Below are 55,502 nucleotides of genomic sequence, written 5' to 3' on the forward strand. Positions count from 1 at the left end.
CACCGCGCGCTGGTGCCGAGCCTCCCCGTCCCCGCGGGTGCCGACATCGCTCCGCGCCCGGCCGTCCGGCTCGCCACTCCGCGCGCGGGCACCGAGCCCTCCACAGCCGTGGGGACCCGCGTCGTCCCCAGGCCCGCGCCGCCGTGCCGCCGGGCGGTCGCGGCCGGCCGCCTAGCGTCGGCCGCGTGCCCCTGACCGACCCGCTCCCCGAGCCCGTCCGCCGCCGGCTGCGCGTCGTCGCCTGGCGCGCGCGCCGGCCGCTCGCCGCGCTGTGCGCGGGCCTCGCCGCCGTGATCGCCGTCGGCCTCCTCCGGCCGGCCGACCCGCCCACCGCGCGCGTCCCCGTGGCGGCGCGCGCCCTCGCGGTCGGCGCGGTGCTCGCGGTCGCGGACGTGTCGCTCGCCGACGTGCCGGTGGCGCTGCTGCCGACGACGCTGCTAGTGGCCACCCCGACGGCGGGAGACCTCGACGCCGCGGAGGACGACTTCGTCGGGCGCCGGCTCGCCGTCCCGGTGCCGGCCGGGCTGCCGCTGGTCGCCGAGCTGCTCGTCGACGAGAGCGGCACCGGCCCGCCCGGGTCGGTCGTGGTGCCGGTCCGGTTCGCCGACGCCGGCGTGGCCGACGTGCTCCGCCCGGGGATGCGGGTCGACGTGGTCGCCGCGGCGCTGCACGACGGCGACGAGGCCCTCCGGCTCGCCGAGGCGGCGGTCGTGCTGGCGCAGCCCGGCGACGCGGACGACGGCGGCACGTCGGGGTCGGGGAGCGGGCTGCTGGGCGGCGGCACGACCACGGGCGAGAGCTCCCCGGTGCTGCTCGCGGTCGACCCGGACGAGTCGGTGGCGCTCAGCGGCGCGGCCGCGTCCCGGGTGCTCAGCGCGGTCATCGTGGGATGATGCGGGCACATCGCCGCAGCACACCGGGGGAACTCACGGCATGAGCGACGCACTGAGCAAGGGCCTGCGCAGCGCGACCGAGGGCGCCAGGGGCGCCGGCAAGGTCCTGCAGGGGTTCAAGGACTTCATCTCCCGCGGGAACGCGATCGAGCTGGCCGTCGGCGTCGTCATCGGCGCGGCGTTCGGGGGCGTCATCACGGCGCTCCAGGAGGGCCTGATCTCGCCGCTGATCGCGATGATCTTCGGCAAGCCGGACATCTCGCAGATCTGGGTCATCGGCCCGATCAACGACGCGACGATCAACATGGGGCTGATCCTCAACGCGCTGCTGCAGTTCCTCATCACCGCCGCGGCGATCTACTTCGTCATCGTGCTGCCGCTCAACAAGCTCGCGGAGCGCCGGAAGCGCGGCGTCGAGGCCGAGCCCGCGCGCCCGTCCGAGGACATCCTCCTGCTCCAGGAGATCCGCGACCTGCTCGCCGCGCAGTCCAGCCCCGCGCTGCAGCAGGACGCCGGCGCCCCGGGTGCGCCGACAACGGCCCCCGGCGCCGAAGGGCCGGGCGTCACCGGCCACGCCGGCGGCACGGGTCGGCCCGGCCACCCGCCGCTCGCCTGACCGCCCGGGCACCGCACGCCGGAGCGGCGGGCAGGCTCTTCTGCGCAGGGGGCGACCGCGAGCCGCGCAGCGCCCTCGACGCCCGCGCGGAACGGTTGCCGTGGCGGAGGTCGCGCCGCGCCGACGGTGGGATGATCGACGGGTGACCACTCCCCCGACCGAGCCGCGCCCCGAGCCCGCGGACCGGCCCCGCCGGCCGGTCGACGACAGCCCGCTGATCCCGAGCCGCAGCGCCGACGACTCCGACACCGGCTGGGGCGACGACCGCGGCGACTCGAACGACGACCGCCTCCGCCGCGACGTCCCCCCGCACTGGTGACCTACGCGGCCTGACCGCCGCCTCCGCGGGTGACGAACCCGGCCTGACCGCCGCCTCCGCGGGCGACGAACCCGGCCTGACCGGCCGCCTGCGCGGGTGACCAGCGCGGCTCGACCGGCCGCCGCGCACCCCGCGGCGCGCACCCCGCGCCCCGCGGCGCACCCCGTCGTGCGCCGAGATAGGACCTCTGCGCCGAGGTAGGGCCGTAGACGGTCCTACCTCGGCGGGATAGCCCTACCTCGGTGGCACGGGGCTGCACCGCGCCCGGCCGCCCGGCGCGCGGGCTCCACCGCCGCGCCACCGCCGCGCGGGCGCCGCGCGGCGCCGCGGGCGGCCGCCCCCGCGCCGGGGTCAGCGGGTGGCGCGGGCCACGGCCGCCGCGACCACCGAGTCGACCCGCGCGCCGCGGCGCGTGATGCCGAGCTCCGCGCGCAGGGCGGCGGCGAGCTCCTCGGGCGTCCGCTCGCTGCCGTCCGAGACGAGCCAGGCGACGAGGTCGTCCAGCTGGTCGTCGGAGTAGGCGCTGATCGGCAGGCCCGGCCGCACGTCCGGTCGCGGGCCGCCCGGCACCGCGAGCGTGGGCTGCACGGCCCGCACGGCGCCCGTCATCGGCGCGGACGCCTCCATGACGCCGGGGATCTGCGCCGCCACGGCCGGGATCGGCGACGACGGCGGAGCCACGGCGTCCGGCGCACCCGCGCCGGCCGGGGTCGAGCCACCGGCACCGGCCGCACCGCCCGGCGCCGCCGGCGGCGACCACGGACCCGCGGCCTCGGCGACGGGCGCCGGCGCCTCGTCCTCGCGGTCGGCCGACTCGTCCGGCACGACCGTGATCGCCCCGGTCGCGTCGAGCACGCGCCGCTCGCCCGGCCGCGCGCCGCCGCCGGTGGGCAGGTCGGCGCCCGGCACGACGGCGAACCCGGTGAGGGTCGGCGCGGGGCCGGAGCCGTCGTCGTCGAGCAGCGGCGCCGGGACGATCAGCCGGGCGCGCGCCCGGTCCGCCTCGGCCTCGGCGATGCGCCGGTCGGCGACCGCGTGCAGGGCGCGGCGGATGCGGTCGACCTCGGCCTCGGGGTCGAGGAACGCGGCGGCCGACCAGACGCGCAGCACGCTCCAGCCGAGCCGCTCCAGCCGCTCGGCGACCTGGCGGTCCCGGACCCGGACGCTCGGCTCGTGCAGGTAGGCGTCGTCGTCGGTCAGCACGGCGACGAGCAGCTCGCCCGGCAGGTCCGGGTGGCCGACCGCGAGGGGCAGGTGCAGCCCGCCGGGCAGGCCGTGGTCGAGCTCGACGACGAGCCCGTGCCGCCAGAGCCGCTCGGCCAGGTCGACGACGAGCCGGTCCGGCGCGTGCGCCTCGGCGGGCGCCTTGACCTCCTCCGCGACGACGGGAGCCGCGACCTCCTCGGCGGCGGGCACGTCGGCGGCCGCGTCGCCGGGCGCCCCGTCGGCGACCGGCTCCTCCGCGACCGGGGCCGCGACCGCCAGGTCGGTCTCGCCCGCCGACCGCAGCTCGGCGAACCGCAGCAGGTCGGCCAGCAGCCGCGGCCCGGGGCCGCGCAGCCGCTCCGGGTCGACCTCGGCGATCGCGAAGCAGGACACGACGTCGAGCCGGTGCCGGGTGACGCCGAGCGCCGCGAGCAGCAGCGCGTCCCCGCCGGGCCCGCTGATCGGCCCGAACCGGTGCAGCACCCGCCCGTGCGGGGTCCGGCCGAAGCCGAGCGACAGGATCAGCGCGTCCCGGCGCAGGCCGGCGACGTTGGTGAGGTCGGTGACGACGAACGGCTCGGGCCGCGACCCGTCGAGGCACGCGGCCAGCGACGGCGAGTCCCGGACCTGCGCCAGCACCGACTCGCGGATCTGCGCGGTGTGCAGCGGCGAGGCCGTGACGACGGCCAGCGACTCCGCCGGGCGGGTCAGGGCGTGCTCGATGACGAGCTCGACGACGCGGTCGACGTCCGCGCGGGTGCTCTGCACCGCGCCGGAGCCGTCGGGCATGCCGGTGCCGTCGACGAGGTGGTGCCCGACGGTCGCCCCGCTGGTGGGCAGCGGGGTCGGGGACAGCACGTCGGCGTAGCCGTGCGCGGCGAGGAACGCCGTGAGGTACGGGTCGCGACGGGACGCGTCGGCGCGCAGCGGCACCGTCGGCAGCACGTCGGCGAGCTCCCGCACCGCGGTGCCGGAGGCGCAGCGCCGGTCGCCGACCACGACGACCTGGCGGCCGCGGGCGATCGCGGGCAGCGCGACCTCGACCGGCAGGTGCGCGGCGGCGTCGAGCACGACGAGGTCGACCGTGCGCGCGGCGGGCAGGATCTGCGGGACCAGCATCGGCGCGGCGGCGAGCACCGGCCGGAGCCGGCGCGCGACGTCCGGGTACCGCTCGAAGGTCTCGCGGAGGCCGGTCAGCCGCTCCTCGACCAGCTCGGCGAACAGCGCCTCGGTCTGCTCGGTGTGCGCGGCCATGGTGTTCCGCACGTGCGCCGCGGCGCGGGCGCGGACCGGGCCGGCGAGCGCGGCGGTGTGCGCGACGTCGAGCTCGCGGTACTCCGCGGCCAGCCGGCCGAGCGTCCGGCCGTCGTACCCGGCCAGCGCGGGGTCGGCGGCGAGCACCTGCTCGAACACGGTGCTCCACCAGGCGAGCTCGAGCTCGGCGCCGACCAGCGACGCGGCGACCCGGCGGTCGGCCAGGTCGTCGAGCAGGTCGTCCAGCCCGGCGGCGCGCAGCGAGCGCAGCAGGCGGGTCCGCTCGGGCAGCCGCTCGAGCGTCGCGCCGGCGTCGACCAGGCGGCGGACGCGCTCCAGGACCTCCGGGATCGGGCGGCCGAGCAGGTCGGCGCCCTCCGGCGTCCCGGCGAGCACGGCGGCCAGCGCCTCGACGTCCGCGCGCACCTCGCGGTGCTCGGCCTCGATCTCGCCGAGCCCCTCGGGCAGCCGCGGCCAGCCGCCGGCGGGGCAGTGCTCCGCCCAGATGGCGCGCTGCCGCTGCACGTCGAGCAGCGCGGCGTGCAGGTCCGCGACCGGGCGGCCGGGGCGCAGCAGGTCCTTGGCCTGCTTCTTCAGCCGGCGGCGCAGCCAGAAGCCCATCGGCGTGCCGTGCTCCGCGCGCCAGGCCTTCGACGCGGTCGCGGCGACCATGTCGGCCGGGCTGCGCTCGAAGACGATCGGCTGGAACACGTCGAGCGCGCCGCGGACGCCGCCCAGCACCTCGAGCTGCTCGGCCCAGGTGGCGAGCGTCGTCGCGGGGGTGAACCCGGTGACCTCCGCGACCTCGGCGATCCGGGCCTGCACGGCGGGGAGACCCGTCTCGCCGGCCAGGCGCTCGGCCCGGCGCAGCGCGTCGGCGGCCTCGGCGTCGCCCAGCAGCGCCGCGCCGTACCAGGGGGTGTCGACCGGGCGGAGCGTGAACGCGCCCGCCTCCGCCGCCTCGGTCAGCTCGGCCGCCACGGCCGCGCGCCGCTCGGCGTCGAGCGCGCGGGCGACCTCCGCCGGCAGCCGGACGGTCGTGCGCGGCGCCGGGCGGGCGGCGGTGAGCCGGGCCAGCGCCTGGAAGCCGTCGTACGCGGACGCGCCCCACGGCTCGCGCACCAGGTGCAGGCCGTCGACGTAGCCGCGCAGCCGCTCGCGGCGCTCGACCAGCGCGCGGCGCAGCTCCGCGGTCGCGGCCGGGTCGCCGGGGTCGACGTCGAGCGTCATCGCGCCCATCAGCCGGCGCGCGGACGCGGCCCGCCACGCGGCGTCGGGAGCCACGTCGAGCAGCACCTCGCCGACGCCGAGCCGCTCCAGGCGCTCCCGCAGCGCGACGGCGGCGCGGCGGTGCCCGGGCACGTAGAGGACGGTCCGGCCCTCGGCGGCCGCGTCGGCGACCAGCGCGGCGAGCGTGCCGGTCACGTCGCTGTCGGCGGGCGCGTCCACGAACACGTGCGCGCCCCCGGCCACCACGTCGAGGACGTGCTGCTGCGCCGGGTCCAGGTCGCCCACCCCGCGCTCGAGGGCGGGGTCGCGGTCCCCGCGCACCGGCTCGGGCAGGGTGACCTGCAGGCCGTCGGCCGCCTCGGCGACGCCGGCCAGCGCCGCGACCACCTCGTGCCGCTCCAGCGCGGGCGCGAGCCGGTCGAGGTCGTCGACCAGCACCTGCCCCGGGTGCACGAACGTGCCGACGACGATCCGGTCGACCAGCTGGAAGTCGTCCAGCACCGCGGTGCCGAGCGAGGTGAGTCGCGTGATGGCGTCCCGCGGGTCGAACCCCGAGCCGGTGAACGCGCTCCGGGCGACCGCGCCGGGGTCGAGCAGCGCGCCCCGGGACCGCAGGGCGCGGGCGAGGACCGGGTTGACCTCCAGCGACGGCTCGAGCGTGAGCTCGTAGTCGCTCTCGGCGGTGCCGCGGGCGGTCAGGGACACCGGCCGGAGCAGCACGGGCGCGCGGACCGAGCGCGTCGCGGGCGCGGGCGCGTCGCCGTCCGCCGGGTCGCCGTCGCCGTCCTCGCCGCGGCCGGCGGACTCCCGGGTCGCCGTGGCGATCGCCGCCACGTCGTCCGTCGCGACGTCGGGCGTGCTGTGCTCGGTCCACGACGCCACGCCGATGGCCAGGTAGGTCGGCGCGATGCCGTACTGCTGCGCGTACGTCCCGGCCCGGGCGGCGACGGCGCGGGCGCGGCGGCGGGCGGTGCCGAGCGCGGCGCCCTCCCGGACCAGGTTCGACAGCCGGGTCTCCCGGCCGGCGAACAGCTGTGCGATACCGGACGGGTGCGCGGCGGACAGGTCGAGCGCGGCGTCCCCGAGCAGCTCGACGTCGGCGAGCGTGGAGCCGCCCGCGGCCTCGACGAGCGCGGCGCGCCAGGTGCCGGTGGCGCCGGCGACGAGCTCGGCGGCCGACGGCGGCTCGACCAGGACGGGTCCGGCTGCGGCGTCGGGCACGGAGACCTCCCCGTCGTGGGCGGCGTCGCGGCGCGGCGCGGGGCCGTCGGTCCCGGTGCCGGGGGTCGACGGCTCGGCGGACCGGCCGGCCGCGGGACCCTCGGGCCCGGCGGTCGCCGAGGGGGTCGACGGCGGTGCCGGCGTGGCCTCGGCGGAGGCGGACGTCGGCCCGGTCGCGGAGCGGCGCGCGGGGACCTTCACCCGCAGAACGCTAACCGCGACCGGCCGCCGGCGGCGTGGTGCCACGCCGCGGACCCGGGTGATGACGCGGAACTCGCCGACCGGGAGGGGGTGGGACGCCGGTCCGGAGCGGGGGCTCGACGGGTGGGGCGACCAGGGAGTTCGTGAACGGTGCGCACCGCGCAGGGGGCAGGCGATGCGCACCGTCGGGAATGAACTATGGCCCTGAGAAGTGCAGCGGTCAACAACCTGGCGTTCCCTCGGGTGAACGCTCACACAGGTCGCGCACAGACCGGGGGCATCGCCGCAGGTCGCCTCTCGCGGCGGTGACGGAGATCACCCGCCCCGGGACGGGTCGTCCGGTCCCGGTGGCGGGGACGGCCCGGCGCGGGGCGGGCCGTCGTCGCCCGAGGTGCCCGGCGCCCGGCGGGGGCGGTGCCGGGCGCCGGAGACCTCGGCGTCGGAGGGCCTGTCAGCCGCTGCAGGCCCTCCGACGTCGTCCATTCAAGGCGTGCGCAGCGACCCCTCAGCCGCCTGAGGGGACGCACGGTGGCGCGTTGAGTGCCGTCGTCGGGCGGACTGAGGGGTCGTCGGGTCGTCGGTGAGCGGCAGGCACCGGTCGGTTGAGTGCCACGGGCGCCGCGCCCGCCCGACCGCCCGGGGCTACGCTGCCGAGAACCGCCCGCCGAAGGGAGGACGCCCGTGCCCGAGGACTTCGCCGTGACGGCCGGCGCCGGCACCCTGGCCCCCGCCGACGGCGACGCGGTCGCCCTCCCCCACCGCTGGACGCCGGCGGGCGTGCGCGCGACGTTCGCGTTCACCGGGGCGCACCTGCTGCACCTCGCGGTCGCCGGCTGCGTGCTCAACGACCTGTACCGGGAGGCGCACGCGCGCGGGCTGGAGCTCGACGGCGTCGCCGTGACCGCACGGGGCGGGTTCGCGCCGGGGACGTGGGCGTCGACCGGCGTCGTCTACGAGGTGCGGGTCGACACCCGGGCGCCGGACGGGGACGTGGCGCTGCTGCTGGAGGTCGTCGACGAGGTGGCCGAGATCCCGCGGGCGCTCCGCCAGGGGGCGCCGGTCACGAGGGCGCGGCCTGCGGACGACGCCGGCTGACCGGGCGCCGCGCCAGGGCTCGGCCCGAACCGCCGCCGCGCCTGGCTCGACCGGACCCGGCGCCGCCCGTCCCCCGCCGCTCAGCCGCCCCAGTCCGCGAGCTCGCTGCGCCCCACCAGCCCGAGCTTCCGCAGCGCCCGGCTCATGTGGTTCTCCACCGTGCGCACGCTCAGGTACAGCTGGTCCGCGATCTGCCGGTTGCTCAGGCCCTCGCGCGCGAGCACGGCGACCTCCTGCTCCCGCGCCGACAGCGGCTCCGCCCGGACCCCGCCGAGCCGGGACACCGGCGCGCGGGTCGGCCGCGGCGTCCCCTCGCGGACGCCGAGCACGGCCTCCGCGGCGCGGGCCAGCGCCGGCGCCGCGTCCGCGCTGGTCCCCGGCACGGCCGCGGCGATCTCCTCGTGGTCGTCGGCCACCAGCCCGACCACCAGGCGGGCGTACGGCTCGAGCAGCGGCACCCGGGTGCGCTCCTCGAGGTCGACGACGGCGTCCGCGCGCTCGGCGTCGAGCTCGCCGCCGCCGAGGGTCCAGCACAGCAGCGCCGGGTGCAGCAGCCCCTCGTCGGCGTACCGCCGGGCCGCCGTGCGCGCGATCCAGGCGGCCTCGGACGGCTCGCCGGTCGCGCCGGCCAGCGCCGCGTGCGCGAGCGGGCGCAGCGAGCGCAGCAGCGGCCGGTGCGCGGTCGGCGTCCGGTCGAGCTCTCGCACCAGCACCTGAGCGAGCGTGAGGTTGCCCGCGTGCGCCTGGATGACCGCGCCGACGGTCAGCCCTCGCCGGTAGAACGTCGTGCCGATCGGGCCGGGCGCGCCGAGCCGCAGCGCCGTGCTCACGGCCCGCCAGGCCGCCGCCGTCTGCGAGGACATGTAGAGCACCTCGGCGAGCATGCTGGCGTGCACCCGGATGGCCAGGTCGTCGACAGCGTCGTACGCCGCGTCGAGCATCCGGCGCTGCCACTGCTCCGCCTCCACCAGCCGACCGGCGAGCAGCAGCGCCTGCCCGCGGAGCGCCGCGAGGTAGTGCCGCGTCTCCGGGCCCGCGTCCCCCGCCTCCGCGCGGTCGAGCGCGTCGAGCGCGGCCTCGGGCCAGCCGCCCTCCAGCAGCGCGGCGGCGCGCAGCACCGCGGGCCAGCCGCGGGCGAACGGCGCGCCGGGCTCCGGGTCCGCCTCCGCGGCGACCTCGCCCGCCGGGCGCCCGGCGGCCAGCTCGCGCAGGAGGCGCGGCTTCAGGTCGCCGAGCGCGGCCACGGGGGCCAGGTCGGGGTGCGCGGGCGGGTCCGCCGCCTCACCCCCGCGCCCCGCACCGTCGTCGGCGTCGCCCGTGCCCCCGGTCGCGCACGCGGCCGAGCCCGCCGCCACGCCCGACCAGGCGGACCACCGCCAGCGGTAGAACGCGAACGCCGCCCGCTCCCCCGGGTCGTCGCACGCCGTGGGCGTCACGCGCGCGAACACCTCCGCGAGCGGGTCGGGCGCCGGGCGCCGCATGAGCGCCGCGAGGTACGCGTTCGCGGTCGCGAGGGTGGGCCCGGCGAGCCACTCCGCGCGGCGCGCGCCCTCCTCCGCGGTCGCCCGCTCGTGCACCAGGCCGGCCACCTGCGCGACCCACGCGGGGGCGCCGCCCTCGCCGGACGGCGCGGCCAGGAGCACCGTCGTGACGTCGTCGACCGCGGAGGACGCGGCCACGGCCCCGCCCTCGGCCGCCACCCGCTCCGCGAGCTGCCGGCGGCGGAACGGGGACACCCGCTCGCGCAGCGCCCGGGCCAGCAGGGGCGGGGACACCGCGAGCACCTCGCCCGAGCCCACGAGCTCGTGGCCGACCACCCGCCCGTGGTCCGCGAGCGTCGCCAGCGCCACCGGGTCGACGAGCCGCGCCGCGACGTCGGCGGGCACCGGCCCGGCGCACGCCAGCGTCTCCAGCGTGTCCACGCACCCGGGCCCCAGCCCCGTGAGGAACACGTAGGCCACGGCGTCGGCCGCGACCTCGCCGAGCGCGCCGTCCTCGACCCACAGCCCGTCGACCCGGCGCAGCGCGCCGCCGGCCCGCGCGGCGTCCGCGAGCGCCACGACCGCGCGCGGGTTGCCGCCGGTCTCGGCCATCACGGACGCGGTCAGCCCCGTGTCCGCGGGCGCGCCCAGCACCGACTCCAGCAGCGCCGACACCGCGCGGAACCCGAACGGCTGCACCCGCACCTCGGCGGGGGCGCGGCCCAGCAGCAGGTCACGGATCCCGGGGCCCGCGGCGCGCAGCGGGTCCGCGGTGCAGGACGCCACCAGCAGCGAGCCCGTGCGCCCGAGCACCCGGCGCACCACCGCCAGGCTGGGGTCGTCCATCCGGTCGGCGTCGTCGACCAGCAGCACGCTGCGCCGGGCGCGCAGCTCCTCCGTCAGCCAGTCCGCGAGCGCCGCCTCGTCCGGCACCCGCACCGACGACGAGGCGTGGTCGAGCAGCGCCGACAGCGCCCGCGACCCGCCCGCGCGCACCAGGATGCCGGTGACGCCGCGACGGGACGCGTCCGCCAGCAGGCCCTCCAGCACGGTCGACTTGCCCGCCCCGCGGTCGCCCCGCACCAGGACATCGCGTCCGAGCGGCAACCACCGCTGCGCCGCCGCCACCGTCAGCCCGAACCCCTCAGCCTCCACCGCCAGCCCTCCGTGTGCGTCGCGCTCCCGGCTACGCACTCTGGCGCGGCAGCCACCACTCAACGGACGAGCCGGGACCACCTACGCACGTCTCGGGAGCGCGAGCGCGCCCGGCCCCGGGGCGCGCCCGGCGCCCGCACGGGATCCCCCTACCCAGGTCGGACCGGGGCGGGCGCCGTCGCCGCGCATCGGGGGAGGACCGGTGCCACGCTGGGAGGGCCGTGCGGGTGCCGGCCGGGCCCCGCCGCCCACGGACCGGAGGACGCGATGTCGTACACCATCGGCTACTTCGTCGGCAGCCTGTCGAGCGCGTCGATCAACCGCACGCTCGCCGACGCGATGATCTCCCTGGCGCCGGACCAGCTCGAGTTCCGCGAGATCCCGATCGGCGGCCTCCCGCTCTACAGCCCCGACCACGACGCCGACTACCCGGCGGAGGCGCGGGTGCTCAAGCGGGCGATCGAGGAGTCGGACGGCATCCTGTTCGTGTCGCCCGAGTACAACCGGTCGATCCCCGGCGCGCTGAAGAACGCGATCGACTGGGGCTCCCGGCCGTGGGGCACCAACTCGTTCGCCCGCAAGCCCACCGGGATCGCCGGCGCCTCGATCGGGGCGATCGGCACCGCGGTCATGCAGTCGTCCATGCGCGGCGTGCTGAGCTTCCTCGACGCGCCGCAGCTCAACGCCCCCGAGGTGTACGTGCGGGTCGAGCCGGGCACGTTCGCCGAGGACGGCACGCTGCTCGACGACTCGCTCGCCCAGTTCCTCCGGCACTACATGGAGGAGTACTGCGCGTTCGTGCAGCGGGTGCTCGCCGCGAACGCGCCCGGGCACATCGGCGACCCGGAGGCGATGCCGGTCGCCTGAGCCGGCCGCTCCGGGCCGGGTGCGGGCGGGCAGGCCGAGCCCGGCCGGCCGGGTCGCCCCCGGCCCTACGCGCGCGGCCGCAGCCGCAGCTCCGGCATCGGCGGTGCCGGAAGCGGCGCCGCCGGGTGCCCCTCGACGCGACCGAAGCCCGGAGCCGGCGCGTCCGGGTCGCCGATCTCGGCCTGCCACCGGGCGCGCGCCGCGACGACCTCGTCGTGGTCCCGCCCGATGAAGTTCCACCACATGACGATCTGCTCGCCCAGCGGCAGCCCGCCGATCAGCAGCACCCGCGCCTCGACGTCGCCGGTCACCGTCAGGGTGAGCGACGTCGCGCCCGGCTCCCGGTACAGCAGGTGCGACACCGGGGCGTCCACCCCGTCGACCGTCAGCGCCCCGGAGTCGACCAGCACCGCGTGCTCGAACGCCGGGTCCACGGGGAACGCGTGCGACGCGCCGGGCCGCAGCCGGACCTCGGCGCCGACCAGCGGGCTGAACGTCCGCACCGGCGACGTCGACCCGGCGAGCGTGCCCAGGAACACCCGCGCCTCGCCGCCGTCGAGCGGGACCACCGGCGGGACGTGGTGCTCGAACGCCGGCGCCGCACCGCGGTCGGCCTCGGGCAGCACCGTCCACAGCTGCACGCCGTGCAGGACGGTCGTCGCGGCGGTCGAGTCCTCGGAGTGGCTGATGCCGCGGCCCGCCGTCATGAGGTTCATCTCGCCCGGCCGGACCAGGCAGTGCGTGCCGAGGCTGTCGCGGTGCTCGATCTCGCCGGAGAACAGCCAGGACACGGTCTGCAGCCCGGTGTGCGGGTGCGGCGGGACGCGCATGCCGCCGGTCACCGCGACGTCGTCGGGCCCGTAGTGGTCGAGGAAGCACCAGGCGCCGACGAACGACCGGGCGCGCTGGGGCAGCGTGCGGCGGACCGACATCGCGCGGATGCCGCCGAGCGGCACGTCCCGCGGCTCGAGCAGCTCGAACCCGGTGGGGAGGCCGGCCGCGGACTCGCCGCCCGGGGTGCACACACGCTCGGTGGCGACGGCCTCCAGGTTGGTCATGCACGGCAGCCTAGTTTCAGCGCTCGCCCGGGCCGGGGCGCGCCGCCCGATCCCGCCGTGAGCCCGCACGCAGTTCGGCTGCGGGCCGCGGGGCTTGGCGAGCACGTCGACGTCCCGAGCTCAGCGCCGACCCGACGGACGAGACCGGTCCCTCGGGCCCGCGTCGGCGAAATCGGTCGTCACCGCGACGCACCGCTACGACTGGTGCGCCGCCCGCTCCGGCCAGGCCCCTGTGTCCTTGAACCGCCTGTACGCCCGAGCGGCCACACGCGCAGCAAGCCCTCGGGACGCACCAGCCCCGTCCACGCGCCACCGCTCGGTCGGGTTGTCCTTGTCGATCACGAGGACCCCGTTCACGTGTCCGTCCGGGGTCATCCTGACTTCGTAACGGACCTCGTTCGCGTCCTCGGCGATCTTCAGGCCATACGCCGCAACACCCATCAGTCCTCCATCCTCGCGCGAACCGCGCTCCACCAGTCCGCCACGCGCGGGCTGCGGGCACGCCCGCGGACAGGGTGGCGTCCGAGCAAGGGACCGGCCCGTCGATCGTGTTCGGCGATCAATACCCGTGCGCCATCCACGGCCACCATCGCCAGTGCGGCGTGGTGGCCGTGGGGCTCAGCTGGGTGCTACCGGAGCACCCGGCGCAGCACGGCCACGGCGGCGAGGCCGCCGGCGATCCACGGGCCCGCCACGATCAGCGGGTCCAGCACCTGGTGCCGCACGTCGACCCGGCCCCTGCGCGAGGCGATCGGGTGCCGCCGCGGCTCGGACAGGATCCCGGTCTCGGTGATCGGGTTGTCCGGCCGGGTCGTCGCGAACGACTTGAGGTGCTCGGTCGTCGACTCCACGCGGTCGGCGGCGATCAGCAGGAGCCAGTGCGCCGCGCGACCCTCACTGAACCGGTCGTAGGCGTACCTCCGGATCGCCCCGGCGGCGCCCTGCAGCGGCTGCGCGGTGCCGAACACCGGCGGCAGCTGCGTGTGCTCGATGGACCGCTCGCGCGGGTACGGCTCCGGCTGGCGCTCCGGAAAGTCCCAGTGGGCACCGGTCGGGAGGTCGGTCCGCTCGCGCGGGTAGGACGGGCGGTCGGCGGGGTCGAGGTCGGCACCCCAGCCCGGGATGCGGGCGCGCAGCTGCTCCGGCGTCTCCGCGAGCGGCGGCTTCTCGGCGCGGTACGGCATGGTCGTGCTCCCCTCAGTCCTCGTCCGGGATGATGACCGGCTTGATCATGCCGTCGAGCTTCGACGACATCATGTGGTAGCCCTCGGCGATGTGCTCGAGCGGGATGCGGTGCGTGACGATGTCCGACGGCTTCAGGTAGCCGTTCCGGATGTGCTCGAGCAGACGCGGCCACTGCCGGGCCACCGGCGCCTGGTTCATCCGCAGCGTCAGGCCCTTGTTCATCGCGTCGCCGAACTTCACGGCGGAGAAGATCGGGCCGTAGGCGCCCATCACCGACACCGTGCCGCCTTTGCGGACCCCGTCGATCGCCCAGTTCAGCGCGACCGGCGACCCGCCCTGCAGCTTGAGCTTGGCCGCCGTCACGTGCTGGATCAGGTTGCCGTCCGCCTCCGCGCCGACCGCCTCGATCACCCGGTCGAAGCCCAGGCCGTCCGTGGCGTACTTCATCTCGACCACGATGTCGTCGTACTCGGCGTAGTTCCGGGTCTCGGCGTAGGCGAACTCCTTCGCCTTCTCCAGCCGGTAGTCGAGCTGGTCGATGACGACGACCCGGCCCGCGCCCATGAGCCAGGCCGACCGCGCCGCGAACAGCCCGACCGGGCCCGCGCCCAGCACCGCGACCGTGTCGCCCTCGCGGATGTCCGCGAGCTGCGCGCCGAAGTAGCCGGTGGACAGCGCGTCGGTCATCAGCAGCGCGTCCTCGTCGTCCAGCCAGTCCGGGATCTTCTGCGGGCCGACATCGGCGAACGGCACCCGCACGTACTGCGCCTGACCGCCGTCGTACCCGCCCGTCGTGTGCGAGTACCCGTAGATCCCGCCGACGGCGGTCGCGTTCGGGTTCACGTTGTGGCAGTTCGAGTACAGGCCTCGGGCGCAGAAGAAGCAGGTGCCGCAGTAGATGTTGAAGGGGACCATCACCCGGTCACCGACCTGCAGGTTCTGCACCGAGGAGCCGACCTGCTCGACGACCCCGATGAACTCGTGCCCGAACGTGTGCCCGATCCGGGTGTCCGGCATCATCCCGTGGTACAGGTGCAGGTCGGAGCCGCAGATGGCGGCCCGCACCACCTTCACGATCGCGTCGTTGGGATGCTCGATCCTCGGGACGTCCTTCTCCTCCACGCGGACCTTGTACGGCCCGCGGTAGACCATGGCGCGCATCGACGTTCCCCTCTCGCGATTCGATCACCCCAGCGTGCGGAACCCGCGGCGATGTCGCATCTGGGGGGCGCTCCAGGGCCGGACCGGGGTCCGCGACAGGCGGATCGGTGGCACGATCGGCGCGTGCCCGCCCCTCGCCCCGCCGCCGCCCTGCTCGGCGCCGCGCTGCTCGCCGCGCTCGCCGCCTGCGGCCCCGCCGGGTCGCCCGCGACGCCCGTGCCGTCCGCGTCCGAGCACCTGGGCGGGCAGCCGACGCCGGACGTGACGGGGGTGGTCGTCGGCGGCGCGCTCACGCAGGCGTCCGACCCGTCCTACGAGGGCATGGCGCTCGTCGGGACGGCCGGCGAGCCGTCGGTGCTCGCGGCGGACGGCGCGCAGGCGACGGTCGCGGACCTGCACGACGGCGACGCCGTCGAGGTGTGGCTGGTGCCGGACAGCGGGTGCGCCGAGTCGTTCCCGGTGCAGTGCGCGGTGCTGACGGTGCGGGTGACGGAGGCGGCCGCGACGCCGGTGCCGACCGCGGCCGCGACGACCGCGGGCTGACCGGCGCGGTCCCGGTCCGCGCGCCGTAGCATCGCGACCGATGAGCAGCAGGACGCCCGCCGAGGCCGGCACCGTCGCCCCCGGCGCCGAGGCCCGCGCGCTGCTCGACCGGCACCGCACCCTGGCCGCGCGTGCCCGCGCGGTGCTCGACCACGTGGACGAGGCGACGGTCCGGGTCGCGTCGCTCGTCGAGGCCGACCGGGACGCGCGGGTCCGCGCGGAGCTCGGCGTCGTGCCGGTCGAGCAGCTCGGGGCGATGACCGACCGGAACCTGCGCCTGCGCGCGCTCGCCGAGGCGGGCTACGCGACGGCGGCCGACCTGCTCGGCGTGCCGGCGGCGACCCTGGACGCGGTGCCCGGCGTCGGCACGCAGACCGCGCGGACCGTCGTCGCCGCCGTCGAGCAGCTCGCCGGAGCCGTGCGCGCCGGCGTGCCGGTGCGGCTCGAGATCGACCGGTCGGGGCGGCCCGACACGGCCACGACCGTCGAGGTGCTGCGGCTGCTCGACCGGCTGCTGCGGCTGCGCCCGGTCGTGGAACCGCACCGCGAGGCGCTCGCCGGGTACGCGTCGGCGGTCGCGGTGCACGCGGCGTCGGCGGAGCCGGCGACAGGGCGGCTGCGGTTCGCCCTGTCCCGGCGGGCGACGAAGGACCGGGCGCGGCGGGCGCTGGCGGCGCTGGCGGGCTGGGACGCGACGCTCGCGGGCGACGCGTCCGGCGCGGGCGACGCGGCCGGCACGGCCGGGCTCGGCGCGACGATCGACCGGCTGGCCGCCGCGTGCGCCGTCCCGGACGCCGACGCCCCCGCGCTGTGGGACGCGTTCGAGCGCCGCTCCGCCGAGCTCTACACCGTGCTCGGCGGCATCGTGCCGCTGGCGCAGGACGTGCTGGCCGCCCGGGGCATGCTCACGGCCGAGCTCGCGGAGCGCGTCGCCGCCCACCCGCTCGACCTGACGGCGATGCGGGTGCCGCTGCGCGGGTACCAGGAGTTCGGCGCGCGGTTCGCGCTCAACCAGGGCCGGGCGCTGCTCGGGGACGAGATGGGCCTGGGCAAGACGGTGCAGGCACTGGCGGTGATGGCGCACCTGGCGGCGGGCGGCAACTCCCGCTTCCTCGTCGTCTGCCCCGCGGGCGTGCTCGTCAACTGGCTGCGCGAGGTCGAGGCGAGGACGTCGCTGGCGGCGCACCGGCTGCACGGCCCGGGGCGGGACGCGGCGCTCGCGCGGTGGCGGGCCGAGGGCGGCGTCGCGGTGACGACGTTCGAGGGGCTGCCGCACGTGCCGCTCGACACCGCGGGGGTGGCGCTGCTCGTCGTCGACGAGGCGCACTACGTGAAGAACCCCGAGGCGCAGCGGTCGCGGGCCGTGGCGGCCTGGTCGTCGGCGGTGTGGCGGGTGCTGCTGCTGACGGGCACGCCGATGGACAACCGGATCGAGGACTTCGTCGCGCTGGTCCGGCTGCTCGACGCGGACCTGGCGGCGTCGCTGCCCCCGCACCTGGGGCTGGTCGGCGCCGACACGTTCCGCCGCGACGTGGCGCCGGTCTACCTGCGCAGGAACCAGGCGGACGTGCTGGTCGAGCTGCCGGACCTGGTGCTGGTCGACGAGTGGGAGGACCTCTCCCCCGCCGGCGAGCGCGTCTACCGCGAGGCGGTCGCGAGCGGGAACTTCATGGCGATGCGCCGCGCGGCCTGGCTGACCCCGGACCCGGCCGACTCGACCAAGCTCGGGCGGCTGCGGGAGATCGTCGCCGAGGCGGCCGAGAACGGGCAGCGCACGGTGGTGTTCTCGTACTTCCGGGACGTGCTCGACGTGGTGGCCACCGCGCTGTTCCACCCGGGCGGGCCGCCCGTGTTCGGGCCGCTGACCGGCGACGTCCCGGGCGACGAGCGGCAGGCGGAGATCGACGCGTTCGCGGCGGGCCCGCGGGACGGGGTGCTGGTCGCGCAGATCACGGTCGGCGGCGTGGGGCTGAACCTGCAGGCCGCCTCGGTCGCGGTGCTGTGCGAGCCGCAGCTGACGCCCGCCGCGGAGGCGCAGGCCGTGGCGCGGCTGCACCGGATGGGCCAGGTGCGGGCGGTCGTGGCGCACCGGCTGCTCGCCGAGGACGGCGTGGACGAGCGGGTCGTCGAGCTGCTGGCCGGCAAGCGGCGGGTGTTCGACGCCTACGTGCGGGAGTCGTCGGTCGCCGCCGCGGCGGTGGCGGCGGTCGACGTGACCGAGGCGGGCCTGGCCCGCGAGGTGGTGGCGATGGAGCAGGCGCGGCTCGGGTACGGGCCGGTGTGGGACGAGCTGGCGGCCGCTCAGGACTAGGACGGCGACGCGGGGCTGCTACTGCTGGGCGACGCGGTCCGGCCAGGCGCCCTGCTCGCCGCGGTGGCGCACCGCGCGCCCGACCACGAGACCGGCGAGCGCGCTGGACGCGTCGGGACCCTCGACGTGCCAGGCGTTCCGCGGGCCGGCGGTCTCGATCACCAGGACGCCGTCGACGTCGCCGTCCGGCCGGTCGCGGCGGACCTCGTACCGGACCTCCGCCGCGTTCTCGTCGATCTTGTCGGCGTAGACCAGGACCCCGCTCATGGGGCCATGTGTACACCGTGGCGCCCGGCCGACGCGAACTGCCTTCGGCGCCTGTGGACGCGGTGTACCCCCGCCGCGGCGAGGCGCGGCAGATCCGTCCGCGGTGGGCGGGGCCGTCGCCTGCCCCGCCCACCGCCTCAGGACGTCGCCCGCGCCGCCGCCGCGCCCGGGTCCGCGGACAGCACCACGGTCGCCCCGCCGGCCTCGACCGCCTGGAGCGTCCGGAGCTGGAGCAGCCCCGGGTGGTCCGCGACCATCCGCGCCGCGTTGGCGAGCGCCCGCGTGGCAGCGACCTCCGACCGCGCCCGCTCGAGCGCCGCGAGGCCCTCGGACCGCGCGGTCACGACCGCGGCCGCGGCGCGCCGGATCTCGGCCGGCACGATGACGTCGCGCAGCGCGAGCGCGTCGACCGCGAGACCCGCCGTGGCGACCGCCGGGGCCGCGGCGACGCCCATCCGCTCGGGGACCTCCGCACGGTCGGCGAGCAGCTCGTCGAGCGTCCGCGCGGCGACCTCCTCGCGGAGCGCGACCTGGACCGCGGCGTACATGACGTCCTCGGGATCGGCGAACGCCTCGTGCCACGTCCGGGCATCAGCCACCCGGACCTGCATCGTCAGGCTGACCTTGACCGCGAGGCCGTCCCGGGTGAGCACCTCCTGGACGGGCACGACGACGAGCCGCGGCCGCACCTCCACGCGCACCCGCCTCCGGTGACGCCGCGGCAGCCGGTACCGGCCGGGGCCGACCTCGCGCTCGAACCGCCCGTCCTTGTACACCAGGACCCGCTGCCACTCCTGCACCACGATCCGCATCGCTCGACCCTCCTCCCGGTCGTCGGTCCTGCCGTCCCTCGGCCGGTACCGCCTGCTCCCGGCAGCGCTGATCCGGCCGACGCGCGGTCGGGCGGGACGCGGGGGACGTCCGGGCGCACCCGGGGTCGCAGACCGCAGCCCGCCCCGTCGACCGCGCGCCGGCCGGCCGGGAGTCGAACCCGAGCGTGGACAGCGCTGCTCCGGAGGCAGGTGCTCGCCGGCCGTGACGCGCAGGACCCGCGACGGCGACGCCGTCCGGCTGCTGACCAGGAGCGTGGGCGAGCGTAGGTCGAGGTCAGCGGCGGGCGCACGCGCTTTTCGCCGCGCCGCGCGAACCCCGGCGACCGGACACCCCGCCGCTGCGAGCACCGCTGCCACGATGACCGCCATGGACACGCGCCGCCCCTGGACCCGGGTCGTCGCCGCCGTCGGGATCGCGGCCGCGACCGTGCTGCTGCTCGCCGCCTGCGCGGCGGGCGTCAACCCGGACGTCGGCACCGCGCCGCCCGGGGCCGAGGAACCCGCCGGGTTCTGGCTCGGACTCTGGCACGGGTTCATCCTGCCGGTGACGTGGATCGTGTCGCTGTTCACCCGGACCGTCTCGCCGTACGAGGTGTTCAACTCGGGGAACTGGTACGACGTCGGGTTCGTGCTGGGGATCTCGATCGTGTTCGGCGGGCCGCTCGGCGCGGGACGCGCCCGGAGGCGGTGACGCGGCACCTAGCATCGGCGGAGATGCGTGCCCGGTGCGGGCGCCCCGTCGTGCGAGGTGAGCATGGGTGACGTCCCGACGCCGCGGCCGGTCGACGCCGCGGCCCACCGCGATCCCGCGGTCGACCCCGGACCGGGAGCGGCCCGGCGCTGGCTGCCCGTCGCGCTGGGGGTCCTGATCGGGCTCGTGGCGTCCGCCTGGTTCCCGGAGCACCGGGTCCCGCTGGTGCTCGCGACGGTGGTGGTCGGGTCGGTCGCGTCCTGGGTCCGGGCGCGCCGGCGCCGGTAGCCCGCCGAGCCCCGCGGTCACACCGGCTCGGCGACCGCTCCGCCCCGGTCCGCCGCCGCGGCCGCGCGCGCCATCCGCGCCTCGACCGCCAGCACCACCGCCACCCCGGCCCCGCAGAGCGCGAACCCGGCGAGCGTCACCGCGGTCAGCGGCTCCCCCAGCCAGACCGCCCCCGCCGCGGCCGTCGCGGGCGCGACCAGGAACAGCAGCGCGTTCAGCGCCGTCACCCCCACGCGGCGGAGCAGCCACCAGTAGAGCCCGTACGCCGCCAGCGTCGGGAACGCGGCCGCGAGCGCCGTCGCCAGCCAGAACGACGCGGTCGCCGGCGGGACGAGCGCCCCGGTCACCGCCGCTGCGACCAGCAGGACCGCCGCGGTCACCACGACCTGCACCGTCAGCACGACGAGCACCGGCGGGCGGGCGGCCGACCGACGCTCGAGGAACGTCCCGGCCACCAGGCACGCCATCGCGGCGAGCGGCAGCAGGTAGGCCACCGCGGGCGCGTCCGACCCGCCGAGCTGGGACTGCACGACCAGCAGCACGCCGACCGCCCCGACGGCCAGCCCGGCCCACTGCGCCCCGCGCACCCGCAGCCCGAGCAGCGGGCCGACCAGCGTCGCGACCACCAGCGGCTGCACCGCGTCGATGAGCGCGGTCGTCCCGGTCGCCACGCCCGCGGCGATCGCCGCGTACACGCACACGACGTAGCCGAGCTGCGCGAACAGCCCGATCACCGCCTGCCGGCCGAGGTCGCGCCGCGGGACCGCGCGCGCCGCCCTCGTCGCGAGGGTGACCGCCGCCAGCCCGACCGCGACCGGCAGGAACCGCCACACCAGGAGCGTCAGCGGCGCGACGTCGACGGTGGCGACCTTCGCGACCACGAAGCCCGAGCTCCAGCTCGCCACGAACCCAACTCCCGCCGCGGCGGTCAGCGCGGGTCCGAGTAGACCGACCTGTTTACTCATGATCGCGACTATACAGAGCGGTATACTCGTCCGCATGGCCACCACCGAGCCCGCGCCGCTGACCCCCGGCGCCCGCCGGGTGCTCGACGCCGCGTCCGAGCTGTTCTACGAGCGCGGGATCCACGCGGTCGGCGTCGACGCGATCGCCGAGGCCGCGGGCGTCACGAAGAAGACGCTGTACGACCGGTTCGGGTCGAAGGAGGCGTTGGTCCTCGCGTACCTCCAAGGGCGCGAGGCGCGGTGGCGGGAGCACCTGCTGGCCGCGCTCGCCGAGCGCCCCGACCCGGGCGTCGAGCGGGTGCTGACGGTGTTCGACGCGGCCGAGGCGTGGTCCACGGCGAACAGCCCACGCGGGTGCAGCGCGGTGAACGCCCGCGCGGAGACGACCGACGGCGCGGTGCTGACGGAGGTCGAGCGGGAGAAGGCGTGGCAGCTCGGCCTGCTCGTCGACCTGTGCCGGGAGGCCGGGGCACGCGGCCCGGAGGACGTGGCGCGGATGCTGATGCTGCTCTACGAGGGGGCGATCGTGACCGTCGGCATGGGGACGTTCGACCGGCCGTTCGCGCGGGCGCGGGACACGGCGCGGGAGGTGCTGGCGTCGGCCCTCCGGTGATCACGAGCGGCGGCCGGTACCCGGTGGTCGCCGGACCGCTCGACGCGATGCCGGTCCCGCCCGACCGTAGGGTGCGGCTCGGTCCCGGCGATCCGGTTGCGGCGACATTCGCCCTGATGGCCGACCGAGAGGAGACGACGGGCATGGCACGGAGACGACGACTCCCGCTCCTGCTGCTGCTCGTCGCGGCGGCGGCCGCGGTCTGGTGGTTCGTCGGCGGCGGGGCCGGGAGAGACACCCCGCCCGCCGCGGCCCCCGGATCAGACACCGAGGTCCGGCCCGCCTCCGCGGTCGGCCCGCTCCCCGTGCAGCGGGTCGTCGACGGCGACACGATCATCGTGCTCCGCGACGGCGCCGAGGAGCGGGTGCGACTCCTCGGCATCGACACGCCGGAGAGCGTCCAACCGGACAGCCCCGTCGAGTGCTTCGGCCCCGAGGCGTCCGCCCGCACCGGCGAGCTGCTGTCCGGCCGGTCGGTCTGGCTGGAGGGCGACCCCACGCAGGACGCCGTCGACCGGTACGGGCGCACCCTCGCGTACGTGTGGCTCGACGAGACGACGCTGGTGAACCGCGTGCTCGTCTCCGAGGGCTACGCGTCCGAATACACGTACGACTCCCCCGGCGTGCACCACGCGGAGCTCGAGGCAGCGGAGGTCGCCGCGCGCGACGGCGGTGCCGGGCTCTGGGGCAGCTGCTGAGCGTGCCCGAGAGGTGGCACCACGGGAATCAGGACCAGCCCGCCCACGCCGGGTCGTCGAGCAGCCGCTGCCACTCCCCCGTGATCTCGTCCCAGCCCACGACGACCTCCCCCGAGGCGACCCCGGTCGCGTCGGCGACGACCTCCTGCCAGCCGGTGGACTCCCGGTCGGCGGGCGCGTGGTGCCCGATCAGCACCCGCCCGCGGGCCGGGCGCGCGGTGAGCTGGTACGCCCACAGGAACATGACCCAGCCGCCGTTCGCGAACTCGTCGTCGTGCTGGGTGAACTCGATGGTGAGCAGCGGCGTCGCGCCCCCGAGCCCGGACAGCCGCACCGGCGGGCCGACGTGCGGCGGCTCCTCGTTCGTGAGCATCCGGGTCCAGTCGCCCAGGTAGTGCGCGACCACGGGGTGCAGCGTCGCGAGGTCGGCCGGGTCCGGGGGCGTGTCCCGCGCGACGGCCTCCAGGACGCGCAGCGTCGCGGGGTGGACGTCGGGGCGGAGCGGGAGGCGGAAGGACCAGACGGGGCGGGAGCTCACGCCGGAACTCTAGGGCCGGCGTCGCACCTGTGGAGGTCCGGCGAACGGGCCGCCGGGCAGCTGGACGCGCTAGGTTCGCGAGCGACGGAGGGGGCGCGATGAGGACAGCCGGTCGGCTGAGGACGTGGTTCGTCCTGGCAGCCACCGTGACACTGGCGGCCGCGGCCCTCTACGCGGTCGCGTTCTCGATCGCGTTCGACCGCGCCGACGCCGGCCGCGACACCGGGGTCCCCGGGGTGCTCGCCGGGCCGGCCGCGCTCGTCGCGGTGACCGGGCTCGTCGTGGCGCTGCCGCTGCTCCACGCCTGGCTGTCCCGGCGGCAGCGCGAGCGCGACGCCGCCGCCGTGCCCGTGCCCTGAACTCCGGCGCCGAGTGGGGGGCCTCAGCCCAGGTGCCCGCCGATCGCGCCCGCACCTCCGGCCTTGGCCGCCGTCAGCATCCCGGTCGTGATGAGGCCGGCCAGCGGGGAGCTCGCGACCGTCCCGCCCGCCTCCAGGTGGTCGGCCTGCTTCCGCAGCGCCACGGCGACCGGGCGTCCGCCGCCCGCGCGGTGCTGCTCCAGCGCGTCGGCGATCTGCCGCAGCAGGGCGGGCGGCTGGGACTTCTCCACGTAGTCGGTCCGCGCGACGACGGGGACGTGCAGCCCGCGCCCCTGCGCCGGGCGTGCCCGGAGCAGCAGCGTCCCGCCGCGGTTCGACACCAGCGAGACCGAGGTCGCCGGCTCGAGCCGCACGGTCGTCCGCCAGAGCCGGCACCGGATCCGCACCAGCGTGCCCGCAGTCGGGTCCAGCCACTCCGAGAACCACATCAGGACGGCGAAGAACAGGAAGAACGCGGGAAACGCCGTCACCACGAAGATCCGGTTCTCGGGCTGGGTGATCCCGATGTACACACCGATCGCCACCACGGCGACGGCCGTCGCGATGGTCCAGCGCCACCCCGAGCGCGACGTCAGCTTCGGGACCCGGACCCGCCCACCGGTCATCGCGCCCCGGCCGCCGCGGACGCCAGCGCCGCGGCCGTCGACGCGGCCCGCTCGGCCACGTCCCGCACCGTCGCGTCGAGCTCCGCGCGCGTCAGCGGCCGCGCCGTCACCGGCCCGCCCGACCCGGCCTGTGCCGACAGCGTCCACGCACCGCCCGGACCGGTGAACAGCCCGAGCAGCTCCGGCTCCCGGTCGTCGACCGTCCGGACGACCACGTCGGTGCGGACCAGCGCGGAACCGAGCCGCTCGACGACCTCGGTCGGCGGCTCGGCCGGGTCGGTCAGCTCGACCTCCGGGCCGGTGCCATCGGTCGTCCCCTCGTGCACGGCCGCGGCGAGCAGCAGGTCGCCCAGGGTGTCGGCGGCCGCGAGCGCGAACCGGTGCTGCCCGTCGGTCGACACCTGCTCGATCAGCACGACGTCGCGGACCACGTGGGCGTACCAGTAGTCCTGGCCGAGGACCGTCGACCGGGCGACGCACACCGTGGCCCCGGCGCCACGGCGCAGCGTGACGACCGACAGGACGTCCTGGCGGACCTGCAGCTCGACGGTCGGCTCCCCGACGGCGGCTGCGAGCGCCTCGGGCGTCGGCGGGTCGACGATCCCGCGCGCCAGCAGCCCGCGGTACGCGGTGCGCAGGGCGACCTCGCGCTCGGCCTCGGGCAGCTCGGCGAGGTACGGGTTGACGACCAGGCCGCCAGGACCGGCGAGGACCGCGAGCTCCTCGTCGGTCAGCACCTCGACGGGCACGGGCGCCGCGGGGTCCGCGAGCGCCGCCACCGGGGTCTCGTCCGCGGCGCTCACCAGAGCCCGCCCGACAGCACGTTCAGCGCGCCCTTGCCGAAGTCGGCGACCGCATCCTTGGCCTTGTCCACCTGGTCTCCTGCCCAGTCGGCGGCGTCGGACACCGCGTTCGACACCGCGCCCGTCGTCGCGTTCCACCCGTCCGCGATCACGCCGCCGGCCGACTGGAAGAAGTCGCCGATCGCCTCGCGGTTGTCCCAGATCAGGTTGCCGACGCTCCACGCGCCGTAGGCGAGCACGGCGCCGCCGGCGACCGCCAGGCCCACCGGCCCGAGGGCCAGCGCACCCGTGCCCACCGCGATCAGCGTGCCGGCGCCCGCCGCGCCCGCGAGGCCGAAGCCGCGGGTCGCCCAGCCGCGCGCGCCGTCGTAGCCGCCGCCGGTCACCGTGTCGGCGAGACCGGTGACGACCGTCAGCGGCAGGAACGCCTTGCCGAGGGTCCGCATCGCCCCGGCGCCCTGCTGGCCGAGGAGCTTGGTCATCCACTCGGCGGCGGGCTTGCCGTTCCGGAACACGTCCATCGCGGCGTCGGCCTTCTTGAAGTTCTCGACCATCGCCGCGTAGTGCGTGATCGGCGCCGACGACGCCTTGAGGAAGTCCAGGTACGCCTTGCCCTTGGTGACCGACTTCATCACGCCCTTGATCACCTGGGCCAGGGCGACCGCGCCCGCCCCCACGGAGCCGAGCGCGCCGATGAAGTCCCCGCTCGAGAACGCGCGCTGGAGGTAGGCGTCGACGGCCGAGACCAGCGACTGCGGGACCTCGACCTTCGCCAGCCGGTCCGCGACCTGCTGGTCGGTCGTCGCCACGTCGCCCAGCGCCGTCGAGATCGCGTCGGCGTGCACCTGGGCGTCCTCGTTGAGGGCCCGCTGCTGCGCGGCGCGCGCCGCGCCCGCGCCGTCGGGGTCGCCCGCCGCGGTCATCACCGGCGGCAGCGTCGGCGCAGTGACCCGGCCGTCGCCCGCGACGGTGAACCCGGCCGCGGTCGCCGCGTCGACCGTCGACAGCACCGCTGACTTGGCACGGCCGAGGTCCGTCGCGCCCGAGGACAGCGCCGTCTTCGCCGACTCGAGCGCGTCCGCGAGCGCGAAGCCGGTCGTCGCCTCGGTCGCCATCCGCTGCGCCGCAGCCTGGGCGGCGTCGCCCTGCCAGTGGTCGCCGAGGCGCGTCATCGCGGCCTTGGCCGCGCGCACCTGCGCGTCGACCGCCTCCTGCGCGGTGCCGACACCGGTCGCGGCGTCCGACAACGCCTCCGGTCGCCAGCTCCGGACGACCTCGAGCGTGAGCGCGGCCATCAGAACGCGCCCATCGCGCCGAACCGGGTCTGCACGGAGCCGTCCGCCGCGCGGTAGCCCTCGGCGGACCCGGACGCGCTCGCCGACATCCCGCGGATGTTCTCGCCGAGCACCTGCACCGCGGCGGCCACCCGGGTCGACACCCAGACGGCGGCGTCGGGCACGGCCGAGCCGGGCAGCGCCGCCTCGATCCCGGTGAACGCGCCGGCGACGTCGATCGCCTGCAGCTCCGTCGCCACCGTCTCCAGCTCCGTCGCGGCGGTGTCCAGCGCCGCGATCGAGACGTCCACACTCATGCGTTCGGTACCCCCGGGGTGGTGCTGTCGTGCCTGCGGTCAGAAGTCGTCGGGCGGGTCAGAGGTCGCCGAGCGAGCTCAGGACCCCACCGCCGCCCAGTCCCATGTACCGCCCCAGCGGCGACGACGCCACCGGACCGCCGGCCTCGAGGTGGTCGGCGTGCGCCCGCAGCGGGGCGATCACGGCGGTCGTCTCGCGGGCGCCGCGGGACTCGAGCTCGTCGGCGAGCGCGCGCGCCACGTCGGCCGGGATGCCGAGGACGGCACCGCCGTGCACCTCGATCAGCGCGAGGAACACGCGGCGCCAGCCGCGCTCCACCATGAGCCCGGTGCGCTTCTTGCTGGACGTCAGGGCGACGAGCGCCTTCCGGTCCACGGTCAGCGGCTTCGTGCGCAGGGTGCGGCGTTCGGGGTCGAGCACGCCGGTGCCGCGGTCGAGGCGGGCGACGACGGCGCCGTTCTGCGCCGGGTCGAGCGCGCGGACGGCGACGACGCCGCCGCTCTGCGGTGCGGTGCTGCTCACGTGCGGACTCCCCCGGGGACGGCGGCTGGGCTGCCGTGCACGGTATCAAGGGGGCCGGGGCGCGGGCGGTTGTCAGCCGACGCCTATGGACGGGCGCGAGGCGAGCCTCAGCCCTCGACGTCCTTGGGCCGCCGGAGGATCTGCTCGATGAGCTGCTCGCGCGTCAGATCTTCGCCTCGCTGCGGCGCGGGCTCGCTCGCGTAGGGCCCTCGACCCCGCGGCCCCGCGAGCCGACCCAGCTCCAGCAGGAACTCCCGGCGCACGTCAGCCGGCGAGGACGAGCTCGCGACGTCGTACCGCCGGCCCATGTCGCGGTGCCAGACGTGGTAGACGCCCTCCTGCTTGCCGAGCTCGACCACCTCGCTGCTCAGCTCCGCGGGGATCCCCCGCACCGCGAAGTCCTGGCCGTTCCGGTATCCCAGAGCAACCGCCTCGTCGTGCAGATTGATCATGAGCCGATCAGTACCGTGCGCCTTCTGTGTCCCGTCAGGACGCAGGCGCCACGTCACCTCGCTCGAGACGGGTACCCGTGCCTTGCGCAGGCCGAGGCCGTCGTCGGTCACGGGTCCGTTCTCGGCTTCCAGCTCGGCCTCGCGCCGCACCGCCCACGCGGAGAACACCCGGATCTTCTCCTCCGGGCTGAGCGCCCGGTACTCGGGTCCGACCGGTTCCATCGGCTCGCTCACGGCGCCTCCTCTAGCTCGTCCCGCACCAAGTCCCTCAGGTCGGATACCTGATCGAGCTCGCCGCCGACTCAGCGCGCCGGGTCGAGCGACACGCCCCAGTACAGCCCTCCGAGCGCGATCGCCACGGCGAGGGCGGCCCACCCGGCAACCGCCAGCTGACGCTTCGGGCTGGGGTCGGCGGCTGCCCGGGCGTCCGCGCGGCTCAGCATGAACGACAGCGCCCAGCACCCCAGCAGCCCGAGGCCCGACACCACTCCCGACGCACGCCTGCCCGACAACGCCGCGATGCCGAAGACGGCCAACGGCGACGTCACGACCGGCCAGAACCACCTCTTGCGCACCAGCGACTTCACGACACTCCGTTCCTGTGGACAGCCGCCAGGCACCGGGAGGCGACGACATGGCGAGACCATCACCGAGGTGTACCAGGTGTACGCGGCCGGAGACGGAGGTGCGTTCGGGCGTGAGCACACCGTGTCACACCCACGGTGTGATGCCATCCACGTGGCGAAGCCGACCGGACCCGAGGTCATCGCCGAGTCGGAAGCTCACGCCTCGTGAACGCTCGCTGGTGCTGGGTACCCGATCCGTACCCGCGCGTCGCGAACTGCGCATGCGAATCACAGACCGAGAGGCCCGAGCACGCGCCGCCGCCCCGCCTCGCTGGCGAGCTCGCCACGAGCCGCAGGAACCCGCCGGTAGTGGGCGATCGCCTCGATCACGTGCTGCGGCTCGACGGTGAACGCCGGGCCGGGCACGTCGAGCCACGGCCTCGACGGCGCCCTGACCCACACGAACCGACGACGCCGACGGAACCGCCACGACGCCGCGCCGGCCACACCGACGATGCGGACGACCGACCACTGGTTCTCCCGCTCGACAGCGATCCCCCGGACGTCGTCCCAGTCCAACCAGCCGTCACCCGCCGGCCCCGCGACCGCGATGCCACGCGGGGACAGCACGAGCCGGGACGGCCGCGCCGCCTCGACGATGCGCTCAGGGACCCACGGGCCGACGAGCAGCACCACGACCAGAGGCAGCCACCAGCCGGCGTCGTCGGCTGCCGCGAGCGTGACGGTGCCGCCCAGCGCGACCAGCAGCACGACCACGGCGACGAACAGCGGCTGACGCTGGAACGTGCGGCGCCACGTCATCACGACCGCGCGCTCGCCGTCGGCGTTCTGGACCCCGACGCTCGCGGGATCCGCGGGCGGGACGTGCAGGTAGTTCCGGTGGTAGCTCGCGGCCACGAGCAGCCACACCGCACCGCCCGTCGCCGCAGCGACGCAGGCGGTGGTGCTCCAGCTCCGCTCCGCGGCAGGCTCGGCCAGCATCGCGAGGGAGAGCGCCAAGAGACCGACGGCCAGCACCCCGTTGACGACCACGGTGAACCACGACAGCACCGCGCTCCGGCCCGTCACGCGCTGAGGATCAGGAGATGGCATCCCAGGCATCCTCGAACCAACTCAACCGGCTCTTCAAGGCAGTCCTCACGAGCGTCGACCGTCCACGCCGCCGGCACCGATCACATGGACGCCAGCGAGAACGTCCACGCGCCGAACGAGAACAGGACGAGCATCGCGACCATGTACCCGAGCACGACCGCGCGTTCCTGGAGCGACACTCCCTGGGCACCGGAAAGGAGCCACCTGCCGAGCACCACCCAGAGCAGCGCGGCGGACCCGATGAGGCACAGAGCCGAGACGGCCGTCTGCCAGCTCGGATGCAGGACGAACGCGACGAGCGCGCCGATCGCTATCGCCCCGAGGAAGCCGACAAACACGATCCTCGACGTGAGCAGTCGGGTCCCGGTCAGCATGCGCACCTCGTCCACGCGGGCACCGTAGCGTCCGGCTTACTCGTGACGCGTCGTCACTCGTGCTCGTGATCAGCACCTACACCTGGGTGAGGACGCAGCTGTCGACCTCGTGCGCGCTGTTAGTCGTACGTGAACGAGCACGTGATCCTCAGCGGCATCTTCCTGCAGGCGACCGGCGTGCTCGACGAGGTCCGCCCAGCCCGTCGTGGCCTACACGGCATGAAGCGACGCACCCGCGGCTGAGGGTGTCGTTGACGCGCATCGGCGAGCTGACGCGCCGACGGCAGTGGAACGACTGAACGCACGCGGACGACGCGTTCAAGCGCCGTGCGTCGCTAGGGTTCAGCACATGACCGAAGCACAGCTCCTCACCGGTTCGCGCCTCCGTGCTGCACGGCTCATCTCCGTCGGCATCTTGAGTCTTGTCGCCGTCGGGACGGTTTTCGCTCTGGTGACGTATCCCAGCTGGCAGCTTGCGCTGGCCACACTCTGCGTCGTCCCGTGCCCTGTGATCCTCTGGTTCGGCCTTCGCCGCTGGCTGGCGCCGTTCGCCCCCGGTGTCCGCGCGTCCACCTACCTGCGCAGCGCGGTTCCGCCCGTGCTCGTCATCGCGCTGCTCGCGCTCGGCGGCTGGCTGCTCAGCATCGCGCCGATCTGACGACCCCTCGCTGTCGGGTCAGCGCTCCAGGTCGCTCGGCGGCGCCTGCATCTCCCGCTCCCCCTCAGCAGCGAGCTCTGAACGCTGCTCTGACGTCATGCGCGCCCATGCTGCCGTCGACTCGGCGACCGCCGGCTCCACGGCCCCCGCGAAGGCCGTCGTCCGTGCGGCGTCCCGCAGACTCCGGCGCCCCGCCAGGACGTCGTCGAGCACCGACCCCAGCTCCGTGCCGGCGGAACGGTCGCGAAGCACGGTGAGCTGCGCCCGGAGCTGACGGTCGAAACCGGGGTTGCCGGCAGTGATGCCCAGCAACGGAGTGGGAGTGTCAGGTGCGTCGGTCATGGCAGCTGCCGGTTCGTGTATGAGCCCGAGGGCAACGGTTGGGTCGAGAAGCCGTGGATGGAACCGAGGAACCCCGCGCTGAGCCCGACGACAGCGTTCATCATGGAGACAGCGTTGCCGTGGACCTGGACCACCTGCATCCACACGCGTCCCGCCTGAGCGATCGAGAACGCAGCGGATCCCCCGCCGACGAGACCGCCGACAACGGTCCAGGACGAGGCGGCCGCGGCAGCCGCCGCCACCGCAGCGGCGATGGCCCAGTCGAGCATCATCCCGATCAGGGAGTCGAGCGTGGCCTGAGTCGACTTCATCCCTTGAGCCACGTTGTCGACCTCGCGCGCGATGTCGCGCAGCGGTCCGGCCTGCGCGTTCACGGCGTCCTCGAGTCGGACGAAGTAAGCAGAGGCCGCCGCCGCGGCTTCCCCGGTCCACCCGGCCTCGTACGTCTCACGGGCATGGCGGAGTTCCACCGCCATGGCCTCGTGGTAGTCAGCCAGGTGCTCCAAGGCGGACGAGGCTGTCGACATCCGCTCCCAGTCTCCTGAGAAGTGCTCGGTGACCCACTCCACGGGGTTCGTCCCACACACCTGCTCGATGATCAGGAGGAGCCAGTAGCTCGGGCTCACGAGGTCCGGGAAGCTCAGCACTTCGTCCACGAAGTCGGGGATCGGCGAGGACGGCGTCGGCGTGACGAGCTCGCGCGAGGGGTCGCTCATCGGGGCTCCTGACGGCCGTTTCCGTACATCGTGGTCGGCACGTAGTGGTACAGGCGGTCCATCGTCGCCGCGGTCGCATCGTCGGTAGCCCGATAGCTGACGGCCGTCGCCCGCACCTCCTGCGCGGAGGCCTCGACGACCGTTCGGAGGTGTGCGAGCTCCGACTCGAGCGCGCTGCGGATCCCGTCCAGCACCCCGATCGCGGTGACGAACAAGCCGCTGTCGCCCAAGCCGTTCAGCTTCACGTGGGACGCCACGTAGGACTCTGCGGCACCGATGGACGGTATCGACTGGTCGAGCTTCACCGCAGCGTCGTCCAATGCGGTCTCGTCGACATGGAAACTCACGTGAGACCCCCTTCCAGCAGCCACGTTAGCGGTCCCCTGGGTGGTGCTAGGCAACCGTCACCCGAACGCAGTCGACCAAGGGAGGACGCCTCGGCCCGTGCACGGCAGCGTGGTCGCCCACTCCCCACCGCCACGGTGCGGGTTTCCAGCGCGTCACCAGCAGATTGGGGTGCAGATGCGCGTCACCTGGAGGAGATCGACAGGCGCTGCCCGACGGCCGGGACCGGCAAGCAGCGGCACCCCGGTCCGGCGATCGCCTCCCCGCGTTCGCGAGGCACGGCTCCACCCGGACCGCCGGGCGGAGCGGGGCGTCGTGGACCAGCCGGCCCCGCGCCGTGCCGTCACGCCCTCTCGCCGGCGCCGAGCGGCTCCTCGTCGACCTCCACCTCGATGCGCACGTCGGTGCCCCGCACCTCGGTGGCGACGACGGTCAGGCCGTACCGCAGGTCGCCGTCGTCGAGCGTGCAGCGCGTCTCCGCACCCACCTCGCCCGCGAGCGGGTCGGGGCAGTCGACGGCGTCGGGTGCCCGCCCCACGGTCTCGGTCAGCACGTCGCCGACCCGGGACGCGAGGTCGTCCGGGTCGACCCGCACCGACGTCCCCACCGAGAGGGAGCAGCCCGCGGTGAGCAGCGCGGACGCGAGGACGAGGACGGGGACGGCGGGTCGGCTCACGCGCGGAAGTCTGGCACGACGGTGTCGGCGGCCGTGCGCAGGAGTGGGGCCCCGGGCGGACCCCACGACCCTGTCGGCACCGATCCGCGGACTCCTCCCGCCCGCGCGTAAACGATGCGTTACATGCTTGATTCTGATTGCTAGGAGCGCTTACGCTCGTTTTCACGCAGCGCCGAGGGCACAGTCGCCCCCGGCACGCCAGGACGAGAGGTGTGTGATGTCCAGCTCAGCCACCCGGGAACGAGGCGAGTCCTCCCCGGCCGAAGCGGAGGGCGAGGCCCGCGCCCGTCGACCGATCCACCACCGGGAGAAGTGGGCGGCGCTCGTCCTGCTCGTGCCGGCGCTGGTCGGGTTCATCGTGTTCTGGATCCTGCCCAGCGGTCGCAGCATCTGGTACTCGCTGACGGACTTCGACCTGCTCAACGAGCCGCAGTTCATCGGCCTGGACAACTACCGCGAGCTCCTCGGCGACGACGTCGCGCGCAGCTCGCTGGTCGTGACGATCCAGTTCGTCGTCGCCAGCGTCGTCCTCGGCACGGTCCTCGCGCTGCTGACCGCCGCCCTCATGCAGCGGCTGCGCCTGAAGACCTGGGTGCGCTCGATCCTGCTGCTCCCCTGGCTCGTCCCGAACGTGGCCATCGCGCTGATCTGGGCGTGGCTGCTCGACGGCCAGCTGGGCTACCTGAACCACCTGCTGCACGCCGTCGGCCTGCCGGGCGTCTCGTTCTACAACGCGAGCCAGGCCATGCCGATCATCATCGCCATCGGGATCTGGTCGGGCCTCGGGTACACCGCGCTGCTGTTCTACGCGGGGATGACCCAGGTGCCGAACGAGATGTACGAGGCCGGCGCGATCGACGGGGCCACCGAGAAGCGGATGTTCTTCCAGATCACGCTGCCGCTGATCCGGCCGGTGATCGCGCTCGTCGTGGTGATGTCGGCGATCGGCTCGTTCCAGGTGTTCGACCTCGTGCTGATCGGGTACGGCGGCAACCCCATCCCGGCCGTCCGGACGATCTTCTTCTACATCTACCAGCAGTCGTTCGCCTTCTTCCGGATGGGCTACGGCAGCGCGATCGCGCTGGTCCTCGCCGTCATCCTCGGCGCCCTGACGGCCATCCAGATGCGGGCGATGCGCGCCAACCGATCGGACCTCTCGTGATCAGCACCCCCGTCCCCGACCTCGCCCCGTCGAAGAAGAGCGCGCCGACGGGCTCCCCCGCCCGCCCGCGCCGCTCGATCGCCCGCGGCGCCCGCCGGGTGACCCCGGGCAAGGCGGTCGCCTGGACCGTCGTCGGCCTGCTGGTGCTCGTCTCGGTGTTCCCGTTCTACTGGATGGTCCGCACGGCCTTCACGCCCGCGGCCGAGCTCATCGGCGACTCGAGCCGGCTGGTCCCGTCGAACCCGACGTGGATCAACTTCGCCCGCGTGCTCGGGCTCACCTCGATGGAGGAGTCCGTCGCCGCCGGCGGCACCGGCGCGACGCTCGACTTCCTCCGCTACACGGCGAACACGCTGTTCTACGCCGGCTCGATCGCGATCGTGCAGACCCTGGCGTGCGCCATGGCGGCGTACTCGTTCGCCCGCCTCCGGTTCCGGGGGAACAGCGCCCTGTTCGGGCTGTTCCTGTCGGGCCTGCTCATCCCCGGCATCTTCACGCTGCTGCCGAACTTCGCGCTGATCCGCTCGCTGGGCTGGCTCAACACGTTCCAGGGGCTCATCGCCCCCGCGATCCTGGTGAGCCCGTTCGCGATCTTCTTCCTCCGGCAGTTCTTCCTGTCGCTGCCGAAGGAGGTCGAGGAGGCCGCGGCGATCGACGGCGTGGGCGTCTTCGGCCGCTTCTTCCGGATGACGCTGCCCATGAGCCGCGGCCCCGTCGCCACGATGATGCTCATCACCGTCGTCGGGGTGTGGAAGGAGTTCATGTGGCCGCTGGTGGCCGCGAACTCCGACGGGACCCGCGTCCTGACCGTCGCGCTGCAGCGGTTCCAGGCGCAGTCGCCGAACACCTCACCGGACTGGACCGGCCTGATGGCGGCCTCGACCGTGACGGTCATCCCCGTCTTCATCCTGCTCGTGCTGCTCGGGCGGCAGCTGGTCCAGTCGCTCAACTTCTCCGGCGGCAAGTAGCCGCCGGCGCCGCACCCGCCCGTTCCACCCCCCTCCCCCGTCCGGTCGGGCCAGAGCCTGCCCCGGAACCCACTGGAAGGAACTGCCATGCTGCGTTTCGCACCCACGACCGGACTGAAGGTGGCGGCGATCTCGGCCGCCTCCGTCCTCGCGCTGACCGCCTGCAGCTCGGGCGGAGACGGCGACGGCGGCAGCGCCGGCGGCCCCGTCACGATCGAGCACTGGCTCTGGGACGACCTCCAGCGCCCCATGTACGAGGCGTGCGCCACGGCGTTCTCCGAGGCGAACGAGGACATCACCGTCAACATCACCCAGACCGCCTGGGCGCAGTACTGGCAGAACCTGACGACGAACTTCGCGTCGGGCACCGGCCCGGACACGTTCACCATGACGGTCCAGTACGTCCGCGAGTACAGCAGCCTCGGCCAGCTCGCCGACCTCGACGAGATCGGCGCGACCGAGGGCGTCGACTTCGACTCCTACGTCGCCGGCACCGCGGAGAACTACCTCGTCGACGACACCCGCGTGGGCCTCCCGCTCGATTGGGACATCGTCGGGATGGTCTACGACGAGACGGCCGCCACGGAGGCGGGCTACACGCACGAGGACATCAACGCGCTCGAGTTCGACGGCACCGGCCAGGACTCGTTCACCGAGTTCATCAAGGCCATGGCCCTCGACGGGAACGGCAACAACGCGCTCAGCCCGGAGTTCGACGCGGGCAACGTGGTGCGGTTCGGGATGCTGCCCGAGTGGGCCGACGGCTTCACCGGCCAGAACGGCTGGGGCAACCTCGCGTACGCGCTCGGGTGGGAGTTCTTCGCCGAGGACGGCAGCCTGAACTTCGACGCCCCCGAGCTCGTCACGACGCTCGAGTGGTACCAGGACATGATCGACCTCGGCGTGATGCAGACGTTCGACGAGACCTCGACCCTCGGCCAGCACCCGACCATGGAGGCGGGCCTCGCGGGCACGACCCTGGCCGGCTCGTGGAACGCGTCGAACTACCTCGCCGACACCCAGGAGATCGACTTCGCCTGGGCCAAGGTCCCCGAGGGCCCCGCGGGCCGGTTCGCCGCGACGAACTCCCTGGCCGGCGTCGTGTGGAACGGCTCGCCGAACAAGGAGGCCGCGGCCGAGTGGGTCAAGTACCTCGGGTCCCCCGAGTGCCAGGAGGCCACGGGTGAGTACGGCATCGTCTTCCCCGCGGTCCAGAGCGGCACCGACATCGCCGTCGAGGCGAACGAGACCAACGGCGCGGGCGTGCCCGAGTTCGCGGAGATGGCCTCCGCCGGCGAGACGTTCCAGCTGCCGTCCTTCACCCGCAACGCGGAGGTCCGCACGGTGATCCAGGACGCCATCTGGGCGATCGCCGCGGGCGCCGACGTCGAGTCGACCCTCGCCACCGCCAACGAGGCGGCGCAGGCCCTGGTCGACTGACCGTCCTGACGTCGGGCGGGGGCGGCACCCGCCCCCGCCCGACGCACCACCCCACCCGCTCCGAACGGAATCGAGCCCCCGTGAACCACGCCCCCGCCGCCGCCCCCCTGGCCGCCGACGCAGCCGCCGACGCAGCCGCCGCCGAGGCCGGCGCCCCGCTCGTCCTCGAGCTGGAGCCGGGCGAGCACTGGTGGGGCGGCACGGTCAAGGACGCCGTGCAGATGCCGTTCGGGGCGACGAGCGCGTACGGCGTCGACCTCGCCGTCCCGCGGCACGACCCCGCGTGGGACAGCGCCGAGGACTCCAGCCAGGCGGCGCCGCTCCTCGTCTCCACGCACGGCCGGGTCGTCGCCTCGCCGCGGCCGTTCGCCTTCCGGTTCGCCGAGGGCCGGCTCGAGGTCGACGGCACCGACGTCGCCGTGCTCCGCGGCGGGAGCACGCTGCGCGACGGCTTCCGGGCCGCCTCCGCGCGGCTCTTCCCGCCCGCCGGCCGGACCCCCGCGCGGCGCCTGTTCGCCGCGCCGCAGTACAACACCTGGATCGAGACACCGCTCGTCCCCTCCGAGGAGTCGGTGCTCGCCTACGCGCGCCGGATCCTGGACGCGGGGCTGGAGCCGGGCACGATCTTCATCGACGACAACTGGGCGCCCGACTTCGGCACCTGGCACTTCGACCGCGGGCGGTTCCCGGACCCCCGGCGGCTGATCGCGACGCTGGCCGACTGGGGCTTCGACGTGATGCTGTGGGTCGTCCCGTTCATCAGCCCCGACTCCGCCGCGTTCCGGGAGTGCGAGCGCGACGGCCTGCTCGTCCGGGACGCCGACGGCCGCACCGCGGTCCGCCGGTGGTGGAACGGGTTCAGCGCCCTCCTCGACCTGAGCAACCCCGCGGCCGTGGACTGGTTCACCCGGCAGCTCGACGCGCTCGTCGAGATCGGCGTCGCGGGCTTCAAGTTCGACGCCGGCGACGTGCGCGACTACCGGGCGGACGACCGCGTCGCCGAGCCGTGCGAGCCGGTCGACATGAGCGAGGCCTGGGCGCGGCTCGGGCTGCGCTACGCGCACAACGAGTACCGCGCCTGCTGGCGGATGGGCGGGCAGCCGCTCGGCCAGCGGCTGCGCGACAAGCCCCCGACCTGGGACGACGCCGGCCTCGGCTCGCTCGTCCCCGAGATGCTCGCGCAGGGCCTGCTGGGCCACCCGTACGTCTGCCCGGACATGGTGGGCGGCGGCGAGGTGGGCGCGATGGGCGCGATGGGCGACCGCCAGGCCGCCGACCAGGAGTTCTTCGTGCGGTACGCGCAGATCGCCGCGCTGTCCCCGATGATCCAGTTCTCGGTCAACCCCGCCCGCGCCCTCGACGCCGAGCACCTCGCCGCGGTGAAGGACGCCCTCGCGGTGCGGGCGGAGCACCTGCCGCGCATCCTCGCGCTCGTGGACGAGGCCGCGGTGACGGGCGAGCCCGTCGTGCGGCCGATGAGCTACCACGAGGCGGGGTACGAGTCCGTCACCGACCAGTTCTTCCTCGGCCCCGACGTGCTCGTCGCCCCCGTGCTCGAGCGGGGCGCCACCACCCGCGCGCTCCAGGTCCCCCCGGGGACGTGGCACGCGCCGGACGGCACCGCGCACGAGGGTCCCGCCACCGTCGAGGTGCCGGTCGGCCTCACGACCCTGCCGCGCCTCACGCGCGCGGCCGCGGGCACCGCGCCGCGATGAGCGCAGGCCCCCGCGTCGCGGTGGTCGGGGTCGGCAACCGCGCCCACCTCGGGCAGCAGGTCCCCGAGGCGTGGCCGGGCGCGGCCGTGGTGGCCGCGGTCGACCCCGACCACCACGGGCGCGCGCGGGCCCGCTCGCTGTTCGGCGCCGGCACCGCGGTGCACGCGGACGTCGCCGCGCTCGTCGCGGCCGGCGGCGTCGACGCGGCGCTGGTGACCACGCCGGACGACACCCACGCCCGCCTCGCGATCCAGCTGCTGCGCGCCGGCGTCGCGGTCCTCGTCGACAAGCCGCTCGCCACCACCACCGCGGACGCCGACGCCGTCCTCGTGGCCGCGCGGGAGACCGGCACCCCCCTGTACGTGGGCCACAACCTGCGGCACTGGGAGGTCGTCCGCGTGATGCACGACGCCATCGCGCGCGGCGAGATCGGCGAGGTCAGGGCCGTCTGGGTCCGGCACTTCGTCGGCAACGGCGGCGACTACTTCTTCAAGGACTGGCACGCCGACCGGCGGCGCAGCGGCTCGCTGCTCACGCAGAAGGCGAGCCACGACATCGACGTCGTGCACCACCTCGCCGGCGCGTACACGTCCCGCGTCGTGGGCATGGGCGACCTCATGGTCTACGGCGACATCACGGACCGCCGCGAGCGCCCCGGCGAGATCGCGCCGGACTGGACCAGCCACGCGCACTGGCCGCCGCGCGCGCTCACCGGGCTGAACCCCGTGGTCGACGTCGAGGACCTGTCGATGCTGATGATGCGGCTGGAGAACGGCGTGCTCGCCAGCTACCAGCAGTGCCACTTCACGCCCGACTACTGGCGCAGCTACACCGTGATCGGCACCGAGGGGCGGCTGGAGAACGCAGGCGACACGGGCGGCGCGGTCGTCCGGGTCTGGAACCGGCGCCTGGGGTGGTCCCCGACCGGCCACGTCGAGCACCCGGTGCGCGACATCGCGGGCGGCCACCGCGCCGCGGACACCGCGATGCTGACCGAGTTCTTCGCCCACGTCCTGCACGGCGCCCCGACCGCCGGCTCGCCCGTCGATGCCCGGCAGGCCGTCGCCGTAGGCTCGCTCGGTGCCGAGTCGCTGCGCCACGGCTGCGTCCCGCTGGACGTCCCGCCGCTGCCCGCCGGCACGGCGCCACCGCGCCGGGCCGCCCGCCACCGACCGAGAGACAGCGCAGATGACTGACACGACCGTCCGCCCGGCGGGCACCGCCGCCGACACCGCCACCACCGCGATCGGCCCCGGCGCGCCCGTCCTGGCGTTCGACGTCGGCGGGACCACGATCAAGGCCGCGTACGTCGACGCCGACGGGGTGCCCGGGACGATCCTCCGCACGCCCTCCCCCGCCTTCGGCCCGTCCAGCGCGGTCGCGGTGGTCGACGCGGTCGCCGAGCTCGCCGGCCGCCTCACGCCGCCCGGCGCCGCGCCGCGGGCGCTCGGCCTCACCCTGCCGGGCATCGTCGACGACGAGACCGGGTTCGCCACCTACTCCGAGAACCTCGGCTGGCGCGACGTCGACTTCGCCGCGCTGTGCCGCTCGCGGCTCGCGCTGCCGGTGGCGATCGGGCACGACGTGCGCTCCGGGGGCACCGCGGAGATGGAGCTCGGCGCCGGCCGCGGGCACCGGACGGCCGTCGTGGTCGTGCTCGGCACCGGCGTCTCCGCCGCGGTGTTCGTCGACGGGCGGCCCGTGGTCGCGCGCGGCTACGCGGGCGAGATCGGCCACGCCGTCGTGATCCCGCGCGGCGAGGCCTGCGTGTGCGGGAACCAGGGCTGCCTCGAGGCGGTCTCCTCGGCGGCCGCCGTCGCCCGCCGCTACTCCCGGATGTCCGGCCGCGAGGTCGCCGGGGCGCGCGAGGTGGTCGAGGCCATGGCCGCGGGCGACACGATCGCCGCGGCGGTCTGGGACACCGCGGTCGAGGGCCTGGCCCTCGGCCTGTCGCACGTGGCGAGCCTGATCCAGCCCGAGGTGATCGTGCTCGGGGGCGGGCTGGCGGAGGCCGGCGACCACCTGTTCGGGCCGCTGCGCGCGCGCCTCGCGTCGCTGCTCACCTACGTGCCCGTCCCGCCCCTGGTGAAGGCGCGCGCCGGGGAGAATGCGGGGTTGCTGGGGTCGGCGCTGCTCGCGCGCCGAGCCCTCGACCGCACCGACGACCGCAGCACCGACGACCGAGGGACGCACCACCGATGAAGCTCGCGCTGGTCCGGCACGGCCAGACCGACTGGAACATCCAGCGGCGGTACCAGGGCTGGGAGGGGCTCGACCTGAACGAGACCGGCCGCTCCCAGGCCGTCGACGCCGCCGAGCGCCTGCTCGGGATCGGCGCGGACCTCGGGGCGCAGTGGCGGTGGCTGAGCTCGTCGACGTCGCCGCGGGCTATGCAGACCGCGCAGATCATCGGCGACCGGCTCCCCCTGGTCCCCGGCGACCTGCAGTTCGAGGACCTGCGCGAGCGCGGCTTCGGCATCGCCGAGGGGATGCTCATCGAGGAGGCCCGGACCCGGTGGCCGGCCCGCGACTACCCGGGCGGGGAGACCACCGAGGCGGTGCTCGAGCGGGCGCTCCGCGGGCTGGACGCGGTGGCGGCGGCGCACGACGGGCTCGACGGCGTCCTCGTCACGCACGGGACGACGTTGCGCCTGGTGGTGGGCCACCTGACCGGCGAGGATCCCGGTAGCCTGCCCAACGGTGCCATCGCCGTGCTCGACCGCGGGCCGGGCGGCTGGCGCACGATCGTGCATCCATCGGGAACGACAGTCAGCGAGCAGGTGCAGGGGCGATGAAGATCGAGGACCGACACCTGGCGATCGCCTCGTGGGTGGCCCAGCACGGGACCATCAGCGTCGAGGAGGTCATCGAGCAGTTCGGCGTCTCGCCGGCCACGGCACGCCGCGACCTGGACGCGCTCGGCCAGCAGATGATCGTCATCCGCACCCGCGGCGGCGCCCGCGCCGCGGCGATCTCCGGCGACCTCCCGCTCCGCTACCGCGCGGCCCTGATGGGCAACGAGAAGCTCCAGATCGCGCGCGCCGCGGCCGCCATGGTGCAGCCCGGGCAGACCGTCGCGTTCAGCGGCGGCACCACCACGACCCAGATCGCCCAGGAGCTGGGCGTCCGCGCCTCCGCCGACCCCGAGTTCGGCGAGAAGCTGACCACGGTCGTCACCAACGCGATCAACATCGCGAACGACCTCATCGTGCGGCCCGAGCTGCGCGTCGTCCTCACCGGCGGCGCCGCCATCGCGCGGTCCTACGAGCTCGTCGGCCCGCTGGCGAAGGCGGCCCTCCCCCTCATCAACGTCGACGTGCTCTTCCTCGGGGTCAACGCCATCAACCCGGCGCGCGGCTTCTTCACCGAGTTCGAGTCCGAGGCGGAGATCAGCGCCGCGATCCTCGAGAAGGCGGTGCAGTCCTACGTCGTGGCGGACCACACCAAGTTCGCCAGCACCGCGTTCGCGCTGATCTGCGAGCCCACGGACGTCACGGGCGTCATCACGGACGCCGACGCCGACGCCGACGCGGTGGCCCGGCTGCGCGACGCGGGCTGCCCCGTCATCCTCGTCTGACCCCCGGCCCCGACGGAGGGGAACGCGATGACCACCGACGACCTCGCCGACCTCCGGCTGCGGGACTTCGCGCCGCGGCCGATGCTCCGGGTGGCCGAGACCGAGGTGCTGCGCCTGCCCACCCCGGCCGTCGACGCCCACAACCACCTGGGCCGCTGGCACACCGGCGAGTGGCGGGTCGACGACGTGCCCGCGCTCGTCGCCCAGATGGACGAGCGGAACGTCGCCGCGATCGTCAACCTCGACGGCTGCTGGGCCGACGAGATCGAGCGCAACCTCGACCGGTACGACCGGGCGCACCCCGGCCGGTTCGCCACGTTCTGCCGCGTCGACTGGGGCGAGACGGCCACGCCCGGGTGGCCGGACCGGATCGCGGCCTCCGTCGCGGACTCCGCGGCCCGCGGCGCCACCGGGCTGAAGCTGTGGAAGGACCTCGGCCTCGGCCTCGAGGACGAGCGCGGCCGGCGGCTCTTCCTGGACGACCCCCGCCTGGACGGGATGTGGCGCGCCGCTGCGGAGGCGGGCCTGCCGGTCACCGTGCACACCGCCGACCCCGCGGCGTTCTTCGCGCCGCTCGACCGGCACAACGAGCGCGTCGAGGAGCTGCTGGAGCACCCCGAGTGGCACGTCGGGGGGCCGGGGTTCCCGTCGTTCGAGCGCCTGCTCGACGCGCTCGAGGCCGCCGTCGCGGCCCACCCCGACGTCACGGTGATCGGCGCCCACGTCGGCTGCTGCGCCGAGGACCTCGACCGCGTCGACCGGATGCTCCGCGCCTACCCGAACTTCGCCTGCGACATCGCCGCCCGCATCGCCGAGCTGGGGCGCCAGCCGCGCCGGGCGCGGCGGCTGATCGCGGACCACCCGGACCGGATCCTGCTGGGCACGGACGTCGCGCCGCCCAGCGCCGACGCGTACGCGACGTACTACCGGTTCCTGGCGACCGCCGACGAGCACGTCCCCTACGGGCCGGAGGACCCGCCCGGCACGGGGCGGTGGCGCATCTCGGCGCTCGACCTGCCGCCCGAGCACGTGGCAGCGGTCGCCGGGGACAACGCCCGGCGGCTGATCCCGGCGCTGGCGACAGCAGCGCGCTGAGCCGCGACGCGGCCGCGGCGCCGGCGGGGCGGCGGGCGGCGGGGCGGCGCGCGCCGGGGCCGTCAGGGCCGCAGCCGCTCCGCCCGGGACGCCGCCAGCCGCGGCTGGAACACCCGCACGTTGACGTACCACCCGGCCGCCCCGCAGCCGCCGGCGAGGACGAACAGCGCCGTGAACCCGAGGGCGTCGAGCAGCGGCGCGAGCGCGAGCACCGCGACGGACGACACCAGCATCGAGATCGCGAACAGGGTCCCGACGTAGGACGGCGCCCGGCCGCTCGGGCTCACGTCGCCGAGCATGAGCATCGTGGTCTTCAGGTAGCAGGTGGCGCCGACGTTGGCGAGCACCCACGCGACGGTCAGGCCGCCGAGCGAGCCGCTGACCAGCCCCACCACCCCGGCCGCGGTCGCCGCGGCGGCGGCCACCGGCGACAGCGCCACCGCGCCGCGGCGGTCGATGACGAAGCCGAACCCCAGGTTCACGGCGACCCCGGTGACGATCGCCAGCGACGCGAGCAGCGCGACGTGCTCCTCGCTCGCCCCGAACGTCCGGATGGCGTGCAGCGTGTAGAAGGGCAGCAGCGAGTTCGCCACCACCAGGAACACGCACGACGTCACCATGGCGCGGAACGTCGCGTCCCGGCTCAGCGTGCGCGGCACGTCCCGGAGGTACTCGGTGACCCGCATCGGCACCCGCGGCTCCGGGTCGTCGTGCTCGCGCATGAACCAGAACCCCGCCGCGTTGGCGAACAGGAACGCGAGCCCGACGCCGAACAGCACCATGTAGCTCCACGGGTAGGCGACCCGCTCGATCACGACGGGGATCAGGGCCGCCGCCCCGAGCGCGATCACGCTCCCGACCGCCACGCCCACGCCGCGCAGCCCCGCGCGCCGCGTCGGCGGCAGCAGCTTGAGCACCAGCGGCACGTTGAACAGCGTGCCGGACCCGGCGAGCACGTTGAACACCGTCCAGGACGCGAGGAACAGCCACGTCATCAGGCCGGCGTGGTCGGCGAGCAGCGGCATCGCGAGGACGAACGCCAGGAACAGCCCGCGCTGGACCAGCAGGACGACCGCGAACGTCCGCGCCATCCGCCGCGACCGCGAGCACAGCGACACGAAGTACGGCTGCGAGACGAACGTGCCCAGCGACACGACGCTCGTGGCGATCGCGAACTGCGTGGTGGACGCCCGCAGGTGCTCCAGGAGCAGCGGGATGACGGCGGTCATCGACAGCAGCGCGACCGACGGCTGGAAGGTCACCCCGTCCAGGAAGAACAGCAGCGCGTTGCGCCGCACCGCACCCGGGCCGCCGTAGGCGACGTCGGTCGTGTCCTGCGCCATCAGCGGACCACGACCCGCCCGACGCGGTTGGCGCCGAGCTCGGCGACCCACGTCCCGCGGTTCGCGAACCGGACGCCGCGGCGGCGGTCGCTGGTCTCCTTCGGGTCCGCGATCCGCAGCAGCACGTCGTACTTCCCCGCCGGGACCTCGCCGAAGCCGGACATCGGGACCTCGACCGCGAACGCGTGCCAGGCGGTGGTGTTGCCCGGCCGGTTGTCGCCGTCCGCCGCCGGGCGCCAGGCCCGCACGTCCAGGTCGGTCGGCGCCGCGAACCGGGCCGCCCCGCCGACCGCGCGGAGCAGCACCCGCACCTGCTTGGCGTTGACCACCGGGCCGAAGCCGACGTTCTGCACGTGGCCGGCGAGCGCGAGGACGCCCGTCCGGGCGTCGACGACGTCGGACACCTCGGACGAGCGCAGCAGCAGCCGGTAGCCGAGGCGGTCGCGCAGGTACTCCAGCCCGGTCCGCCCCGCGTACACCGGGTCGAAGACGGCCCGCGCCGTGCGCCCGGTGTACGGCGGATCGGCGCCGTCGCCCGGGCCGGGCAGCGTCACGGGCGCGGTGACCAGGTCCTCGGTGTACCGCACGTCGTTCCACGTCCGGTAGTCGCCGTGCCGCAGGTTGAGCAGGGTGGTCCCGAGGCGCTGCGCCTCCAGGATCGCGCCGGGCAGCCGCGAGCACACGTTCGGGGCGAGGCCGCCCTCGCCCTGGACGACGCTCCCCTGCCGCCCCACCCAGGCGGTGACGGAGTCGCGGTCGAAGCCGGTCGGGGCCCCGGGCGCGACCAGCATCCCGCTCCCCTCGGCGAGCGAGCCGTGGTCGGTCCAGCCGTCCTCGGACCAGCCGGCCGCGTAGCTGTCGTGGAAGAAGCCGAACCGCGCCTCCGGGGTGCCGGGCGCCGGCGCCGGGAGGGCGTCCAGGTGGCCGAACGTGAGCCGCGTGCCGTGGGTCGCGTTGTGCCAGGCCAGGTAGCCACCGACGTGGGTGAGCAGCGGCCGGCTCGCCGGGACCGCCGCGAGGCAGGCGTCGAGCAGCGCGACGTACGCGGCGGGGTCCTGCGCCTGCGGCGAGGAGTGCTGCTCGCCCCAGGGACCGAGCATCCCCGTCTTGACGCAGGTGATCACGTCCTCGAACTCGTGCAGCACCGGCGCCAGCTGCCAGAGGTGGTACTCGATCCAGGACTTCTCGGTGTGCCCCGGGACGTCGCAGGCCGCCGAGGGGTTGTTCGCCGTGACCTGCGTGGGCTCGGGAGCCCAGATCAGGTGCTCGTCCGGCCCGCCCTCGAGGAACGCGAAGCCGTTGCCGTCGTAGGAGAACTTCACCAGCGCGGTGCCCTCGCCCTCGCGCACGCGCCGCAGGGCGCCGCGGACCACGTCGAGGGCGTACGACGTCAGCGGGCCGGTCCGCCCGGTCCGGCCGCGGAACATCTCCGGCGTGGCCACGCCGCCGGCGGCGGCCCGCTCGGCGTCGAACGCCCGCCCGCCCGCGCGGGTCAGGAACGCGTTCGACGAGAACTCGCACAGGTCGAAGCCCAGGAACGCGACGGCCGGCTCGGCGACGACGCCGGTGCCGCCGACGTAGTGCGGGCTGCGGTCGGTGCCGTCGAAGAACTCGGTGGGCTCGAGGTCGTCGCCGTCGACGACCCCCACGACGCCGGGCGCCACGAGCGTCGCGCCCTGGTAGCCGCCGGTGCGGGGCGCGCGCGGCACCCGGCGGTCCACCTCGGGCGTCGCCCCGAACCGCGTCGGCACCCACTGCCAGCGGCCGCGGTACGCCCCGCGGTCGGGGTTGGGGACGTCGACCGGGTCCTCGGTGTAGTCCAGGTCCTGGGCGACCCTCACGGCCGACCCCGGGCGGAGTCGCCCGGTCCGGCGGCCAGCAGCGGCCGGACCTCCGACCCGAGCCAGGCCGCCGCGCCCGCGGCGTCGGCCATGTCGGGGGTGCCGTCGGGGAGCACGGGGACGACCGCGACCGTCGTCGCCCCGGCGTCGACCCACCGCCGCAGGTGCGCGGCGACCCGCTCGGGGCCCGCGGCGCGCAGGGCGGCGTCGACGCCGACGTACACGCAGGCGCCGAACCACCCGCGGTGGTCGCGCGCCGCGTGCCCCTCGGCGACGGTGCCCAGCGCCGCGCGCGTGTCGTCGGGCGAGACGCCCAGCTGCAGGATCACGCCGTCGCCGACCTCGCCGGCCAGGCGCAGGGTCCGCGGGCCGTGCGCCCCGACGTACAGCGGCGGTGCAGCCGCCGGCGGCCAGACGAGCCGGGCGTCCTGGACCGCGACGTAGCGGCCCTCGACCGACACCGGCTCCCCGTGCAGCAGCGGGCGCAGCACCGCGGCGTGCTCCCGCAGCAGGGTGAGCGGCGAGGCGACCCGCGCGCCGACCTCGCCCATCCAGGTCTGGACGCCGTGGCCGATCCCGGGGGTCAGGCGCCCGGGGAACAGCTCCGCCAGCGTGGCGACGTCCATCGCCGCGAGCACCGCGTTGCGCAGCGGCACGGGCAGCACGCCCAGGCCGACCCGCAGGCGCTCGGTCGCGCCCAGCACCGCGCCCGCCTGGGCGACCGCGGACTGCCGGTAGACGTCCTCCCACAGCCACAGCTCCGCCAGCCCCGAGGCCTCGGCCGCCTCGGCGACCGCGGGGAGCTCGCGGGTCGGCAGCTCGGGCGTCGCGACGACGGCGAGGGTGACGGCGTCGGCGCCGGCGGCGGGGGCGTCGGCGGGCGCGGCGGGCCCGGCGGCCGGGCGGGTCCCGGTCACGCGACGAACCGGCCCGCGCGCAGCACCCGCGTGACCCGGCCACCCTCGACCGCCACCAGGTCGGCCGGCGCGCCGGCGGCGATCCGGGGCTCCGCCAGGCCCAGCGCCCGCGCGGGCGTCGCGGACGCGCAGGCCACGGCGGCGGCCACGTCCAGGCCGAGCACCCCGACCGCCGCGGCGAACGCGTCCGCGACGGCGATCGTGCTGCCGGCCAGCGACCCGTTCGAGGTCGCGCGGGCCACGGAGCCCGTGACCACGACGTCGCTGCCGCCGATCGCGTACGCGCCGTCACCCAGGCCGGTGGCCGCCATCGCGTCCGAGATCAGCGCGAGCCGTCCCGGCGCCACGGCGGCGAGCACCCGCGCGGGCTCGGGCGCGACGTGGTGCCCGTCGAGGATGAGCTCGATCGTCACCCGCTCGTCGAACAGCGCCGCGCCGAGCGGGCCCGGCTCGCGGTGGTGCAGCGGCGGCATCCCGTTGAACGCGTGGGTGAGCACGGTCGCGCCGGCGTCGAACGCCGCCCGGGCCTGGCCCGCGGTGCACGACGTGTGGCCGACGGCCACCGTGACGCCCTCGGCCACCAGGTACCGGATGGCGTCGCCGGCGCCCGGGAGCTCCGGGGCGAGCGTCACCATGCGCAGCGCGCCCCGCGCGGCGCCGACCAGCCGGCGCAGCTCGGCGACCGACGGCGGGCGCAGCAGGTCGGGCGCGTGGCACCCCCGGTGGCCGGCGTCGAGGTACGGGCCCTCCAGGTGGATCCCGGCGAACACGCCGTCGGCCACCAGCCCGCTCAGCAGGTCGACTCGCTCCTCCAGCACCGCGAGCGGGGCCGTGGCGACCGAGGCGCAGAGCGTCGTCGACCCGCGGCGGCGGTGGTGGTCCGCCGCGGCGACGGCGTCCTCGGCCGACGCCGAGCCGTAGTCGTGCCCGAGCGCGCCGTGGTGGTGGATGTCGACGAACCCCGGGGCGAGCACGCCGGCGACCCGCACCTGCTCCCCCGGCGCGCCGGGCAGGTCCGACGGCGGCGGGCCGTCGCCGGTCGCCGCGATCCGGCCGTCGACCACGCGGACCCAGCCGGGGCCCGCCACGGACGCGCCCCGCACGACGCCGTCGGCGACGAGCGTCACCGGGGCGGCCGCGGCCGGCACCGGTCAGCCCTCCAGCGGGTGGATGACGACGCCCTGGACCACCCGGTTGACGCTGCCGCCGGGGAACGGGTTGTCGGGGGTGCAGCCGACGCCGACCGACGAGAACAGCGCGACGATCTGCGCGACCAGCACCGCCACCAGCGCCGTGGCCACGTCACCCGCGCCGGCGAGCTCCGGGAAGGACCAGCTCACGACCCCGGCGAGCTCGACCGGGTCGGCCGACAGGACCAGCAGCCGCCCGTCCGGGACGGCGGCGGCCAGCTCGCGCGCGATGTCCAGGTCGTACCGGCGGGTGTAGGGGTCGCCGGAGACCAGGACGACCGCGAGCGTCGTCGGGTCGAGCACCGCCTTCGGCCCGTGCCGGAACCCGAGCGACGAGTCCGACCACGGGACGACCTTGCCCGCCGTGAGCTCGAGGATCTTCAGGCCGGCCTCGTTCGCGGCGCCCGCGAGCGGGCCCGAGCCGAGGTAGACGATCCGCCCCGGCGCGTTGAACGCGAGCTTCTCGATCTCGCCCACCCGCTCCGCGAGCAGCGCCTCGCCCGCCGCGGCCACCTGCGCGCACGTGGCCCGCACCTCCGCGTCGTCGGCCCCGGAGGTGATGAGCCACCCGGACAGCAGCATCGACGAGAAGCTCGAGGTCATCGCGAACGACTGGTCGTTCGTCTCGGGCGGCAGCAGGAGGACCGTCGAGCGCTCCCGGTCCGCGTGCGCGACGGCGAGGCCGCCCTCGGCGTTGCACGTGATGATCAGGTGGTGCACCTCCGTGAGGAACCGGTCGGCGAGCTCCGTCGCCGCCACCGACTCCGGGCTGTTGCCGGAGCGCGCGAACGACACGAGGAGCGTCGGCCGGTCCCCCACGAAGGCGGCCCGCGGGTTCGACACGATGTCCGTGGTCGGCACGGCGTCCGCGACCAGGCCGCGGAGCTCGCCGAGCGCGGGGGCGATCGTGTCGCCCACGTAGGCGGACGTGCCGGCCCCGGTGAACACGATGCGCAGGTCCTCCCGCGCGAGCAGCGGGGCGATCTTCGCGTCGATCTCGGCGCGGGCGGAGCTGATGACGTCGGCGACCTTGCGCCACACGGCCGGCTGCTGCGCGATCTCGCGGGCCGTGTGGGCGGATCCCTCCACGTCGAGCGGGGCGAACAGCTCGGTGAACGGCGCGGTCATGCACCGACCTCCTGGGGGTTGCAGGCGAATGCGTACGGGCGGAGGGCGTCCTTCACCCGGTCCATCACGAGCGCGCGGGGGTCGCTCGCGAGCTCCCCCCGCAGCACCCGGTCGTACTGCGCGGGCAGGTACTGGCTGATGAGCGGCAGCGGGATCTCGATCTGCGCGAGGTTGTCGAGCAGCCGCTCCTGGGCGGCCTCGACGGCCGCGTCGGGCAGGTAGTAGCGCAGGCGGTCGGAGTAGGAGTAGCGGCGCTGGATGCGCTGCGCGCTCTCGTCGCCCTCGTAGTACGCGCTCCACCGGCCCGGGTCCGCGACCATCGTCGACTCGATCACGGCGCGCAGGCCGGACCGCCGCTCGGCGGGGACCAGCTCGTCCTCGATGTGGGACAGCGCGAACAGCCCCTCGCGGAGGTTGAACGTCAGGCCGGGCCCGACCTTGATCACGAACCAGTGGTCCTCGACCAGCTCGCGCAGGTGCTCCGGGAGCTGGTAGTCCGTCGAGTGCGCCTCGAACAGCATCGTCGGCTCGTCGTCCAGCACGGTGCGCAGCGCGACGGTCTTGCTGCGGTCGTACGGGATCACGCGCAGGTGGTCGAACTCGACGCCGGGCTGGACCACGAGCGCGATCACCCGGTCCCACGCGTCGAGCACCCCGTGCTCCGCGAACGCGCTCCGGTGGGCGGCGATCGTCGCGCGGGCCGCCTCCGGCGAGGTGGCCGTGAGCTCGGCGAGCTCCTCGTGCGCGCCGCCGGGCACCGGCACCTCGGTGCCGATGACGTAGACCGGGCGGTGCGCCAGGCCTGCCTCGGCCGCCGTGCGCTCGGCGACCGCGAGCATCCGCGCGGCGCGCTCCGCGACCACCTCGTCCGACAGCGGCAGGGTGTCGTCGGCGCAGGCCATCGAGCAGTCGAGGTGGATCTTCTCGTAGCCGGCGGCGACGTAGGCGGCGACCAGGTCGAGCGCCTTCGCCATCGCCTGCTCGGCGGGCTCGGACTGCCACCGGTTCGGGCCCAGGTGGTCCCCGCCGAGGATGAGCCGGTCGGCCGGCAGCCCCTCCTCGGCGGCGATCGCGAGGCAGAGCTCGCGGAAGTCCGCCGGCCGCATCCCGGTGTACCCGCCGAACTGGTCGACCTGGTTGCTCGTGGCCTCGATCAGGACCGGCGTCCCGTCCGCCACCGCCTGGGCGATCGCGGCGCGGAGCACCAGCGGGTGCGCCGAGCACACCGCGGCGATCCCCACCGGGGTGCCGGACTTGTGGGCTCGAACCATGTCGAGCAGCTTCAGGCTCATCAGTGCTGTTCCTTCGATCGGGGCTGGGGAGTCAGGCGCCCGGCGCGGCGAGGCGGCGGAAGTGGTCGACGACGTGGGCGGGGAGCTCGGGCACGTCGACCGGGCGCGAGCCGTCCCGGAGCGACGCGGCCGCGAGCGCCCCGGCGGCGACGGCCTCGCGGGCGGCCAGCGGCGAGACGACCGTCGGCGCGCCGTCGAGGACGTGGTCGAGGAACTCGCGCATCGACTCCAGGTCGGCGTCCGCGTGCCCGCTGTCGACGCCGCCGACCGGGTACTCCGCGTCGCCGGCGAGCTGCCACTCGTGCCGGCGGTTCCACACCCGGACGACCGCGTCGCCGGTGTCCCCGAAGTTCTCCAGCCGGCCCTCGGTGCCGATCACCGTGTAGTTCCGCCAGTAGTCCGGCGTGAAGTGGCACTGCTGGTAGCTGGCCATGACCCCGTTGTCGAGGGTCATCATCATCATCGAGACGTCCTCGACGTCGACCACGGGGTTGAGCCCCGTCGCCGCCGCCGGCGGCCAGTTGTCCAGGGAGAACCAGTCGGGCATGAGCTCGCCCGAGCGGTCCCGGCGGTCGGTGACGTCGCCGTAGACCATGAGGTCGCCCATCCCCACGACCCGCCGGGTGTACCCGTGCGCGAGGTAGTGGACGATGTCGATGTCGTGGCTGGCCTTCTGCAGCAGCAGGGTGTTCGCCCGCGAGCGGTCGGCGTGCCAGTCCTTGAAGTAGTAGTCGCCGCCGTTGCCCACGAAGTGGCGCACCCAGATCGACTTGACCTCGCCGATCTCGCCCCGCTCGATGACGCCCCGCATCACCTTGACGAAGGCCGCGTGCCGCAGGTTGTGCCCGATGTAGAGCGGGGTCCCGGTCTCGGCGGCGGCCGCGAGCACGGCGTCCGCGTCCTCGACGGTGATGGCGAGCGGCTTCTCGATGTACGCGGGGATCCCGGCGCGCAGCAGCTGCACGGCGATCGCGGCGTGCGTGTCGTCGGGCGACGTCACGATCGCGATGTCGAACCCGCCGGCCTCGATGAGCCGCGCCGGGTCGTCGTAGACGGCGACGTCGCCGAACGAGGCCCGGGCGCGCTCGCGGCCCGCGGGGTGGGTGTCGGCCGCGGCGACGACGACCGAGCCGGGGCGGACGGTGCCGACGTGGTGCGCGATCGAGGAGCGAGCGCCCACGCCGATCACGGCGACCCGCAGACCCTGCGATCCGCTGCCGATGCTCACTTCTGATCGAATCACCGGTGTTTCGCTCATGATGTGAGTGTAGGCAGAAGGAAGGCCGGAAGGGAACACCCCTGGGCGGGGGCGTGCCGCGGGGGCACACGCGACGACGGCGCCGCCCGGGTGGGCGGCGCCGTCGTCGATCCGGCCGGGGCGTCGGGGCTACGGCAGGACGAGGTCGACCTCGCCGCCGAGGGCGCGCGGCAGGTACGCGCGGTGCGCCTCGGTCAGCTCGTCGCACAACGCCCAGATCTGCTCCGGTGTGAGGGTCGCCGACGCGTTGCCGTCCACCAGGACGGCCTGCCGCACCGCGCGCGGGTCGCCGGTGAGCGCCGCCTGCACGGTCAGCTCGGCGACGGACAGCATCGTCCGGTTGAGCGCCGCGCCGGCGGTCGGGATCGACCCCACCGCGACGGGGCGCACCCCGTCCCCGTCGACGACGGCCGGCACCTCGACGACCGCGCCCTGCGGGAGGTTGTCGATGTAGCCCGCGTTCGGCACGTTGACGTGGATCCTCCGCTCGGTGCCAGTGAGCAGGGAGTGGATGATCTGCGGCGCGTACTCCGCGGCGCCCTCGTCGGGCAGGTCGAGCGGCTCGCCGGCGGCCAGCTGCCGCCGCACCTGCTCCACCTCGGCGAGGTTCTTCTCCGAGATGTCGAGGTACACGAGCGGCTCCAGCCGGTACCTCGCCACCTGCTCGTCGGAGCGCAGGAACCAGGGCAGGTACTCCGAGGAGTGCTCCGAGGTCTCCGTGGGGTAGTACCCGATCCGGCGGTACATCTCGACGCGCACCCGGCGCAGCAGCTCGGGGTCCTCCGCGAGCTTCGCCTCGAGCAGCGGGTACAGGCTCTCGCCGTCGCGCGACCACTCGGTCAGCCACGCCTGGTGGTTCACGCCCGCCGCGGCGTACTGGACCTCGTCGAACGGGACGCCGACCAGCTCCGACAGGTCGTTCGCCGTCCAGTAGACGGAGTGGCACAGCCCGACGACCTTGACCTCCGGGGCGACGACGGACCACCACCACACGTTCAGCGTCATCGGGTTCGTGTAGTTCAGCACCCACGCGTCGGGGCATACCTCGCGCACGTCGCGGGCGATCTCGGAGATGACCGGGAAGGTCCGCAGCCCGCGGAACACACCGCCGACGCCGGTCGTGTCCCCGATGGTCTGGCGCAGGCCGTGCCGCGCGGGGATCTCCAGGTCCTTGCGCGTCCCATCCACGCCGCCGACCTGGATCATGATCACGACCGCCGTCGCGCCCGCGAGCATCTCGCGGCGGTCCCGCGAGGCCGTCACCCGCACCGGCTTGCCCAGGCGCTGCGCGACGTGCTCCGCGGTGCCGCGGGCGATCTCCAGGCGGTCGGGGTCGATGTCCTGCAGGGCGATCTCGAGCTCGGGGAGGTCGTCGTAGCGCAGGATGTCGACGAGCAGCTGGCGGGTGAACACGGCGGATCCGGCGCCGAGGAACGTGATGCGAGTCATGCGGCCATCCTCGTGGCGCGGGGCGGCTTGATGCAAGGATCTGACGCGATCTGCTGTTTTCGCTCACGATCGCGCACTTACCGTGGAGGCCGAGGCCGGGCCGGTCGTCCCGACGGCCCGGCCTCCCGCGACGAGGGCGCCTACCCCGCCACGTTGCTGCCGTTCGTCCGGATCACCTCGGCGTACCAGTCGTCCGGCAGCAGCAGGCGGTCGCCGGGGCCAGTGTGGCGGCGGTGACGGCGTGCGCGGTGCGGCCGCGGTTCGTGCTGCGGGACGCCGCGGTCGTGGACGAGCCGGGCGTCCGGGGCGTGCCCGGCGTGGTCATGGTGGCGACGCAGGCCGGGCAGTTCCAGGTGGTGCTCGGGGCGCGGGCGATCCCGGTGAGCCGCGTGGTGCGGGGCCTCGTCGGCGGCTAGGTCGCGTCCGCCCCGCGGAGCCTGAGGTGGAGCACCGGGTACGGACGCCCGGCCTCGTCGGTCTCGCTCCGGCCCACGACCTCGAACCCGTGGCGGGCGTAGAAGCCCGCGGCCCCGACGTTCTGCTCGTTCACGTCGACGGCGGTGACGCCGTGCTCCTCGACCGCGTGCTCGAGGAGCGCCGAGCCGATCCCGCTCCCCCGTCGCGCCGCGTCCACGAACAGCATCTCCAGCGTCCCGTCGAGGACGCCCGAGAACCCCGCGGGTCGACCGTCGACCTCCGCGACCGTGAGCAGCACCGCCGGGAGGTAGTCGGACGCCAGGGCGGCCTCGATCGCGTCCCGGTGCGCCGGGGCGAGGAAGTCGTGCGTCGCGTCGACGGCGCTGCGCCAGATCGCCACGAGCGCGGGGTACTCCGCGGGCCCGGTCGAGGGCCGGATCTGCACGGGGGGCACGGGAGCTCCTTCCGGGTGGGCGGGGCGGGCGCCCGTCAGCCCAGGTCGACGTCCTCGCGGGCCGCGTCGCGCGGCACGCCGTCGGCGACCTCGAGGTACGGGCCGCTGACGCTCACGCTCATGTCCCGGCCGCTCGGGTCGGAGCCGGAGACGTCGAGGCCGTCCCGCTGGCCGGCGGCGCCGCCGATCGGGTTCACCTGGACGTCGGTGACGCCGGCGTCCTCGAGGGCGGCGACGAGGTCGTCGGTGTCCCCCTGCGCACCGACGGCGATCACGGTGACGCTGTAGCGCCGGCGGTCGACGATGCCGTCGCCGCCCGCATCGAACTCGCCGTAGGAGTCCTGGACCTCCGCGCCGAGCGCGTCGAGGACGCCGGGCAGCACCTGCCGCGCGGCGTCGAGCACCTCGTCGCGGCTGGCGTCGAGGTCGTCCGCGGACGCCCCTCCCCCACCTCCGCAGCCGGACAGGGCGAGGGCGGACAGCGCGGCGACCGCCGCGGCCACCTGCACGCGACGGCTCACCACTCCGGCCTCCTGTCGTCGAGCGCCCGCGGGTCGCGGGTCGCCTCCGGGTCGACGGGGCCGTCGTACCAGGGGTCGTACGAGTGCTCGGCCGCGAGGACCTCGTCGTAGTCGCCGACGACGATCTGCCCGATGTTGTACAGGGACTCGGTGTCCGGGTCGAAGTACTTGGTGTGGTCGCCGAAGTTGCGCATCACGTCCGCGCGGGTGGTCGACTCGGCCTGGAACCGGTTGGCGCCGAAGTCGTCCTCGACGATGTCGTTGCCGAGGCCGGCGCCGCCGAGCATCCAGCCGCCGACCCAGCCGTCGTCGGCGAGGGCGGCGACCAGGTCGCGGCTGTTGTTGCCCGCCCACACGTGGTCGGCGCCGACGCCGAGCTCGGAGGCGTGCTCGACGCCGCCGCCGGCACCCGGGCTGCCGACCAGCACGATGTCGTCGGCGGCGAGACCGTGGTCGGTCGCGCCGTGCGCGGTGGTGGTCGAGCCGTAGCTGTGCCCGATGACCGTGAGGTGCGCGGGGCTGCCGTCGCGCGACGCGCGCAGGCCGTCGATGTACCGCGACAGCAGCTCGCCGCCCTCCTCCGCGCGCCCTTCGCCGGCGACGGTGGCGGAGTCCCAGTCGCTGGGGGCGTCGTAGCCGATCCACATGATCGACGAGGCGGTCGAGTGCGGGTCCGAGAGCCGGGCGGACTCGTAGATGTTGTAGGCGGCGTCGGCGTTCCCGCCGGCCTCGGTGCCGCGGCTGGTCAGGCCGGGGACCATCACGGACACGTGGTCGGCGGTGTCGGGGTCGCCGAACGCGATGGCGACCTTCCCGTCGCCGCCGAACGCGGTGGCGTCGTACAGGTGCAGCAGGGGCACCAGCGGCTCGCCGGTGACCGGGTCGACCCTCTGCGCGCCCTCGTCCAGCGCTGCTTGCGCGGCGCGCGCGTTGTCGAGGGCCTGGTAGTCCTCGAACAGCCGCTCGCCGCGCTGCTCGCGGAGCTCCATCGCCTCGAGGTCGGTCTCGAGCAGCAGGCGGTTGGCCTGGTCCCGGGCGAGCGCCGGGATGCCGTCGGTGTTGCCGACGAGCTCGGGGCGGGCCGCGAAGACGGCGTACTGCTCCTCCTCGGTCAGCGAGTCCCACCACGCGGCGACCTGCTCCGGGGTGCCGCCCTGCGACGGCGACCCCGGCCGGCCGAGCGCGTCGTCGGCGAGGTCGATCTGCCCGGACACCGCGGCGCGCGCCTGCGCGAGCGTCGAGTAGGAGGAGAACGCGTCGAGCATCGCGCGCTCGGCGGTCCCGAGGTCGCGCACCAGCGCGTCGACGTCGGCGACCACGCCGTCCCGCCGGGTGGCGAGCGCCGCCGCCCGCGCCTGCAGCTCCGCGATCGCGGCGTCGTCGACCTCCCCCGCGGACCGGATGTCGGCGTCCAGGTCCTCGCGGGCCTCGTGGTACGACGACCGGGCCTCGACGAGGTCGGTGCGCCTCCGGAGCAGGTCGGTGAGCGCGTCGGCGTGGTCGTCGGCCGCGCGCGAGACCTGGCGCAGGGCGACCCCCATCGCCTGGGCGTCGGCGCCGGCGGCCCGGACGTGCCGGCCGTAGGCGGTCGCGGCGTCGCCGGTCCAGCCGTCGAGGGTCGAGGAGTCCAACGCGAACGCGTCGAGGTCGTCCAGGTTGACCGCGCTGGCGAGCAGGTCCTGGGCGAACGCGGCCACGACGGCGGGGTCGCCCTCCACGGCGGGGATCGCGTCGATCGCGGCCGGGATGTCGATGGTCACCGTGGTCACGGGGTGCCCCCCAGCCAGCTCTGGAACGTGTCCTGGGCCGCGACGTCCGTGACGGCGTAGGCCTGCTGCGCGTCGCGGAGCCGGGTGCCGATCTCCTCGGAGCGGTCGGCGACGTCGCCGAGGACGGTCCCCC

Annotated in this window: 57 protein-coding genes (1 of these 57 running past the window's edge); 23 read left to right on the forward strand and 34 right to left on the reverse strand. The window is 75.4% G+C overall.

Annotation, left to right across the window (positions count from 1 at the left end):
• Positions 1-185: 185 nt before the first annotated feature.
• The 3 genes from Cpa01nite_RS07955 to Cpa01nite_RS07965 all read left to right on the forward strand — a co-directional run bounded on the left by Cpa01nite_RS07955 (position 186) and on the right by Cpa01nite_RS07965 (position 1,828).
• Complete coding sequence (locus tag Cpa01nite_RS07955) at positions 186-893, forward strand: CpaB family protein (protein WP_203668224.1); 708 nt, start codon at positions 186-188, stop codon at positions 891-893.
• Between the two features lie 40 nt (positions 894-933).
• Positions 934-1,509 carry a large conductance mechanosensitive channel protein MscL gene (gene mscL / locus Cpa01nite_RS07960; protein ID WP_203668225.1) on the forward strand — a complete coding sequence of 192 codons (576 nt, stop codon included), beginning with the start codon at positions 934-936 and terminating at the stop codon, positions 1,507-1,509.
• A gap of 142 nt (positions 1,510-1,651) precedes the next feature.
• A complete protein-coding gene (locus Cpa01nite_RS07965; RefSeq protein WP_203668226.1) occupies positions 1,652-1,828 on the forward strand; it encodes a hypothetical protein in 177 nt (58 codons plus the stop codon).
• A gap of 351 nt (positions 1,829-2,179) precedes the next feature.
• Here Cpa01nite_RS07965 and Cpa01nite_RS07970 read toward each other — a convergent pair whose 3' ends face one another.
• Positions 2,180-6,940, reverse strand: a complete 4,761-nt coding sequence (locus tag Cpa01nite_RS07970; RefSeq protein ID WP_239068628.1) for a PDDEXK-like endonuclease domain-containing protein — start codon at positions 6,938-6,940, stop codon at positions 2,180-2,182.
• Between the two features lie 681 nt (positions 6,941-7,621).
• Between Cpa01nite_RS07970 and Cpa01nite_RS07975 the strand changes: the two genes are divergently transcribed.
• Positions 7,622-8,035 carry an OsmC family protein gene (locus Cpa01nite_RS07975; protein WP_203668227.1) on the forward strand — a complete coding sequence of 138 codons (414 nt, stop codon included), beginning with the start codon at positions 7,622-7,624 and terminating at the stop codon, positions 8,033-8,035.
• Between the two features lie 80 nt (positions 8,036-8,115).
• Here Cpa01nite_RS07975 and Cpa01nite_RS07980 read toward each other — a convergent pair whose 3' ends face one another.
• The gene (locus Cpa01nite_RS07980) at positions 8,116-10,671 is read right to left on the reverse strand and encodes a helix-turn-helix transcriptional regulator (protein WP_203668228.1); all 2,556 of its coding nucleotides are present in this window, start codon (positions 10,669-10,671) and stop codon (positions 8,116-8,118) included.
• A gap of 267 nt (positions 10,672-10,938) precedes the next feature.
• On the opposite strand from Cpa01nite_RS07980, the gene Cpa01nite_RS07985 reads away from it, so the two are divergent.
• Positions 10,939-11,538, forward strand: a complete 600-nt coding sequence (locus Cpa01nite_RS07985; protein ID WP_203668229.1) for an NADPH-dependent FMN reductase — start codon at positions 10,939-10,941, stop codon at positions 11,536-11,538.
• A 65-nt stretch (positions 11,539-11,603) separates the two neighbouring features.
• On the opposite strand, the gene Cpa01nite_RS07990 is transcribed toward Cpa01nite_RS07985, so the two are convergent.
• The 3 genes from Cpa01nite_RS07990 to Cpa01nite_RS08000 all read right to left on the reverse strand — a co-directional run bounded on the left by Cpa01nite_RS07990 (position 11,604) and on the right by Cpa01nite_RS08000 (position 14,942).
• Positions 11,604-12,596 (reverse strand): pirin family protein, encoded by a 993-nt coding sequence (locus tag Cpa01nite_RS07990; protein ID WP_203668230.1) that lies wholly within the window; start codon positions 12,594-12,596, stop codon positions 11,604-11,606.
• Between the two features lie 629 nt (positions 12,597-13,225).
• Positions 13,226-13,780, reverse strand: coding sequence for a hypothetical protein (locus Cpa01nite_RS07995; protein WP_203668231.1), 555 nt, complete (start codon positions 13,778-13,780; stop codon positions 13,226-13,228).
• A gap of 13 nt (positions 13,781-13,793) precedes the next feature.
• Positions 13,794-14,942, reverse strand: coding sequence for a zinc-dependent alcohol dehydrogenase (locus tag Cpa01nite_RS08000; RefSeq protein WP_203668232.1), 1,149 nt, complete (start codon positions 14,940-14,942; stop codon positions 13,794-13,796).
• Between the two features lie 123 nt (positions 14,943-15,065).
• Here Cpa01nite_RS08000 and Cpa01nite_RS08005 point away from each other — a divergent pair, with 123 nt between their 5' ends.
• Positions 15,066-15,485: a hypothetical protein gene (locus tag Cpa01nite_RS08005; protein WP_203668233.1), complete on the forward strand. Its 420-nt coding sequence runs from the start codon at positions 15,066-15,068 to the stop codon at positions 15,483-15,485.
• Positions 15,486-15,525: 40 nt separating this feature from the next.
• Positions 15,526-17,796 (forward strand): DEAD/DEAH box helicase, encoded by a 2,271-nt coding sequence (locus tag Cpa01nite_RS08010; RefSeq protein ID WP_203668234.1) that lies wholly within the window; start codon positions 15,526-15,528, stop codon positions 17,794-17,796.
• A gap of 18 nt (positions 17,797-17,814) precedes the next feature.
• Here Cpa01nite_RS08010 and Cpa01nite_RS08015 read toward each other — a convergent pair whose 3' ends face one another.
• Positions 17,815-18,063, reverse strand: coding sequence for a hypothetical protein (locus tag Cpa01nite_RS08015; RefSeq protein WP_203668235.1), 249 nt, complete (start codon positions 18,061-18,063; stop codon positions 17,815-17,817).
• Positions 18,064-18,200: 137 nt separating this feature from the next.
• The gene (locus Cpa01nite_RS08020) at positions 18,201-18,875 is read right to left on the reverse strand and encodes an SPFH domain-containing protein (protein WP_203668236.1); all 675 of its coding nucleotides are present in this window, start codon (positions 18,873-18,875) and stop codon (positions 18,201-18,203) included.
• Positions 18,876-19,263: 388 nt separating this feature from the next.
• Between Cpa01nite_RS08020 and Cpa01nite_RS08025 the strand changes: the two genes are divergently transcribed.
• Positions 19,264-19,587: a hypothetical protein gene (locus tag Cpa01nite_RS08025; protein ID WP_203668237.1), complete on the forward strand. Its 324-nt coding sequence runs from the start codon at positions 19,264-19,266 to the stop codon at positions 19,585-19,587.
• A 63-nt stretch (positions 19,588-19,650) separates the two neighbouring features.
• Complete coding sequence (locus tag Cpa01nite_RS08030) at positions 19,651-19,875, forward strand: hypothetical protein (RefSeq protein ID WP_203668238.1); 225 nt, start codon at positions 19,651-19,653, stop codon at positions 19,873-19,875.
• A gap of 17 nt (positions 19,876-19,892) precedes the next feature.
• Here the strand turns inward: Cpa01nite_RS08030 and Cpa01nite_RS08035 are convergent, their stop codons facing one another.
• A complete protein-coding gene (locus tag Cpa01nite_RS08035; protein ID WP_239068629.1) occupies positions 19,893-20,840 on the reverse strand; it encodes a DMT family transporter in 948 nt (315 codons plus the stop codon).
• Positions 20,841-20,874: 34 nt separating this feature from the next.
• Here Cpa01nite_RS08035 and Cpa01nite_RS08040 point away from each other — a divergent pair, with 34 nt between their 5' ends.
• Both Cpa01nite_RS08040 and Cpa01nite_RS08045 read left to right on the forward strand, forming a co-directional pair.
• Entirely contained in the window at positions 20,875-21,453 is a 579-nt protein-coding gene (locus Cpa01nite_RS08040; RefSeq protein WP_203668239.1) for a TetR/AcrR family transcriptional regulator, read from the forward strand.
• 116 nt (positions 21,454-21,569) lie between these two features.
• Entirely contained in the window at positions 21,570-22,151 is a 582-nt protein-coding gene (locus tag Cpa01nite_RS08045; protein WP_203668240.1) for a thermonuclease family protein, read from the forward strand.
• A 28-nt stretch (positions 22,152-22,179) separates the two neighbouring features.
• Here Cpa01nite_RS08045 and Cpa01nite_RS08050 read toward each other — a convergent pair whose 3' ends face one another.
• A complete protein-coding gene (locus tag Cpa01nite_RS08050) occupies positions 22,180-22,689 on the reverse strand; it encodes a hypothetical protein (RefSeq protein WP_203668241.1) in 510 nt (169 codons plus the stop codon).
• A gap of 98 nt (positions 22,690-22,787) precedes the next feature.
• Between Cpa01nite_RS08050 and Cpa01nite_RS08055 the strand changes: the two genes are divergently transcribed.
• On the forward strand, positions 22,788-23,048 hold the full coding sequence (locus tag Cpa01nite_RS08055) for a hypothetical protein (RefSeq protein ID WP_203668242.1): 261 nt from the start codon (positions 22,788-22,790) through the stop codon (positions 23,046-23,048).
• Positions 23,049-23,071: 23 nt separating this feature from the next.
• Here Cpa01nite_RS08055 and Cpa01nite_RS08060 read toward each other — a convergent pair whose 3' ends face one another.
• From Cpa01nite_RS08060 to Cpa01nite_RS08100, 9 genes are all read right to left on the reverse strand, one after another.
• A complete protein-coding gene (locus Cpa01nite_RS08060) occupies positions 23,072-23,674 on the reverse strand; it encodes a hypothetical protein (protein WP_203668243.1) in 603 nt (200 codons plus the stop codon).
• The gene (locus Cpa01nite_RS08065) at positions 23,671-24,477 is read right to left on the reverse strand and encodes a hypothetical protein (protein ID WP_203668244.1); all 807 of its coding nucleotides are present in this window, start codon (positions 24,475-24,477) and stop codon (positions 23,671-23,673) included. Before Cpa01nite_RS08065 ends, Cpa01nite_RS08060 begins: the two co-directional genes overlap by 4 nt.
• Positions 24,474-25,772: a WXG100 family type VII secretion target gene (locus Cpa01nite_RS08070; RefSeq protein WP_203668245.1), complete on the reverse strand. Its 1,299-nt coding sequence runs from the start codon at positions 25,770-25,772 to the stop codon at positions 24,474-24,476. The genes Cpa01nite_RS08065 and Cpa01nite_RS08070 overlap by 4 nt, the downstream gene beginning before the upstream one ends.
• Complete coding sequence (locus tag Cpa01nite_RS08075) at positions 25,772-26,068, reverse strand: hypothetical protein (protein WP_203668246.1); 297 nt, start codon at positions 26,066-26,068, stop codon at positions 25,772-25,774. Before Cpa01nite_RS08075 ends, Cpa01nite_RS08070 begins: the two co-directional genes overlap by 1 nt.
• 58 nt (positions 26,069-26,126) lie before the next feature.
• Positions 26,127-26,591: a hypothetical protein gene (locus tag Cpa01nite_RS08080; protein WP_203668247.1), complete on the reverse strand. Its 465-nt coding sequence runs from the start codon at positions 26,589-26,591 to the stop codon at positions 26,127-26,129.
• Between the two features lie 107 nt (positions 26,592-26,698).
• Positions 26,699-27,277 carry a hypothetical protein gene (locus Cpa01nite_RS08085; RefSeq protein WP_203668248.1) on the reverse strand — a complete coding sequence of 193 codons (579 nt, stop codon included), beginning with the start codon at positions 27,275-27,277 and terminating at the stop codon, positions 26,699-26,701.
• Between the two features lie 68 nt (positions 27,278-27,345).
• Positions 27,346-27,630 (reverse strand): hypothetical protein, encoded by a 285-nt coding sequence (locus tag Cpa01nite_RS08090; RefSeq protein WP_203668249.1) that lies wholly within the window; start codon positions 27,628-27,630, stop codon positions 27,346-27,348.
• A gap of 267 nt (positions 27,631-27,897) precedes the next feature.
• On the reverse strand, positions 27,898-28,698 hold the full coding sequence (locus Cpa01nite_RS08095; RefSeq protein WP_203668250.1) for a hypothetical protein: 801 nt from the start codon (positions 28,696-28,698) through the stop codon (positions 27,898-27,900).
• A gap of 104 nt (positions 28,699-28,802) precedes the next feature.
• On the reverse strand, positions 28,803-29,111 hold the full coding sequence (locus tag Cpa01nite_RS08100; RefSeq protein ID WP_203668251.1) for a hypothetical protein: 309 nt from the start codon (positions 29,109-29,111) through the stop codon (positions 28,803-28,805).
• Positions 29,112-29,445: 334 nt separating this feature from the next.
• Between Cpa01nite_RS08100 and Cpa01nite_RS08105 the strand changes: the two genes are divergently transcribed.
• Entirely contained in the window at positions 29,446-29,754 is a 309-nt protein-coding gene (locus Cpa01nite_RS08105; RefSeq protein WP_203668252.1) for a hypothetical protein, read from the forward strand.
• Positions 29,755-29,772: 18 nt separating this feature from the next.
• On the opposite strand, the gene Cpa01nite_RS08110 is transcribed toward Cpa01nite_RS08105, so the two are convergent.
• From Cpa01nite_RS08110 to Cpa01nite_RS08125, 4 genes are all read right to left on the reverse strand, one after another.
• Positions 29,773-30,096 (reverse strand): hypothetical protein, encoded by a 324-nt coding sequence (locus tag Cpa01nite_RS08110; protein WP_203668253.1) that lies wholly within the window; start codon positions 30,094-30,096, stop codon positions 29,773-29,775.
• Positions 30,093-30,812, reverse strand: coding sequence for a hypothetical protein (locus tag Cpa01nite_RS08115; RefSeq protein WP_203668254.1), 720 nt, complete (start codon positions 30,810-30,812; stop codon positions 30,093-30,095). The genes Cpa01nite_RS08110 and Cpa01nite_RS08115 overlap by 4 nt, the downstream gene beginning before the upstream one ends.
• Positions 30,809-31,159 (reverse strand): hypothetical protein, encoded by a 351-nt coding sequence (locus Cpa01nite_RS08120; RefSeq protein ID WP_203668255.1) that lies wholly within the window; start codon positions 31,157-31,159, stop codon positions 30,809-30,811. Before Cpa01nite_RS08120 ends, Cpa01nite_RS08115 begins: the two co-directional genes overlap by 4 nt.
• 341 nt (positions 31,160-31,500) lie before the next feature.
• Positions 31,501-31,833, reverse strand: a complete 333-nt coding sequence (locus Cpa01nite_RS08125; RefSeq protein ID WP_203668256.1) for a DUF4333 domain-containing protein — start codon at positions 31,831-31,833, stop codon at positions 31,501-31,503.
• 217 nt (positions 31,834-32,050) lie between these two features.
• Here Cpa01nite_RS08125 and Cpa01nite_RS08130 point away from each other — a divergent pair, with 217 nt between their 5' ends.
• From Cpa01nite_RS08130 to Cpa01nite_RS08170, 9 genes are all read left to right on the forward strand, one after another.
• Positions 32,051-32,995 (forward strand): carbohydrate ABC transporter permease, encoded by a 945-nt coding sequence (locus Cpa01nite_RS08130; protein ID WP_203668257.1) that lies wholly within the window; start codon positions 32,051-32,053, stop codon positions 32,993-32,995.
• Entirely contained in the window at positions 32,992-33,963 is a 972-nt protein-coding gene (locus tag Cpa01nite_RS08135) for a carbohydrate ABC transporter permease (RefSeq protein WP_239068630.1), read from the forward strand. Before Cpa01nite_RS08130 ends, Cpa01nite_RS08135 begins: the two co-directional genes overlap by 4 nt.
• Before the next feature lie 87 nt (positions 33,964-34,050).
• Positions 34,051-35,403 (forward strand): ABC transporter substrate-binding protein, encoded by a 1,353-nt coding sequence (locus tag Cpa01nite_RS08140; protein ID WP_203668258.1) that lies wholly within the window; start codon positions 34,051-34,053, stop codon positions 35,401-35,403.
• 80 nt (positions 35,404-35,483) lie between these two features.
• Positions 35,484-37,118, forward strand: a complete 1,635-nt coding sequence (locus tag Cpa01nite_RS08145; RefSeq protein ID WP_203668259.1) for a glycoside hydrolase family 31 protein — start codon at positions 35,484-35,486, stop codon at positions 37,116-37,118.
• Positions 37,115-38,314, forward strand: coding sequence for a Gfo/Idh/MocA family protein (locus tag Cpa01nite_RS08150; RefSeq protein WP_203668260.1), 1,200 nt, complete (start codon positions 37,115-37,117; stop codon positions 38,312-38,314). Before Cpa01nite_RS08145 ends, Cpa01nite_RS08150 begins: the two co-directional genes overlap by 4 nt.
• On the forward strand, positions 38,307-39,320 hold the full coding sequence (locus Cpa01nite_RS08155) for an ROK family protein (protein WP_203668261.1): 1,014 nt from the start codon (positions 38,307-38,309) through the stop codon (positions 39,318-39,320). The genes Cpa01nite_RS08150 and Cpa01nite_RS08155 overlap by 8 nt, the downstream gene beginning before the upstream one ends.
• Positions 39,317-39,913 carry a histidine phosphatase family protein gene (locus tag Cpa01nite_RS08160; protein WP_203668262.1) on the forward strand — a complete coding sequence of 199 codons (597 nt, stop codon included), beginning with the start codon at positions 39,317-39,319 and terminating at the stop codon, positions 39,911-39,913. The genes Cpa01nite_RS08155 and Cpa01nite_RS08160 overlap by 4 nt, the downstream gene beginning before the upstream one ends.
• Positions 39,910-40,695 (forward strand): DeoR/GlpR family DNA-binding transcription regulator, encoded by a 786-nt coding sequence (locus Cpa01nite_RS08165; protein WP_203668263.1) that lies wholly within the window; start codon positions 39,910-39,912, stop codon positions 40,693-40,695. The genes Cpa01nite_RS08160 and Cpa01nite_RS08165 overlap by 4 nt, the downstream gene beginning before the upstream one ends.
• A 27-nt stretch (positions 40,696-40,722) precedes the next feature.
• Positions 40,723-41,790, forward strand: coding sequence for an amidohydrolase family protein (locus tag Cpa01nite_RS08170; RefSeq protein ID WP_203668264.1), 1,068 nt, complete (start codon positions 40,723-40,725; stop codon positions 41,788-41,790).
• A gap of 62 nt (positions 41,791-41,852) precedes the next feature.
• Here Cpa01nite_RS08170 and Cpa01nite_RS08175 read toward each other — a convergent pair whose 3' ends face one another.
• From Cpa01nite_RS08175 to melA, 8 genes are all read right to left on the reverse strand, one after another.
• Complete coding sequence (locus Cpa01nite_RS08175) at positions 41,853-43,133, reverse strand: MFS transporter (protein WP_203668265.1); 1,281 nt, start codon at positions 43,131-43,133, stop codon at positions 41,853-41,855.
• A complete protein-coding gene (locus tag Cpa01nite_RS08180; protein WP_203668266.1) occupies positions 43,133-44,974 on the reverse strand; it encodes a DUF4832 domain-containing protein in 1,842 nt (613 codons plus the stop codon). Before Cpa01nite_RS08180 ends, Cpa01nite_RS08175 begins: the two co-directional genes overlap by 1 nt.
• The gene (locus tag Cpa01nite_RS08185; protein WP_203668267.1) at positions 44,971-45,891 is read right to left on the reverse strand and encodes an LLM class flavin-dependent oxidoreductase; all 921 of its coding nucleotides are present in this window, start codon (positions 45,889-45,891) and stop codon (positions 44,971-44,973) included. The genes Cpa01nite_RS08180 and Cpa01nite_RS08185 overlap by 4 nt, the downstream gene beginning before the upstream one ends.
• On the reverse strand, positions 45,888-47,039 hold the full coding sequence (locus Cpa01nite_RS08190; protein WP_203668268.1) for an N-acetylglucosamine-6-phosphate deacetylase: 1,152 nt from the start codon (positions 47,037-47,039) through the stop codon (positions 45,888-45,890). Before Cpa01nite_RS08190 ends, Cpa01nite_RS08185 begins: the two co-directional genes overlap by 4 nt.
• A 3-nt stretch (positions 47,040-47,042) precedes the next feature.
• Entirely contained in the window at positions 47,043-48,209 is a 1,167-nt protein-coding gene (locus Cpa01nite_RS08195; protein ID WP_203668269.1) for an SIS domain-containing protein, read from the reverse strand.
• The gene (locus Cpa01nite_RS08200) at positions 48,206-49,501 is read right to left on the reverse strand and encodes a D-tagatose-bisphosphate aldolase, class II, non-catalytic subunit (protein WP_239068631.1); all 1,296 of its coding nucleotides are present in this window, start codon (positions 49,499-49,501) and stop codon (positions 48,206-48,208) included. Before Cpa01nite_RS08200 ends, Cpa01nite_RS08195 begins: the two co-directional genes overlap by 4 nt.
• Positions 49,502-49,532: 31 nt before the next feature.
• Complete coding sequence (locus Cpa01nite_RS08205) at positions 49,533-50,759, reverse strand: Gfo/Idh/MocA family protein (protein WP_203668270.1); 1,227 nt, start codon at positions 50,757-50,759, stop codon at positions 49,533-49,535.
• 129 nt (positions 50,760-50,888) lie between these two features.
• Positions 50,889-52,208: an alpha-galactosidase gene (gene melA, locus Cpa01nite_RS08210; RefSeq protein WP_203668271.1), complete on the reverse strand. Its 1,320-nt coding sequence runs from the start codon at positions 52,206-52,208 to the stop codon at positions 50,889-50,891.
• Between the two features lie 233 nt (positions 52,209-52,441).
• Between melA and Cpa01nite_RS08215 the strand changes: the two genes are divergently transcribed.
• On the forward strand, positions 52,442-52,624 hold the full coding sequence (locus Cpa01nite_RS08215) for a hypothetical protein (RefSeq protein ID WP_203668272.1): 183 nt from the start codon (positions 52,442-52,444) through the stop codon (positions 52,622-52,624).
• Here the strand turns inward: Cpa01nite_RS08215 and Cpa01nite_RS08220 are convergent.
• The 4 genes in view from Cpa01nite_RS08220 to Cpa01nite_RS08235 are tightly spaced (at most 35 nt apart) and all read right to left on the reverse strand, a layout consistent with a single transcriptional unit that may run on beyond the window.
• A complete protein-coding gene (locus Cpa01nite_RS08220; RefSeq protein ID WP_203668273.1) occupies positions 52,621-53,079 on the reverse strand; it encodes an acetyltransferase in 459 nt (152 codons plus the stop codon). The two genes, Cpa01nite_RS08215 and Cpa01nite_RS08220, sit on opposite strands and share 4 nt — an antisense overlap.
• A 35-nt stretch (positions 53,080-53,114) precedes the next feature.
• Entirely contained in the window at positions 53,115-53,600 is a 486-nt protein-coding gene (locus Cpa01nite_RS08225; protein WP_203668274.1) for a hypothetical protein, read from the reverse strand.
• Positions 53,597-55,369, reverse strand: a complete 1,773-nt coding sequence (locus Cpa01nite_RS08230; RefSeq protein WP_203668275.1) for an alpha/beta hydrolase — start codon at positions 55,367-55,369, stop codon at positions 53,597-53,599. The genes Cpa01nite_RS08225 and Cpa01nite_RS08230 overlap by 4 nt, the downstream gene beginning before the upstream one ends.
• Positions 55,366-55,502, reverse strand: the 3' portion of a protein-coding gene (locus tag Cpa01nite_RS08235; protein ID WP_203668276.1) for a DUF6317 family protein. 166 nt of this gene lie beyond the right edge of the window; the window shows 137 of its 303 coding nt (coding positions 167-303); the start codon falls outside the window, past its right edge — the gene reads right to left on this strand; its stop codon occupies positions 55,366-55,368. Before Cpa01nite_RS08235 ends, Cpa01nite_RS08230 begins: the two co-directional genes overlap by 4 nt.

Origin of the sequence: Cellulomonas pakistanensis, from assembly GCF_016862755.1 — a bacterium.
In the GTDB taxonomy this organism is placed as follows: domain Bacteria; phylum Actinomycetota; class Actinomycetes; order Actinomycetales; family Cellulomonadaceae; genus Cellulomonas; species Cellulomonas pakistanensis.

Excerpts from the sequence above, each read along its gene's own strand:
- Cpa01nite_RS08130 (WP_203668257.1), top strand. The coding sequence starts at position 32,051 with ATGTCCAGCTCAGCCACCCGGGAACGAGGCGAGTCCTCCCCGGCCGAA.
- Cpa01nite_RS08030 (WP_203668238.1), top strand. The coding sequence starts at position 19,651 with ATGGGTGACGTCCCGACGCCGCGGCCGGTCGACGCCGCGGCCCACCGC.
- Cpa01nite_RS08045 (WP_203668240.1), top strand. The coding sequence starts at position 21,570 with ATGGCCGACCGAGAGGAGACGACGGGCATGGCACGGAGACGACGACTC.
- Cpa01nite_RS08060 (WP_203668243.1), bottom strand. The coding sequence starts at position 23,674 with ATGACCGGTGGGCGGGTCCGGGTCCCGAAGCTGACGTCGCGCTCGGGG.
- Cpa01nite_RS08075 (WP_203668246.1), bottom strand. The coding sequence starts at position 26,068 with ATGAGTGTGGACGTCTCGATCGCGGCGCTGGACACCGCCGCGACGGAG.
- Cpa01nite_RS08010 (WP_203668234.1), top strand. The coding sequence starts at position 15,526 with ATGAGCAGCAGGACGCCCGCCGAGGCCGGCACCGTCGCCCCCGGCGCC.
- mscL (WP_203668225.1), top strand. The coding sequence starts at position 934 with ATGAGCGACGCACTGAGCAAGGGCCTGCGCAGCGCGACCGAGGGCGCC.
- Cpa01nite_RS08070 (WP_203668245.1), bottom strand. The coding sequence starts at position 25,772 with ATGGCCGCGCTCACGCTCGAGGTCGTCCGGAGCTGGCGACCGGAGGCG.
- Cpa01nite_RS08035 (WP_239068629.1), bottom strand. The coding sequence starts at position 20,840 with ATGAGTAAACAGGTCGGTCTACTCGGACCCGCGCTGACCGCCGCGGCG.
- Cpa01nite_RS08150 (WP_203668260.1), top strand. The coding sequence starts at position 37,115 with ATGAGCGCAGGCCCCCGCGTCGCGGTGGTCGGGGTCGGCAACCGCGCC.
- Cpa01nite_RS08175 (WP_203668265.1), bottom strand. The coding sequence starts at position 43,133 with ATGGCGCAGGACACGACCGACGTCGCCTACGGCGGCCCGGGTGCGGTG.
- Cpa01nite_RS08000 (WP_203668232.1), bottom strand. The coding sequence starts at position 14,942 with ATGCGCGCCATGGTCTACCGCGGGCCGTACAAGGTCCGCGTGGAGGAG.
- Cpa01nite_RS07985 (WP_203668229.1), top strand. The coding sequence starts at position 10,939 with ATGTCGTACACCATCGGCTACTTCGTCGGCAGCCTGTCGAGCGCGTCG.
- Cpa01nite_RS08020 (WP_203668236.1), bottom strand. The coding sequence starts at position 18,875 with ATGCGGATCGTGGTGCAGGAGTGGCAGCGGGTCCTGGTGTACAAGGAC.
- Cpa01nite_RS08160 (WP_203668262.1), top strand. The coding sequence starts at position 39,317 with ATGAAGCTCGCGCTGGTCCGGCACGGCCAGACCGACTGGAACATCCAG.
- Cpa01nite_RS08155 (WP_203668261.1), top strand. The coding sequence starts at position 38,307 with ATGACTGACACGACCGTCCGCCCGGCGGGCACCGCCGCCGACACCGCC.
- Cpa01nite_RS08105 (WP_203668252.1), top strand. The coding sequence starts at position 29,446 with ATGACCGAAGCACAGCTCCTCACCGGTTCGCGCCTCCGTGCTGCACGG.
- Cpa01nite_RS07995 (WP_203668231.1), bottom strand. The coding sequence starts at position 13,780 with ATGCCGTACCGCGCCGAGAAGCCGCCGCTCGCGGAGACGCCGGAGCAG.
- Cpa01nite_RS08200 (WP_239068631.1), bottom strand. The coding sequence starts at position 49,501 with ATGAGCCTGAAGCTGCTCGACATGGTTCGAGCCCACAAGTCCGGCACC.
- Cpa01nite_RS08110 (WP_203668253.1), bottom strand. The coding sequence starts at position 30,096 with ATGACCGACGCACCTGACACTCCCACTCCGTTGCTGGGCATCACTGCC.
- Cpa01nite_RS08140 (WP_203668258.1), top strand. The coding sequence starts at position 34,051 with ATGCTGCGTTTCGCACCCACGACCGGACTGAAGGTGGCGGCGATCTCG.
- Cpa01nite_RS08055 (WP_203668242.1), top strand. The coding sequence starts at position 22,788 with ATGAGGACAGCCGGTCGGCTGAGGACGTGGTTCGTCCTGGCAGCCACC.
- Cpa01nite_RS08040 (WP_203668239.1), top strand. The coding sequence starts at position 20,875 with ATGGCCACCACCGAGCCCGCGCCGCTGACCCCCGGCGCCCGCCGGGTG.
- Cpa01nite_RS08015 (WP_203668235.1), bottom strand. The coding sequence starts at position 18,063 with ATGAGCGGGGTCCTGGTCTACGCCGACAAGATCGACGAGAACGCGGCG.
- Cpa01nite_RS08025 (WP_203668237.1), top strand. The coding sequence starts at position 19,264 with ATGGACACGCGCCGCCCCTGGACCCGGGTCGTCGCCGCCGTCGGGATC.
- Cpa01nite_RS08170 (WP_203668264.1), top strand. The coding sequence starts at position 40,723 with ATGACCACCGACGACCTCGCCGACCTCCGGCTGCGGGACTTCGCGCCG.
- Cpa01nite_RS08165 (WP_203668263.1), top strand. The coding sequence starts at position 39,910 with ATGAAGATCGAGGACCGACACCTGGCGATCGCCTCGTGGGTGGCCCAG.
- Cpa01nite_RS07990 (WP_203668230.1), bottom strand. The coding sequence starts at position 12,596 with ATGACCAACCTGGAGGCCGTCGCCACCGAGCGTGTGTGCACCCCGGGC.
- Cpa01nite_RS08205 (WP_203668270.1), bottom strand. The coding sequence starts at position 50,759 with ATGAGCGAAACACCGGTGATTCGATCAGAAGTGAGCATCGGCAGCGGA.
- Cpa01nite_RS08115 (WP_203668254.1), bottom strand. The coding sequence starts at position 30,812 with ATGAGCGACCCCTCGCGCGAGCTCGTCACGCCGACGCCGTCCTCGCCG.
- melA (WP_203668271.1), bottom strand. The coding sequence starts at position 52,208 with ATGACTCGCATCACGTTCCTCGGCGCCGGATCCGCCGTGTTCACCCGC.
- Cpa01nite_RS08195 (WP_203668269.1), bottom strand. The coding sequence starts at position 48,209 with ATGACCGCGCCGTTCACCGAGCTGTTCGCCCCGCTCGACGTGGAGGGA.